This is a genomic window from Cryobacterium melibiosiphilum (assembly GCF_003602235.1).
Lineage (GTDB): Bacteria > Actinomycetota > Actinomycetes > Actinomycetales > Microbacteriaceae > Cryobacterium > Cryobacterium melibiosiphilum.
Window position 1 is genome coordinate 57,046 of the sequence record NZ_QZVS01000082.1, and the last position, 54,718, is coordinate 111,763.

Here is a 54,718-nt window from a genome sequence, read left to right on the forward strand (position 1 = left end):
CAACTATGTACCGGGCGACTGGGTCGACAGCACCGGAGTTCCCTACAAGGTGACGCCGATCGGCCTCGACTGCACGATCAATGCGGCCAGACTCGCCGCCGCGGCCAACGGATCGAAGCCGGTCATCATCAATGCCCTCGCTCTGTGCCCGCTCGGGGTGAAGGCGAGCGGCGACGTGAACCTCACCAACGACGTCGTGATCTTCGCCCAGAAATTCGACTTCATCAACAACGTGCGTTTCAAGTCGTCGACGACGGCCCCGCACAAGCTCTGGTTCGTCACGCCCGACCTCGTCGCGAACGGGGCGCCCACCTGCGGGCTGCTGCAGGGCGACTTCTCGATGAAAAACGGCTTCACCATCGCCCCCACCATCGACGCCATGCTCTACACACCCTGCCGGCTCGAGGCCATGAACAACTTCGAGTGGCGCGGCCAGCTCTATGCCAACGGCGCGAACGACTTCAAGAACAACACCCGCTTCGAGTCCGTGGCGCTCGGGCTTCCGGGCATCAACCTCGACACCGGCACGGTGACGGGCGGTTCAGCCGGTTCAGCGGCCCAGATGGGCGATCTGACGTCGCTGCGCGACCTGCTCGACGGCGGGTGACCGCCGGGTGACCGCCCACTGGTCAGCTCTACCCAAACTGGGGCGGAAAAGTTTTCGACAAACCCCCTATTCGGGGGGAGAAAATCGTATGATCAGCGTGGACGACCCGACGCCGTTCCCGGTTTCATACAGCGCACAACAACGACTGGATTGACATGTTCACACGCATCACGGGGGCGCTCTTACGCAAACAGCGCGTCTTGACTGACAAGCGCGAGCGGATGCGCTTGGATCCCGACGAAAAGGGCTTCACCCTCATTGAGCTTTTAGTCGTCGTGCTGATCATCGGCGTGCTCGCCGCGGTTGCCATCCCGATCTTCCTGAGTCAGCAGGAGGGTGCCAAGGACAGCGCGGTGTCCGCGGCCGTCACCGCCGCCAAGACCGCCGTGGTGGCCGAGTACACGACCGAGGGTGACTTCCCGACCACCCTGGTCGGCCTCGAAGGTTACACGGCCAGTGATGAAATCACCGCCAGCATTGCCGTCGATAGCGACGGGCTGGGCTTCACGATTACCGGAGCGTGGGCTGACGACGCCGCAGCGCACACCTACACGATCAACGAAAGCGGAGCGGCCGTCAAGACCGCGGTCCCCTAACCAGCGGAGTCGACGACCGGCCGGACGCCTGCGGGCAGCCGGCCGGTCGTAACGCGTTCGTGTGCCACCACCAAAGTCACAGGATCCCAGGAGGGGGTGCGTCGTGCCGTCCAACCGGGATGCCGTCAATGCTCCACGAGGTCAGGTCGCCTCGCACGGCGACCGTGGCGGCCGGGCCACCGAGGCAGGCTTCGGCCTGATCGAGATCGTGGTGTCCCTGTTTTTGCTCGGCATCCTTGCCATCGCATTCCTGCCCCTGATCGTGCAGTCCCTGCAGGTCTCGGTGGTCAATGCGAGCATTGCCACGGCTACTCAGCTCGTGAGCGACGAGATCGAGCGGGCCCGGGCTCAGGGCACGGTGTGCTCGGCCCTTCCCGCTTCGGCAAGCTCCCTCAGCGGCATCGACAGCACCCTCACCGTGCAGCGCGTGCGCGGTGCCTGCCCGGCGGCGCCCGCCGGATATCCCGGGGTCGTGTCGTTTGACGTCAGTGTCGTGCAGTCGGGATCCACGACCCCGCTGGCCGAGGCATCCACCCTCATCTTTGTGAGCGCGCCGTGAGGGCTGACGGCGGATCCACGGTCGTGGGTCTGCTCACCCGGGTGGCCGTGGTCGGGCTGCTCACGATCGCAGGCGGAGTGCTGGTCAAGACGGCGAGTGCCGAACCGGCCGTGCGTTCGGCGGGCGCGGCCGTCTACCTCGGCCAGGTCGTGGCGCAGTCGGTGCAGCAGGGTGTGCGGGGCGCGCAGGCGATCAGTTCGGTGCCCGTGTTACCCGGTGGTGCCCGCTTGCTCGTGGTCTGGTCTGACCGGGTTCCGGGAGACCAGCCGGGCTACGGCTGCCAGGCCTGGTACTACTCGCCGGCCGGCGGCGGCACGATCTACACGACCCACACCGCCCTGACCAAGATCGTCGCACCGACCACACCGCTGCTGCTCGCCCCGTGGGACACCCTCGCGGAGGGCGTGACACCGATCGGCGGTGCCGCCGTCTTCGCGAAAGCCACGGCGACCTCGGTGACGATGTCGTTCGCGATCACGGCCCAGGAGCCGGCGCTCATCTCCTCGGCCGCGACCAGCGCAATCACCGCGACCGGGACCGTTCCATGTTTCGACTAACGGAGCGGGTGACCACCTTCGGCACCCCACACACAGGAGACCTATGAACACGAGTGTCGTCGGCCTGGACATCGGCTTTTCTTCGGTGCGGGCGGTGGAGGTGAGTGAGGCCGGGTCGGCGAAGCCCACCATCCAGCGCTACCACGAGGAACCGCTGCCGGCCGGGGCCGTGAGCCGTGGGGAGGTGCTCGAACCGGCCATCGTGGCATCCGCTCTGAAACGCCTGTGGTCGGCCGGCGGCTTCAAGAGCCGCGACGTTGTGCTCGGCATGGGCAATCACCGCGTGGTCGCGCGCGACCTCACGGTGCCGAAGATGTCGATGAAGCGCATCCGCGAATCGTTGCCCTTTCAGGTGCAGGACCTCCTGTCAGTGCCGGTCGCCGAGGCGTTGCTCGACTTCTACACGATCATGGAGGTCGCCGGCGACGAGGCCGGGCCGCAGGTGAGCGGGCTGCTGATCGCGGCCGTGAAAGACGTCGTGCTGGCGAATGTGAAGTCCGTGCAGCTCGCGGGCCTGACCCCGGTGGAGGTCGACCTGATTCCGTTCGCGCTCAGCCGGGCCATTCACCGGGGCGCGGCGACGGATGACGTGATCGTGCAGATCGACGTCGGTGCCGGAACGACCAGTGTGCTGATCACCGCGGCGGGCATCCCGCAGTTCGTGCGGCTGATCCCGGCTGGCGGTGACGATGTGACGCAGGCGCTGATGGTGCGGCTGGCCCTCGACGCGCAGCCGGCGGATGCCCTCAAACTCACCCTCGGACTCGACCCGGTTGCGCACGAAGCCGAGACCGGGCGCAGTGCGGAGACCCTGGCCGCGGCGACGCTCGTGCACGACGTGACGACCGAGTTGCTGAACAGCCTGCGGAACACCGTCAACTACTTCACCAACACCCGGCACACGCTGACGGTGACCCGGATCGTGCTCACCGGTGGCGGCGCCCGACTCGACGGGTTTCGGGAGGCGCTCGCCGGGCTGACCCGGCTGCCGGTGGAAGCGCCCGATCCGGTCGGCGCGGTGCACCTCGCCCGCGGGCTGCACGCGGAGGGCCTGCAACGGTCCGGCGGCACCTATCTGGTGGCGCTCGGACTGGCGCTCGGGAGCAAGGGATGAGCCGGGCATCCGTCGACGATGAGCTGATTATCGGGGGTGAGCCGCGGGCCGACCTTCTGCCGCCGGAGGTCAAAGCCGGCCTGCGCGGCAAGGCCCTGCAGCGCGGACTGCTGATCGCGGTCGTCGCGGTCGTCGTTTTGGTCGCCGGGGGAGTCGCGGTGGCGACGTGGCAGGCGATGCAGGGGCAGGCGAGCCTCGCCGCCGTGCAGGGTCGCAGCGCGCAGCTGCTCGGGGAGCAGACCGAATACCTGCAGGTGCGCCAGGTGCAGGACGCGGTCGATGCCACGATCGCCGCTCAGCAGGTGGGCGGCTCCACCGAGATCGACTGGAAGGACTACCTGCAGCGGGTGCGCGCGGTGCTGCCCGCCGACGTGAGCATCGACTCCGTCACGATCGACGCCGCCACGCCGCTCGCGCCCTACGGGCAGGCGACGGCGCCCCTGCAGCAATCGAGGGTGGCGACCCTGACCCTGCTCGTCACCGGTCCGACACTGCCCGAAGTGCCCGACTGGCTGCGCGGCCTCCGGGAGCTGCCCGGGTATGCCGACGACGCTCCGAGCGCCATCACCCGCACCGACACCGGCGCCTATCAGGTGAGCGTCACCCTGCACATCAACGACGAGGCATATTCCGGCCGCTTCACCGACCCGACGCTCGCTGACACCACCGGAGGCGAGTGACCATGGACCGCAATCGCATCTGGATGTTTGGCGCGGCCCTCGTCGTCGGCGTCACCCTCGTCGTCGGCTGGCTGCTCGGCATCTCCCCGCAACTGAACGACGTGCGCACCGCACGCGCCGAACGGATCGCCGTGGAGGCGCAGAACGCGGTCTACGAGCTGCAGCTCGAGGCGCTCAAGAACGACTTCGAGGACATCGACGGCGTGCAGGACGAGCTGTCCGAGCTGCGCACCTCCGTGCCGACCGACGCGCAGCTGCCCGACTTCGTGGCCGAGGTCTCCGCGCTCGCCGCAGCGAACGGGCTCTCGCTCTCGGCGATGAACGTGAGCGATGCCGAGGCCTACGAGCCGCTCGCCGTGGTCGAGGCCGTGCCGGCCGAGGCGGCTGCTTCGGCGGACGGCGCGGCACCGGATGCCGCGGCATCCGCCCCCGACGCCGACGCGGTCCCGGTGGCTCCCGCGGCACCGGTCGTGGCTGCCGAGGTGCCCCCGGTCACGAGCCCTCTCGTCACCGCCGCGAACTTCGTCTCCGTGCCGGTCACGATCACGCTGGTCGGTGATTATGACCGGGTGCTCGACTTTCTCGACGGCCTGCGCACGGGCGAACGCCTCGTCAGCGTCAGCGCCGTGAGCACCGATGCCGTCGAGGGAGGCACCCCGGAGGCTCCGGTTGCCGCCGGGGTGACGGCGTCGATCAGCGCCCTCATCTTCGTGCTGCGGGACCTCGACGCCGGCTGACCCGGCGCGGATGCGCCGGGCGCGCTCATCACCTGGACCCGGGCGGATGCCCCCCGTTGTGGGTCTGTCCGCCTGTTGCGCTACACAAGTAACGTGGAGTGTCACCGACTCACCTTGGACATGATCCACCGGCGCAGCTGCCTGTGTCCCGGGCACTCCCGCAGCAGCGTCACGCTCGGGGGAGTGTTTCTGTGTCGAGTCTCACTGAAATCCTGATTTTGCACGGCCTGCTGCCGATCGAGCAGCTCGACGCCCTGTCGGCCGGCGATACCGCCGACGAAAGCGCCGTGCGCGCGCTCGTCGCGAGCGGCGTCATCACCGAGCTGCAGTTCGCGCGGGCCCGGGCCGAGCAGACCAAACTGCCTTTTGTTGAACTCATCGAGTACCCCGTCGACCGCCTCGCCCTGTCCAAGGTGCCGGCGGCCATGTGCCACCGGGACGAGGTCTTGCCGATCGGGTTCGAGGGTAACCGCCTGGTGGTCGCCATGGTCGACCCCGGAAACGTGTTCGCGCTCGACGACGTGCGCGAGGCCGCTCGCATGCGCGTCAACCCCGTCGTCGTGGAGCGCGGAGACCTGCTGGCCGCCATCGCACGGTTCCACCGCGCGGATGAAGAACTCACCGTGCTCACGAACACCCTCGAAGAGGAACTCGTCGAGGACGAAGACGCCCTCTTCGCTGACGCCGAGAGCGCTCAGGATGCCGCCCCGATCGTGCGCTTCGTCAACCTTCTCGTGAGCCAGGCCATTCAGGACAAGGCCTCCGACATCCACATTGAGCCGGCCGAGCGGTCGCTCCGGGTGCGCTATCGCATCGATGGGGTGCTGCACGAGATGCAGAGCGCACCCAAGAACATTCAGAACGGTGTCATTTCCCGCATCAAGATCATGAGCGACATCGACATCGCGGAGCGGCGCAAACCGCAGGACGGTCGCATGTCGGTGACCCACGACGGGCGCCAAATCGACCTGCGCGTGGCCATGCTGCCCACGGTCTGGGGCGAGAAGGTGGTGCTGCGAATCCTCGACAACGCCACCGGCACCATGAGCATGACCGACCTCAATATGCTCGAGGCCAATCTCACCGCGTACCGCACCGCGTACTCGAAGCCCAACGGCATGATCCTCGTGACCGGGCCGACCGGGTCGGGCAAGTCGACAACGCTCTACACGACCCTCAACGACGTCTCCACGCCGCAGATCAACGTGATCACGGTCGAAGACCCGGTGGAGTACCGCATGGTCGGCATCAACCAGGTGCAGGTCAACCGCAAGGCCGGCCTCACCTTCGCGACCGCCCTGCGCTCGATCCTGCGCAGTGACCCCGACGTGGTGCTGCTCGGCGAGATCCGCGACCAGGAGACCGCGAAAATCGCCATCGAGGCCTCCCTCACCGGTCACCTCGTGCTCAGCACCCTGCACACCAACGACGCCCCCAGCGCCATGACGCGCCTCGTCGAAATGGGCATGGAGCCCTTCCTCGTCGGGTCGGCCCTCGACTGCGTCGTGGCCCAACGGCTCGCTCGTCGCCTCTGCGACCGGTGCAAGGTCGCCGACACCCGCGACCTGGCCGAGCTGGCCCGCCTCGAGTTTTGCACCGCGGGTGACGTCGACCCGCCGGTCTTCTACCAACCGGGCGGATGCCCCGCCTGCTCGAACACGGGATACCGCGGCCGGGTGGCGGTGCACGAGGTGATGACCGTCACCGACGAGATCGAACGCCTCACGGTGTCCCACGCTTCCAGCGCGGAAATCGGCGCCGTCGCGCGGGCCCAGGGCATGGTCACCCTGCGCGAAGACGGCTGGGCCAAAGTGCGCCTCGGCCTGACCTCTATCGACGAGGTGTTGCGCGTTGTTGCCTGAGACCGCGATGCCCGACGTCGACCTGCTGGCGGCACTCAAAGAGGTGCTCGATCGGGGCGCTTCGGACCTGCACGTGACCGTCGGGGCCGCCCCGAGCATCCGCGTCGACGGCGCCCTAGCCCCGATAGCCGGTGCGGCAAAGTGGATGCGCGATCGCGTCACCTTGGCACTCTTCAGCATCCTGACTCCCGCCCAGCGCGAGGAGTTCGAGCGTGAACTCGAACTCGACTTCGCGTTCACGGCCAGCGACGCCCGTTTTCGGGTGAACTACTACCTGCAGCGCAACTCCGTCGGCGGAGCTTTTCGGCTGATCCCGCGCGAGATCAAGCAGCTCGAAGCGCTCGGCGTGCCCGATACGGTCGCCCGGTTCGCGCAGCTGCCGCGCGGCTTGGTGCTCGTGACCGGGCCGACCGGATCGGGCAAATCCACGACCCTGGCCGCGCTCATCGACCTCGTGAATCGCACCCGCGCCGATCACATCGTGACCGTCGAAGACCCGATCGAGTTTCTGCACAACCACCAGATGTCGCTGGTCAACCAGCGCGAGGTGGGCCACGACACGCACAGCTTCGCGGCCGCGCTCAAGCACGTGCTGCGCCAGGACCCCGATGTCATTTTGATCGGTGAGCTGCGCGACCTCGAGACCATCTCGGTGGCGCTCACGGCGGCCGAGACCGGGCACCTGGTCTTTGCGACCCTGCACACCCAGGATGCCGCCCAGACCATCGACCGGGTGATCGACGTGTTCCCCTCCCACCAGCAGGGGCAGGTGCGCACCCAACTGGCCGCAACCCTGCAGGGCGTCGTCTGCCAGACCCTGGTCAAAAAAGTCGGGGGTGGCCGGGTGGTCGCGACCGAGGTGCTCGTGACCACCCCGGCGGTGTCCAACCTCATTCGCGAGGGCAAGACCCACCAGATCGCCTCGAGCATGCAGGCCGGGCGTTCGCTCGGCATGCACACCATGGACCAGCACCTCGCCGAACTCGTCAACGCCGGCAAGATCACCCGGGCGTCGGCCGAGGAGAAGGCGCAGGATCCGGTAGGACTGGACCAGCTCATCAAGCGCGGCACGCCGTCGGGCGAAGCGACGGATGACGAGGTCGACTTTCATGATTCGTATTCGGCCCGCAGGCACTGACGGCGAAAAGACGCAGGTGATGAGGCGAAATGGATAACACTCTGACCTGGGCGTACCGGGGGCGGGACGCCACCGACAAGCTCGTGAAGGGCCGCATTGTGGCGCCCTCCGAGAACGTCGTGCTGGCCCGGCTCGAGGCCATCGGCCTGTCGCCGATCTCGATCGTCGAGGTGACCCCGAAGACCGGGCTGAACCGGGACATCCAGATTCCCGGTTTCAGCAAGGGTGTCGGACTGAAGGACCTCGCGGTGATGAGCCGTCAGATGGCCACCATGACGAGCGCGGGGCTCACCCTGCTGCGCACCCTGAATATCCTCGCCGACCAGACCTCGAACTCGCAGCTCGCGAAAATGCTCGATACGGTGCGCACCGATGTCGAAACCGGCATGTCGCTGTCCGAGGCGATGGTGCGGCACGACAAAGTCTTCCCGCCGATCATGATCAACCTCGTGAAAGCGGGTGAGACCGGCGGTTTTCTCGAGGACTCGCTCAACTCGGTGGCGGACAACTTCGAGAGTGAGGTCAAGCTGCGGGACACCATCAAGTCGGCTATGGCCTACCCGGTGATCGTGTTGATCATGGCGGTGGTCGCCGTGATCGGCATGCTCATCTTCATCGTTCCGGTGTTTGAAAGCATGTTCGGCGATCTCGGCGGTGAGCTGCCGTTCGCCACGCACATTCTGGTGGTGCTGAGCGAGGTCATGGTGTGGCTCGCCCCGGTGCTCGCGGTGATCGGCGCCGTGTTCGCGATCTGGTGGAGCAAGAACAAACACACCGACCGGGTGCGCAAGGCCGTCGACCCGATCAAGCTCAAGATCCCCGTTTTCGGGCCGTTGCTGACCAAGCTGGCCATCGCCCGCTTCAGCCGCAACTTCTCGACCATGATCGGCGCCGGCGTGCCGATTCTGCAGTCGCTGAGCATTGTCGGCGAGACCTCCGGCAACTGGGTCGTGCAGCGGGCGCTGCTCAAGGTGCAGCACTCGGTGAGCCAGGGGCGTTCGATCGCCGGGCCCCTCTCGCTCGAGCCGGTGTTTCCGGCGATGGTGACGCAGATGATCGCGGTCGGCGAGGATGCCGGTGCGCTCGAGTCGATGCTCGCCAAGATCGCCGACTTCTACGACCAGGAGGTGCAGGCGACGACCGAACAGCTCACCGCCCTGATCGAACCGCTGATGATCGCGTTCATCGGCATCGTGATCGGCGGCATGGTCGTGGCGCTGTACCTGCCCATGTTCAGCATTTTCGACTACGTGAAGTAGCCCACTCGAACTAGAACGCCCATACGCCCCCGATCAGGGGTAACGTAGCCTCAATAACTTCTGCCGCCTGCGTCACTCGACGCGCGAACGGAGGGGCGGGAGCGTTCTCGGTGTCTGAGGCAGGCTCTGAGACGACGGCGCAGGCCGGGTACTCCCTCGTGGAGCTGCTCGTCTACATGAGCTTCGCCGTCGTCGTGCTCACCCTAATCGGCGGAATGCTCATCAACACGCTCGCGGCCGAGCGCACGATATCGGGCCGCACCGGGGCATCCACTGCCGGGCAGATCATCGCGCAGTCCATTCACGCCGGGGTGCGCAACGCCGCGGCGCTCGACACGACCGCGACCGAGCGCGGCGAGCTACTGCGCCTGGCCAACGTGGGCAACACCGCCATCGCCGCGCCCTACTGCCAGGTCTGGTTCTACGACCCCGCCGAACCGGGAGCCGTTTACTATCGACGCGGCGACCCCACTGCGACCCCGATCACGGTTCCAACCGCTGCCCAGCTCACCGGCGACGGATGGCTCCTGCTCGGCACCGGGATCGCTCCCGGCCCCGGCGCGGCCGCCCCCTGGCAGCTGTCGGGCTCACCCGCCGCCACCGTCGACCTGTCGCTGAGCGTCGCGACGGCCGACGGCGACCCGCCCGCGCTGCTGCAGGCCACGAGCACCAGCCGGCAAGACGTCTCCATGGAGTCGCCATGCTTCTCTTGAAGCCCAAAGGCCCGGCCGACTCCGCCGCCCCCGCGGCAGACGACCGCGGCGCCGCCCTCATCGCCGTGATCGGCGTGATGGCGGTCATCGCGATCATCACCATCACCGTGGCCGCCACGACCCTCAGTGCGCTCGGGGTGACGAGCGCGACCCGCGCCGGCGTGCAGGCGCAGGCCGCCGCCGAGGCCGGCATCGCCACCGCCGCGGCCAGCCTGGCCCGGCAGTCCTGCCCTGCGCTGACCTCGCCCGGCAGCGCCCCGCGCTTCGCGATCGCGCTCGCCTACCAGCAGGGCGGCGACGCGGCAGACTGGATCCCCGGCTGCCCGCCCGCCGGCAGCACTCGGGTGCGGGTGCTCTCCACGGGCACCGCCGACACCCCCGGAATTCCCGACAACGCCAGCGGCAACACCCGCACGGTCGAGGCGATCTACGGCTCCACCGCCGTCGAACCCGCCAGGCCGGCCGCCATCACGGCCCACTCCGGGGTCGCTTTCACCGACTCGAGCCAGCTGCAGGTCGGCGACGCCAACCGGCCCGTCGTGCAGGCCGGCGCCGGCAACGTCAGTTGTGCGGGCTCGAACGTGCTGGCCGGTGACCTGTCAATTCCGGTGGGCACCCTCGCGCTCGAGCAGTCCTGCCAGCTGTTCGGCACCGCCCAGGTCGGCGGCGCGGCGCGCATCGCCGGCTCCGTCATTGTGCACGGCGACCTGACGGCCCAGAGCCTGACCACCTCGCAGAGTTCCATCGTGCGCGGAAACGCCGTCATCGTGCGAGCCGCCACGCTCACCGACTCGTCCCAGGTGCAGGGCAACCTGAACGCCGAATCACTCGTCACGACCGGCAGCGCGCAGGTCGGCGGCACCATCACCCTCGGCCCCGCGGCGCCCGCGCCGGCGGCGACCGGCCCCCGCTGGGTCGACTTCAGCTACACCAAACCCGATTGGGCCGGCTACGTGAAAAAGTCCGCCTCGGGGCTGTGCACCTTTCTCACCCTGCAGCCGCTGGTCTCCGACATCTCCGGCCCGGTGCTGATCGACGCCCGCGGGTGCATCGGCGGAATCCGCACGATCACCGCGGAGATCCTCACCCTGAGCAACGATCTCGTGATCGTCGCGAACTCGTTCCAGCTCGGCGGCAGCGCACAGTTCCAGGCCACGGGTGCGGCCAGACTCTGGCTCATCACTCCCGATGAAGCGGATGATGGCGCGCCGACCTGCGCCGGCGGGCCCGCGGCATCCGTCGTCAGCGGTTCATTCATTGCCGGCACCGGGGTGACCGCCATGCTCTACACCCCCTGCTCCCTCATCATGCGAAACTCGGCGATCTGGCACGGGCAGTTCTACGGCGCCACGGTCGCGGTGCGGATGTCGTCGATTCTGCGCTACCAGGCCCTGCCGTTTCCGGGTGGAAGCGGCTCGAGCGCGCCGACCGGCGTGTTCTCCCTCGGCAACCGCGAGTCCCTCCGCGACGTGGTGGGGGTGACACCGTGAAGGGCCATGTTGTCGGGCTCGACATCGGCACCTCCGCCATTCGCGCCGTCGAGCTGACCGATGTCGCGAGCGGCACCCCCACCCTGCTGCACTACTTCGAAACGCCGCTGCCGGTCGGGGCCGTGGTGCGCGGCGAGATCGTCGACGCCGACGCGGTGCGCGCGGCCCTCGGACGCATCTGGGACACTGGCGGATTCACCAGCCACACCCTGGTGCTGGGGGTCGCGAGCGACCGGGTCGTGGCCCGCAACCTGACCGTGCCGAGCGGTTCGCTCAAGCGCATTCGTGAGGCGCTGCCGCTGCAGGTGCGCGACCTGATCTCGGTGCCGCTCGACGAGGCCCTGCTCGACTTCTACCCGATCTCCTCCAGCGACGGCCCGGCCGGGCCCGAGACGCAGGGGCTGTTCATCGCGGCGGCGAAAGCCCCGGTGATCACCAACGTGCGTGCCGTGCAGCAGGCCGGGCTGCGGGTGCTCGCGGTCGACCTGGTGCCGTTCGCGCTCAGCCGCGCCGTGACCCTCGGCACCTCGACCGACCGGGTGATCGCGCAGATCGACGTCGGCGCCGGATCCACGAGCGTGGTCATCGCCGTCGACGGCGTGCCCCAGTTCGTGCGGCTCGTCGCGGCCGGCGGCAACGACGTGACCGCCGCGCTGAAAAACGTGCTCGGCGTGAACGAGACCAGTGCCGAGAACGTGAAACGGCTGGTCGGGCTGTCGCACCACATGACGCTCGAAACGGCCGGCGCGACCACCACGATCAGCGAGGTCACCTACGAGCTGCTCGACGCGCTGCGCAACACCATCAACTATTTCGGCAGCCTGCGGCGCGACCTGCGAGTCACCCAGATCGTGCTCGCCGGCGGTGCCTCGCGGCTCATCGGGTTCGCGGACACCCTCAGCCAGCTGACCGGCCTGCCCGTCGTCTACGCGCAACCCACGGGCATGCTGCTGGGGCCGGGCATCGATGCCGCGAAACTGCGCGCCACCCAGGGCACCTATCTCACGGCGTGCGGGCTCGCCCTGGGGCGTGCCACCCCGGCCAATTCGCTGGCCGAACCCGGCGGCGAACCGCGCGCCGACCTGCTGCCGGCCGAGGTGCGCATGGGGCAGGCAGAGAAGACGCTGCGCCGCCGCTCGGCCGCCGTCATCGCGCTCGTCGCCGTGCTCGTCGCCGTGGGTATCGGCTTCTCACTGTCAGAGCGGATGCAGGCCACCCGACAGCTGCAGACCGCCCAGGACGCCGCAACCCTGCTCATCAACCAGGAGAAGCAGTTCGCCGAGCTGCACCGGCTGAAAGACGAGCTCGACGAGGTGCGCGACGCCCAGGGAGTGACCCTGTCGACCGAGATCGACTGGCAGGCCTACCTGGGCGAGCTGCGCGAGTCCCTGCCCGACGGGGTCAGCATCACGTCGGTCAGCGCCGACGGGGCCACCCCGTTCGCGGCGTACGGGCAGTCCGCGGTTCCCCTCGAGGGCGCGCGCGTCGCGACGCTGCGCCTCTCGCTCGCGAGCCCCGAGCTGCAGAGCAACGCCGTGCTGCTGCGCCGGCTGTCGGCCCTGCCCGGATTCGTCGACGCGACCCCGGGCCAGATCACCCGCACGGCCACCGGCGGCTACCTCGCCACCTTCACGATGCACATCAACAGCGAGGCGTACTCCACCCGTGACGCCGCCGACGCCTCGCCGCAAGAGGGGGAGTAGCCGTGCGCTCGAACAGTTCCCTGCTCACCGTGCTGGCGGCACTCGCCGTCGGGCTCATGCTGCTGGTCACCGGCGGACTGCTGGTGTCCTCCACCAAGGCGCGCACGAGCGCGATCGACGCGCAAACCGGCGCGCTCGAGACGCAGAACGTCTCCTCGGGGGTGGCGCTGTCCCTGCTGCAGGTAGAGGTGAACGGACTCACCGACCTGGCCGACGAACTTGAAGCCCTGCGGCTGACCCTGCCCGGCAGCACCAACCTCGCCCCCTTCATCGTGCAGCTCGACGCCCTCGCCGCCGAGCACCAGGTCGCCGTCGAGGCGGTCTCGGTCAGCAGCCCGCAGGTGCAGCCGTCACGGCAGGCCGTGGCCGGCGCGGCGGCTGCCCCGACGACGAATCCACTGCCGGCGGGCACGCTGCTGGGCATCCCGGTGTCGCTCAACGTCTCGGGCAGCTACGACGGCGTGCTCGCTTTTCTCAGCGGCCTGCAACGCGGCGAGCGGATGCTGTCGGTCACCTCGTTCAACACGGCGCAGGTCGCTGACACCCCAGATTCGGTGACCGGAACCATCTCGGCGCTCGTCTACGTGCTGACCGTTTCGGCCACCGACTAAACGCCCCTTCTAGCGTACGGACCACAAAAGACCTACGGCCCGTTTTGGGGGTAGCCCGCCCCCCTAAAAAACAGTCCTGACGGCGGGTTGTCGCTCTACTCTGATCGTAGGGGCGCTATTTAGAAGTCCTTTGCTCGGTATCACTCTCGAAAAAGGACTACTTATGATTCGCTCCATGACCGCCGCTCTCGCGCGCAAGCGCGCGACGCTCGGCACCAAAGACAAGGGCTTCACGCTCATCGAGCTGCTCGTGGTGGTTCTCATCCTCGGCGTTCTCGCCGCGGTCGCCATCCCGATCTTCCTCAACCAGCAGGACGGCGCCAAAGACAGCTCCGTGTCCACTCAGGTCACGCAGGCCAAGACCGCCCTCGCGATCGAGATCAGCAACGGTGGGACGGTTGAGGATGCCGTATCCGCGTTCAATTTGCTGACCGCAACTAGTACTGGTGAGGATGCATTCTCGGGCTATTCCACGAGCGCTGATATCACAGTCAACGCGCGGTTCGACGGAGGAGACGGCGCCACCACGACCGACGATAGTTTCACGGTCGTTGGATGGTGGGTCAAGGGTTTGGACTCAACTGACGCAGCGAAAGCAACCATTGAGAACCACGCGTCCGTGATCACGTCTACTACCACAGCTCGTAACTGGTCGGCTGGCGCTGCACTTATCCCGGCCGACGGATCGACTGCTGCCATTCCGGCAGTTGATCCTGACTGGGACGGCGTCGCGTAACCGGCAGCGAATCCTTATAGGTCGGGTACCCGCTGAAGTACCCGTTTTCCACCTCAGTAATTCGTTGGAAGGCACCTCAGATTGGATCGTGATGTCGAAGACTCGGGCTTCGGGGTCATCGAGATTGTGGTCTCGATGTTCCTGCTTGCGCTGCTCGCGATCGGCTTTCTTCCGCTGTTGGTTCAGTCGTTGCGAGTGTCGGTGTCAAACTCGACACTCGCAACGGCGACCCAACTGGTGACCCAACAGATGGAAGAACTCCGTGCCTTGGGCACCACCTGCGCGACACTCGACACTTACGCAAGTTCCGAGTTCTCGACCGTGACTGCGGCCGGAAACCATGTTTTGACCATCACCGTCGACATCGATTGCCCCGGAGCATCCGTCGCCTATCCCACCACAGTGCCGGTCAACGTTTCCGTAAGCGAAGATATGGACGCCCTGCCGATTGCCACGGCTATGACGCTCATGTTGGTTGAGCAATAAGAGTCCCCATGGCGCAATCGCGCAGTGCACAAGTCACCTCCGACGGGGGCTTCACCCTGGTGGAGCTGCTGGTTTACGTGGCGTTTGCCGTCATCGTACTGACGCTCGTCGGCGGGATGCTCATCAGCACACTCACCGCCGAGAAGGACATCGTCTCTCGGTCGGAGTCCACAACGGCCGGTCAGTCCGTTGCACAGTCGGTTCACTCGGCAGTGCGCAACTCAGCGCGGCTTCTGCTCTCCCCGACTGACACCGGCCAGCTCCTGGTTGTCTCGAGTGTCGGCGGCGCAGCAGTTCTTGCCACTTCCTGCGAAGCCTGGTATTACACCGACGTCGACGGTGGTGCGCTGTACTTCAAGCGTGCGGATCTAGCCGCGGATCTGCTCGAAAAGCCGTCGGCCGGTGTCGGAAACGGCTGGATATTGCTCGTACAGGGTATGGAGCCGCTCGCATACGTGGACGAGGTTTTCACAGACAGTATTTCAGCAGCCGGTACCGCGACGGTGAGCCTGTCGTTTACAGCGGATGTCGTAAATCAGGGTTCGCCTATCGTCATCGAATCGACAACCACGAGCCGCGAAGTCAGTTGGGGGCCGACCACATGCTTCGAATCATGAATCACCACTCCGGGCGCACGGAACAGGGCAGCTCCCTGCTTGCCGTCATAGGCGTCATGGCCGTGTTCGCAATCATCTCGATCACGATCGTGGCTTCAACGATGACGACCCTGGGTGCCACGACATCCACCCGCGCCAGCGTGCAGGCCCAGGCCGCCGCGGAGGCCGGTATCGATGCAACGGTTGCCCGCTTCGCGACGACCTCGTGTCCTGAACTCACCTCGGCGAGCCCCGATGTGACCTTCACTGTGGCGCTCGCTTTCCAGGTGGCCGGGGAAGAAGACTGGCACGAGGGCTGTCCCAGCTCCGCGGCCATCGCCGTCCGCATCACCTCCACGGGCAACGCCGTGAACGATGGAGTGCTCGGCAACACCGGCGGTGACGCGCGCACGGTGCAGGCCATCTACTCGGCCGAAGCGACGACAGCTGAGATATCGCCCGACGTCGCCGTGCACGCAGAATCCACCATCGGTTTCGGCGACTCGAGCCAGGTCTTCTATGCGACCGGGGCTTCTCGACCGTCGCTCTATGTGAAGGACGGCGACGTGAAATGCACCGGCTCGAGCATAATGCGAATGGACCTCGTGATACCGCACGGCTCCTTCAGCATGGGTGGGTCATGCCAATTCTTTGGTGATGTCTGGTCGGCAGGTGATGCCAAACTCGCCGGTTCAGCCATACTCACGGGGAGCCTAATCGCACCCTCAATCGACACCGTGGGCAGCTCCATCATCACAGGGGATGCTTGGGCGCTCAACGAGATCACGATGAAGGGCTCCTCCCAGATCAAAGGGAATGTCGTGGCGGCCTCTGTTGATCACAAAGAAACGTCGCAGATCGGCGGGACAAAGACACTATCCCCGGCGTCAAGCCGGATCTTTCCAGTGTTTCCTGACGCCCCCTTGTGGCAGGACTTCAGTTATGAGAAATATGACTGGTCGGATTACGTGCAGAAGACCGCATCGGGAACATGCACATTCGCGGAGCTCCAACCGATCGTGGACAGCCTGCAAGCGTCGCGCGGACTCATTGATGCGCGAGCCTGTACGAATGGGATTACGAGCATCGGCGATGAGATTCTGACGTTGAAAAACGATTTGGTCATCATCACCAACAATGTCGATCTGCAGGGCTCCGCCCAATTTCAGGCCGTCTCGTCGGGCGCCAAGCTGTGGTTGATCATGCCAGACGAAGTCGCCGACGGAGCACCCACCTGTCCTGTGAACGCACGTGCCAACATCCAGAATTCGTTTATAGCTGGCACCCACGTGCAGGCATTGCTGTATTCGCCATGTGACATCACCTTCACCTACTCGGCAATTTGGTATGGTCAGATGTACGGAGCGACCGTCACTTTCGGCGGATCTGCAATCCTGAATCACGTGGGAATGACGTTTCCGACAGTCACTGCGGTTACCGGACCCGGCAGCGCATCTCCGGGAACATTCACTCTGGGTATTCGCGACTCGATTCGGGATTTGGACTAAGCATTGGTCGCTTTTCTAATTGCGGTGGCCGCAGTCTTCGGCGCGCTGATCGGGTCGTTTCTGAACGTGGTGATCTACCGGGTTCCGGCGAAGAAGTCGATCGTGTCGCCGCCGAGCGCGTGCGGTAGTTGTGGCGCGCGGATTCGGCCGTGGGACAACATTCCTGTCCTGTCGTGGTTTGTGCTGCGCGGGAGATGCCGCGACTGTGGGGCCGCGATTTCGTGGCGGTATCCGGCGGTGGAGTTCGGCACCGCGGTGTTTTTTGCGGGGGTCGTGTGGTGGGTGATCTCGGGGAGTGCCGTCGAGGGATCGAGTAGCTCGGGGGTGGTCTCGACAAGCTCGACCAGCGAGATTCTTGGTTTGGGCTTGATGGCCGTCAGTTTTCTTTACCTAACTTCGATCAGCGTGGCGCTGGCCATGATCGACATTGACACGCACACGTTGCCCAACGTGATCGTGCTGCCGGCGTACATCGTCGGGGGCGTGCTGCTGGCGGCATCCGCTCTCGCGCTCGGTGAACCGCAGCGGCTGCTGGGCGCCCTGATCGGCGGCGCGGCGCTGTTCGCGCTCTACCTACTGCTTGCCCTCATTTATCCGGGCGGCATGGGCCTCGGCGACGTGAAACTGGCCGGCGTGCTCGGGCTCTACCTGGGCTGGCTCGGCTGGGGAGAACTGTTCGTCGGCGCGTTCGGCGCGTTCTTGCTCGGCGGTCTCTTCGGGGTGATTCTGCTGGCGTTTCGCAAGGCCGGGCGCAAAAGCAGCATCCCGTTCGGGCCGTGGATGCTCGCGGGCGCCTGGGTGGGCATCTTCGCCGGTGACGTGCTCGCCAGTGGATACCTGGGCCTCTTCGGCCTTATATAATCTGCCCTATCTGTACTAGTACAATGTCCATACGGGTTTAGGGGGGTGGACGCTGTGGCACCACGCGTGGTGGGTATCGACATCGGCAGTTCCGCCGTGCGTGCCGTCGAGCTCAGTGGCGCCGGAACCGACAACCCCGTGCTGCTGCACTACTACGAGCAGCCCCTCGAAGTGGGCGCCATCGTGCGCGGCGAGGTCGTCGACCCCGACGCGGTGGCCGAAGCGCTCACCCTGCTGTGGACGGCCGGCGGCTTCACCAGCCGCGACGTGGTCATCGGCATGGGCGACTACCGTGTGGTCGTGCGCAGCCTGACCGTTCCGAGCATGTCGATGCGGCGCATCCGGGAATCGCTGCCGTTCCAGGTGAAAGACCTCGTTTCGGTGCCGGTGAAAGACGGCCTGCTCGACTTCTATCCCGTCTCCGAGACCCCCGGCGAGGGCGACGCCGGGCCGCAGACCGTGGGCCTGCTCATCGCCGCCGTCAAGGACGTCGTGCTGGCGAACGTCAAGGCGATCCGCCTCGCCAAGCTCAACCCGGTCGAGGTCGACCTCGTGCCGTTCGCCCTCACGCGGGCGATCCACCGCATGGAATCGGCCGAAGACATCATCGCCGAGATCGACATCGGCGCCGGTACCACGAGCGTGGTCGTGACCGTCGACGGCGTGCCCCAGTTCGTGCGCCTCATTCCGGCCGGCGCCAGCGACGTGATCAAAGCGCTCAAGACCCGCCTCGACGTCGATGAAGCCGAGGCGATCCGCCTCAAGAACATCGTGGGCATGGCGCGCACCGTGGCCCCCGACTACCTCGAGGCCGCGCAGATCGTGCACGAGGTCTCGATGGACCTGCTCAGCAGCCTGCGCAACACCATCACCTATTTCAGCAACACCCGGCTCGACATCACGATCACCCAGATCGTGCTCAATGGCGGCGGGTCCCGACTGCCGGGCCTCGCCGCCGAGCTGACCGCGCAGACCAAACTGCCGGTGATCTTCGCCGAACTGACCGGCATCGCCCTCGGCGACGGACTGAACGCCGACGCCGTGCGCGCCACCGAGGGAACCTTTCTGGTGGCGTGCGGCCTCGCCCTCGGCAGTCGGGCCAACGGCGCCCTCGAGATGGTCATCGGCGGCGCCCCGCGCGCCGACCTGCTGCCGCCCGAGGTCAAGGAGGCCCGGTCCGGCCGGGTGCTGCGCCGCCGGCTGGGCCTCGGCGTGGTCGCCGTCGGTCTCATCGTGGCGGTGGTGACGGCCCTGGTCACCGGTGAATCCGTGCTCAGCGACGGTGAGTTGGCGGATGCCCAGGCCGAGTCCGCCACGCTGCTCACCGAGGTCGCCCAATACTCCGAACTCGGTGACGTGGAGGGTGTCATGACCGACACCCGCACCGCCCGCGACCTCGCCGGGTCGACCGAGATCAACTGGCAGGAGTACCTCGCCGTCGTGCGTGCGGCTCTTCCCGCCGACGTCTCCGTGGGCACAGCGACGGTGGACGGCGCGTCTGCGTTCGAACCGTATGCGGCGGCCGAGTCGGTTCCCGGCGCCGTCGCCACCCTGAACCTGTCGCTGACGAGCCCGAGCCTCACGAGCGTGTCGGGCTGGCTCTCGTCTCTGTCCACCTTGCCCGGCTACGCCAGTGCCAGCATCGGCGGCCTCACCCGCGCAGAGGACGGCAGCTACACGACCGCACTCGTGCTGGTCGTCAACGCCGAGGTCTTCTCCAACCGCTTCGTGACGGGGGACTGACCGTGCCCATCAACAAGATTCTCACCTACCTCGCCACTTTCGTGGTGGCGATGATCCTGCTGCTCAGCGGAGTGCTGGTGATCCTGCCGCGTGTTGAAGCAACGGTTGCCGCCCACGCCGAAACGGATGCCGTGAAGGTCGCCAACGAGCTCACCCGCGCTCAGATCGACGAGCTCGCCGACCAGTATGACGACATCGACACCCTGCGGAGCGAACTCGCCGAACTGCGCGCGGCCATTCCCACCACGGTCGACCTGCCCGAGTTTCTGCTGCAGCTTGATGAGCTCGCCGCACAGAACGGCGTCACGATCGGCAGCGTGTCCCTCGGCGACCCCATTCCGCAGGCGCTGACCGCGGCGGTCGACCCGGCTGCTGCGGTCCCAGCCGCTTCCGCCGCGCCCGCCGCGCCGGCGGCCGACGCTGCCGCCGCCGGCCCGTTCGCGACAATCTCGCTGTCCCTCTCGGTGACCGGGGGTTCCTCGGGCGTGCTCGGCTTCGTCAACGGCCTGCAGCAGGGCGAGCGCATGGTCTCGGTCACCGCATTCAACACCTCGTTCAGCACCGAAGCGGATGCCGCATCCGGCACCTCGTCGATCACCGCCACGATGTATGTGCTCGACGCCGGGAGCGAGCTGCCTGCCTCCTAGCGGCCGCCACCGTGGCCCGAACGGGTCGCTAGACGCCGAGTCGTCCCCCCACATGACGGGGCTATCGGCCCTTTCAGCGTGCCCACTAGCGTTACGCCAGACGTAAGGCTCACGGGCTCTAAACCACCCCTTTAGAACACCCTCCCGGGATATTTTGCGCACTCCATCCCTACCCCGAGGGAGCTTTCAGCGTGCCCACCCTGACCGAGATCCTGATTCTGCACGGCGCCCTGCCGATCGAAGACATCGACACCCTGCTGGCCGGCGACCCGGCCGACGAGAGCGCCGTGCGCGCCCTCGTCGACCGCGGCGCGCTGACCGAGGTGCAGTTCGCGCGGGCCCGCGCCGAGCAGGCCAACCTTCCCTACATCGAACTGCTCGACTACCCGATCACCCGCCAGGCGCTGGCCCTGGTGCCGGCGGCGATCTGCGTGCGCCACCAGGTGCTGCCCCTCGCCGTGGAGAACGAACGCCTCGTGCTCGCCATGGTCGACCCGCGCGACGTCTTCGCCCTCGACGACGTGAGCCGGTTTGCGCACCTGCGGCTCAGCCTGGTCGTGGCCGAACGCGGCGACCTGCTCGCCGCCATCGCCCGGTCGCACCGCGCCGACGACGAGCTCAGCGACCTCACCTCAACCATCGCCGAAGAGAACGCGGGCTCCGACGCCGACGCGGCGGGCGCGCTCGAAGCGGGAGGCGGGGCCGACGACGCCCCCATCGTGCGGTTCGTCAACCTGCTGGTCAGTCAGGCGATCCAGGACCAGGCCAGCGACATCCACATCGAACCCGGCGAGCACGAGCTGGCGGTGCGCTACCGCATCGACGGGGTGCTGCACGAAATGCAGAGCGCGCCCCGCAGCATCCAGAACGGCATCATCAGCCGCCTCAAGATCATGAGCGACATCGATATCGCCGAACGTCGCAAACCGCAGGACGGCCGCATGTCCGTCACCCACAACGGCCGCACCATCGACCTGCGGGTCGCGACGCTGCCGACCGTCTGGGGCGAGAAGGTCGTGCTGCGCATTCTCGACAACGCCACCACCCGACTGACCCTGCGCGACCTCAACCTGCTCGAGCACAACCACGCCGCCTACGAGGCCTCGTACCAGAAGCCCTACGGCATGATCCTCGTCACCGGCCCCACCGGTTCGGGCAAATCCACGACCCTGTACACGACCCTGCACGAGGTCGCCCGGCCCGAGATCAACGTGATCACCGTCGAAGACCCGGTCGAATACCGCATGAAGGGCATCAACCAGGTGCAGGTGAACCCGAAGGCGGGCCTCACCTTCGCGAGCGCGCTGCGGGCCATTCTGCGCAGCGACCCCGACGTGGTGCTGCTCGGCGAGATCCGCGACCACGAAACCGCGCAGATCGCCATCGAAGCGAGCCTCACCGGCCACCTCGTGCTCAGCACCCTGCACACCAACGACGCCCCGAGCGCCATCACCCGCCTCACCGAGATGGGCATCGAACCCTTTCTCGTGGGCTCGGCGCTCGACTGCGTCGTGGCGCAGCGGCTGGCCCGAAGGCTGTGCGACCGCTGCAAGAAGCCCGCGAACCACCCGCCCGAACGGCTCGCCGCACTCGGTTTCGGGCCCGACAGCTACGTGCCGGCGCGGGTGCTCTATCAGCCCAGCGGATGCGCCAGCTGTTCCCACACCGGCTACCGCGGGCGCCTCGCCATCCACGAGGTGATGACCGTGACCGAAGAGATCGAACGCCTCACCGTGGCCCGGGCGTCGAGCGCCACCATCGCCCGCGCCGCGCGGGAGGCCGGAATGCTCACCCTGCGCGAAGACGGCTGGGAAAAAGTGCGCCTCGGCCTGACCTCCGTCGACGAGATCCTGCGCGTCGTCGCCTGACCCCGCTGCTGTAACGGCCTGCACCGAATCGTCCGAAAGGTACCCCATGTCCCTGACCTCAGCCCCGACCTCAGCCCCGACCTCAGCCCCGACCTCAGCCCCGACCTCAGCCCCGACCCGCCGGTCGAACCAGATCCCCGCCGACGCGAGCTTGCTCGACGCCCTCGCCGAGGTCGTCGGCCAGCGCGCCTCCGACCTGCACCTGACCGTGAACGCACCGCCGATGCTGCGGGTCGACGGCGGCCTCACCCCCGTCGGTGACCCGACCCCGTGGCCCGCCGAGCGGGTGACGGAGGCGATCCTCAGCATCCTCTCGCCCGTGCAGACCGAGACCTTCGAGCGTGAACTCGAGCTCGACTTCGCCTACACGCTCTCGCCCACGGCGCGGTTTCGCGTGAACGTCTACCAGCAGCGGGGCGACGTGGGCGCGGCGTTCCGGCTGATTCCCACCGACATCAGAACGCTCGCCGAACTCGGGATTCCCGAGACCGTCGCCCGGTTCGCGTCGCTGCCGCGCGGTCTCGTGCTCGTCACCGGGCCGACCGGGTCGGGAAAGTCCACGACCCTCGCCGCGCTGATCGACCTCGTCAATGCCACCCGGGCCGACCACATCGTGACCGTCGAAGACCCGATCGAGTTTCTGCACACGCACAAGAAGGCGCTCGTGAACCAGCGTGAGGTGGGCCACGATACGCACAGTTTCGCATCCGCTCTCAAACACGTGCTGCGGCAAGACCCCGACGTGATCCTGATCGGTGAGCTGCGCGACCTCGAGACCATCTCGGTCGCCCTGACCGCCGCCGAAACCGGCCACCTGGTCTTCGCGACGCTGCACACCCAGGACGCCGCGCAGACCATCGACCGGGTGATCGACGTGTTCGCGCCGCACCAGCAGGGCCAGGTGCGCGCCCAGCTCGCGGCGACCCTGCAGGGCGTGGTCTGCCAGACCCTCGTGAAAAAGGCCAACGGACGCGGCCGGGTGGTGGCGACCGAGGTGCTGGTGACCACTCCGGCCATCTCCAACCTCATCCGTGAGGGCAAGACCTTTCAGATCGCGTCGATGATGCAGGCCGGCCGCGACAGGGGCATGCACACCCTCGACCAGCACCTCGCCGACCTCGTCAACTCGGGCCTGATCACCCGCCTCGCCGCCGAGGAACGGGCGAGCGACGTGGAGGGGCTCGGCCGACTCATCCACCGGGTCGAACTGGCCAGCGATGCGACCACCCGCGCCATCGCGGCGACCGAGATCGACTTCGGCGACGTGCACTCGGCCGCCTACGCGACGGGTGCCCGCTGATGCCCGCCGTGCAGGCGTGGGCCTACCGCGGACACGACTCCGCCGGCAAGACCGTGAAGGGAAAAGTGGATGCCGCGAGCGAGTCCGACGTGTCGGCCCGCCTCGGTGCCCTGGGCATCTCCCCGACGGCGATCGAGCGTGCCGCAGACGCCACCGGGCTCAGTCGCGACGTCTCGCTGAAAGTCTTCGCCAAGGGCGTCGGCCTGAAAGACCTCGCCATCATGAGCCGCCAGATGGCCACGATGATCGGGTCGGGGCTCTCGCTGCTGCGCACCCTGAATATTCTCGCCGAGCAGACCGAGAGCACGGCGCTCGTGACCGTGCTCGCCGTGGTGCGCGACGACGTCGAGGCGGGCACCTCGGTCTCGGATGCCTTCGCCGCACACCCGCAGGCCTTCCCGCCGATCATGGTCAACATGGTGCGCGCCGGCGAGACCGGCGGTTTTCTCGACCGGGCGCTCGAGTCGATCGCCGAGAACTTCGAAAAAGAGAAGAAGCTGCGCGACACGATCCGGTCGGCGATGACCTACCCGGTCATCGTGCTGGTGCTCTCGCTGCTCGCGGTCGTGGTGATGCTCGTGTTCATCGTGCCGATCTTCGAGGAGATGTTCCGCGGGCTCGGGGGCGCCCTGCCGCTGCCCACCCAGCTGCTGGTCTACCTGTCGGCCTCGATGGTCTACGTGCTGCCGATCGCGGCCGTCGCCGGCGTGACCTTCGCCCTCTGGTGGCGGAGGAATCGCCATACGGACGCCGTGCGCCGCTTTCTCGACCCGATCAAGCTGAAGCTGCCGGTCTTTGGCCCGCTGCTGAAGAAGATCGCCGTTGCCCGCTTCTCCCGCAACTTCTCCAACATGATCGGCGCCGGCGTGCCCATTTTGCCCGCGCTGAAGATCGTGGGGGAGACCAGCGGCAACTGGGTGATCGAGAACGCCCTCGTGTCCGTCGCCGAGTCCGTGCGCCAGGGGCAGTCCATTTCAACGCCGCTGATGGCCCAGCCCGTGTTTCCGCCGATGGTGGTGCAGATGATCGCCGTCGGCGAAGACGCCGGCTCGCTCGAGGTCATGCTCGACAAGATCGCCGACTTCTACGACCAGGAGGTCGCCAGCGCCACCGAGCAGCTCACGGCGATGATCGAACCCCTGCTGATCGCCTTTCTCGGCGTCGTCATCGGCGGCATGGTCATCGCGCTCTACATGCCCATCTTCAGCATCGCCAGCATGATCAAATGACCTCGTTCAACCCACGATTGGGGTCAGAATCGGCCGCAATCGCCCCATTATGCGGGTCGTCTACTGGAATGCCGACTCCCTAATCTGAAGCTCGCACCTGACAGACAAACAGACAGTTCAGTACATCCTCCCCATGCACCACCTCCAACCCGAATGGACGTCACAATGCTCGCTCGCAGCCTCGCCAACCTCAACCGCCGCCGTGCCAACCCCGACGAGAACCAGGGTGGGTTCACACTCATCGAACTCCTCGTGGTGGTCATCATCATCGGCATCCTCGCCGCGATCGCCATTCCGGTGTACCTCGGCATCCAGAACAACGCGAAGGACGCGAGCGTCAAGAGCGACCTCACCAACGCCAAGACCGCCATCATCGCCGTGCAGACCACCACCGGCACCATGCCGGCCACCAACGCCGTCGCCTCGTCGATTCCGAACATGGTGGCCAACGGCTTCACTCAGGGCATCCACACCGGCGTCATCAAGTACGCCCTCGGCGGCACGACCGCGGCCCCGACCTTCTGCATCACCTCGGTCAGCACGACCGGCGCCATCTTCTACGTGACCGACGTGCTCGGTGCGACCGCTACGACGGCCGCGACGCTTCCCGCCGGCTGCACCCCGTAGCCCGCACCCACCCGCACCACCCGCTGCACCGGGCCGGGGCTTTCGAGCCCCGGCCCGCTTTTCACCCCCGCACCCACCCCGCCCCAACACTCTCGAAGGAGGCCACCCGTGACGCTCGCGACAGCACGCCGCTCGTTGTCTCCCTCCCGTGAGAGCGGAGTCACCCTCATCGAGGTGATCATCGCCATGATGGTCTTCGGCTTCATCGCCGTCTCCGTCGCCTTCGGGCTCATCACCGCCCTCGGCATGGGTGGCGACACCCGTTCCCGCGCGGTGGCCATCAACCTGGCCGCCCAGGACATCGACACCGTGCGCGCCACCCGCGACGTGTTCGGCATCCTGAACGTGATCAACCAGACGACCGTCGTCAACGGCACCACCTTTCACCTCACCCGCACCGCGACGTGGGAAACCAGCGGCAGCGCCTACGCCGGCTGCGGCTCCGGCGGCGGGCAGCTCAAGTACAAGCGCCTCAACGTCACCGTCGACTGGGACGGCCGGCGCCCCAGCAGCCCGATCGTGCGCTCCGCCACCGTCATCTCTCCCGGCAGCCGCATCAACGACCCGGCGCTCGGCAGCATCCTCGTCTCCGTGCTCACCGGCTCCGGCGCCGGCAGCGGCGGCATCACCGTCACCGCCACCCCCTCCAGTCCGGCCAACGGCGCGCTGCCGATCACGGTCGCACCGCTGCCGACGGATGCCCAGGGCTGCAGCTATATCTTGAAGGTCACCCCGGGCAACTACGACGTTTCGCTCAGCCGCACCAACTACCTCGACGAGAAACAGGCCGTGGTATCGACGAAGTCGGTCGGCGTCGCTGCCGGAGCGGCGGCATCCGTCGCCTTCCAATACGACCTGGCCGGAAAATTCGACGTGACCTACGCCGGCAACTACGCGGGAGTGACGCGCATTCCCACCGACATGCACACGACCTTCCGCAGCACCTACGGCGTTTTCACGTCGCCGGCCACGACCAGTTCGCTCACCCGCACGGTGCCGCTGCATCCGTTCGCCGCGGGCTATGAGGTGATCGCGGGCCAGTACAATGAACCCGGCACGAGCGTCGTCGGGTGCCTGTCGGTGGACCCGGCCGCCTGGACCACCGTCGCCGCCGACGGTGCCTATGGCCGTGACCCGAGCCCGGTCGCCGCGCTGCCGGGCGCCACGGCGGTGACCCCGGTTCCGATGGGCGTGCTGAACGTCGCGGGCGTGGCCGGCACCTACCTCAAGGCCGTCTCGCAGGCCTCGGCCCCGGGCACCGGGGATCCAGGCTGCGCCGAGACCGTCACCTATTCCTTTGGCCTCATCAGCGCCGCGGCGGTGCAGATCGGGCTGCCCTACGGCTCGTGGCGGTTCACCACGAGCTCCACGGCCACCGGGTCCGGCAGCCCGGTGCCGGCCGCCGGCCTCACCGTGCTCACCCGCGGCGTGTCCGCGGGCGGACTCGTCACCCTCGACCCCCGACGGACCACCCCGTGATGCGGCGAGAGCGGCGTGAGCGGCGTGAGCGCGAGCAGGGTCTCAGCCTCGTCGAACTGCTCGTGGCGATGCTCGTGCTCGGCATTCTGGCCGCGATCGTGTCAGGCCTCTACGTGAGCTCGATGCGGTCCGTGTCCCACGCCGAGGTTCTCACGGCGAATACCCGGTCGGTCAGCAACGGCATGAACGAGATGGCGCGCGTGATTCGCGCCGCCACCGACAACCCCGTCTCCGGGGTCGTTCTCAGCGCGCCGGCCCTCGAAGCGGCGGGAGCCGAATCCGTGACCTTCTACGCCTACGTCAACCTCGGCACCCCCGTGGCCACCCAGCCCCCGGTCAAGGTGCGGCTGAACCTCGACGCCAACCGGCGCCTGGTCGAAACGAAATTTGCGGCGGTCACGTTGACCCCCGGCTTTTATGGCTTCTCCGCCACCCCGGTGTCCCGCCGCATCCTGACCGAGGCGATCGCCCCCGCCGGCACCCCGAGTCTCTTCCGCTACCTGCAGGCCGACGGCACCACGATCGTTCCGGCGGCCACCGGACTCACCCTCGCCGAACGCCGCCTGGTCACCGCGGTGCAGGTGTCGGTGACCGTCACCAACGGGTCGACGGATGCCCGCACCTGGGTCACCCTGCAGAACACGGTCGGCATGCCCAACGTCGGCCTCTCCCTGGCGGGGCTGTGATGTCGGGACGGGCCGTGATGTCGGGACGGGCCGTGATGTCGGGGCGGGCGGTGATGTCGGGGCGGGCGGTGATGCCGGGGCGTGCCGTGATGTCGGGAGCCGTGAAGTCCCGGCTGCAGCACGAGGCGGGCGCCGCCCTGCTCATGGTCGTGGGGGTGGGTCTCGTGCTCGTGCTCATGGTCGCCACGGCGATGACCTTCTCCGTCAGCGGGCACGTCAAATCGGTGTCCGACGAAAACTGGAACGCGGCCATGGCGGCCGCCTACGCCGGCATCGAAGACTACGAGAGCCGCATCGCCGACGACAGCGCCTACGTGCGCTTCGGCGATGCGACCGCAGCGTTCAGCACCGGCAGCACCCTGACCCTGCCGACCGGATCCGCGGTCAACCCGGCATTCGGCTCCGGGGCGGCCGGGGCCTGGGGCGGCATCATCGGCAGCACGGCCACCTTCCGCTACGAAATCGACAACACGCAGTATGCGACCAATGGCGTGGTGCGCATCCGCTCGACCGGCCGCGCCGGAACGCAGACCCGCAGCGTGGTCGCGAACCTGGAACAGAAGGGATTCATCGACTACCTCTATTTCACCGATTACGAAATCATGGACCCGGCCCTCACCGGCGTCGACGTGGCCACCTGCGTGAAGTACTCCTGGGCCGGCCGGCCGGCGCCGTCGGGGTCGTTCAACTGCGGAGAAGTCGCCTTCGGAAACAGCGACGTGATCGACGGCCCCACCCACTCCAACGACACGCTGCGCGTCTGCGACGCCATCTTCAAGTCGCGGGTCTCCACCGGCTTCAACCCGGCAACCGGCGACCGCTACAAGAAGCAACGCTCCGACGGCAGCAGCTGCGGCGGCCAGAACTTTCTCGCGGGCTCTCCGGTCTACAGCCCGGTCGTGGCAATGCCGGCCACGAACTCGGTGATGAAACGTGAAGTGCGGTCGGACCTGTCAACGGATGTCCCGCACCCCGGCTGCCTCTACACCGGCCCGACCAGCATCGTGCTGAACTCGTCGGGAAGCATGACCGTGCGATCCCCGTGGACGAAGAAGACCAACGTGGCCGGCGATCCGGCGACGAGCGGCACCACGCCCGCGGCCTGCGGTGTGCCGGGCACCGGCAGCGGCGGGCTCGGGTCCGCGCTCGGAGCCACCGTGCCGGTGCTCGAGGCGAACCTCGTCTACGTGCAGAACGTGCCGACCGTGACGACCGACCCCAACTACTGGGCGGCCCTCACGCAGCCGTCAACGTTCACGGCCTCCACCTGCACGACCGGAAACGGCCTGGGGTTTCCGATGGCCGGAGAATATGTCGCCTCGATCTCGACGTCGTTCGGCTGCCGCAACGGAGACGTCTTCACCAAGGGCAACCTGAAGGGGACCATGACGGTGGCGTCGGAGAATTTTCTGTACGTGACCGGCGACATCCGCTATGTGAACGCCGCGACCGACATGCTCGGGCTGGTCGGTCAGAATGCCGTCTGGATCTGGAACCCGGTCGCCGCCAGCGGCGGTGGCTCGTACTCCAACCTGCTGTCCAACGACCGACACATCGATGCGGCCCTGCTCTCGGTCGCGCATACCGTGCAGGTGCAGAACTCGAATGTGGCTGGGGGGCAGGGCGACCTGACCCTGAACGGCGCCCTCGCGCAGAAGTTCCGCGGGTCCGTCGGCACCTCGTCGGGCGTGGGGTACAGCAAGGACTACCACTACGACGACCGGTTCCTCTATACGGCGCCGCCCAAGTTCCTCTCCCCGGTCGCCACCACCTACGGGGTGGGCCTGCTCGTCGAGGTGCGGTCGGCATTTCTCGCGACGGGGGTGGCCGCCCCGTGATGCCGCGCCCGCCCGTACCGACGTTCAGCTCCGTCCCTCCGCCCCCAACCGTTCATGCGCACCTAAATATTGCGCACCTATGTATAGAGGAGCAGGTCTCGTGACACACACCACCGTGGGAATCGACGTCGGCAGCGGCGCGCTGCGGGCCGTCGAGGTCGCCCATTCCGGCTCGTCCCGCTCCGGCGGGACGCGCCCTACCCTGTTGCGCTATCACGAGCTGGCCCTGCCGGCCGGGGCGGTGAGCAGCGGCGAGGTGATCGAGCCCAACACGGTCGCCGCGGCCCTCAAGCAGCTCTGGGCCGAGGCGGGGTTCTCCACCCGCTCGGTGGTGCTCGGCATGGGCAACCAGCGGGTGCTCGCCCGCGACCTCAGCGTGCCCAAGATGTCCCTGAAACGCATCCGCAGCGCCCTGCCGCTGCAGGTGCAGGACATGCTGCCGGTGCCGGTGAACGAGGCCCTGCTCGACTTCTACCCGATCTCCGAAACCACCACCGAGAACGGGCCCATGGTGAACGGTCTGCTGATCGCCGCCGTGAAGGTCGCGGTGCTCGGCAACGTGCGGGCAGCCGAGCTGGCCGGGCTCACCACCCGGGAGGTGGACCTGATCCCGTTCGCCCTCAGCCGGTCGCTGGTCTCCCGGCCCGGACTCACCGGAACGGTCTGCGCGATCGACATCGGGGCGAAGACGACGACCGTCGTCATCGCGGTGCACGGGGTTCCGCACTTCGTGCGCATCATCCCCACCGGCGGGGACGATCTCACCCAGGCGCTGCGGTCCGGCCTCGAAATGGATGCCGGGACGGCCGAGAACCTGAAACGACAGGTCGGTCTCGCCACCGTCAACGCTCTGGCTGGCCCGGGGTCGTGGAGTGCCGCACCCGCGGGCACCGACGCCGCCGGCATCATCGCCGATGTGATCGGCGAACAGCTCGTGAGCCTGCGCAACACCATCAACTACTTTGCCAACACCCGGCCGAAGGATCCCGTGCGTCAGATCATCCTGACCGGGGGAGCATCGCAGCTGCCCGGACTCTCTGCCGCCCTGGCCGACATGACCGGGATCGCCGTCGGTGCCGGCGACCCCTTCGCATCCGTCATCATGCCGTCCGGCAGCGAAGCCGTGCTGGGTGACGGGTCCTCCCGCTTCGCGGTCGCACTCGGCCTGGCCCTGGGGAGCGCAGCATGAAGCAGACAGCGAACGATTCCCTCGTCGTCGGCGGCGAACCGCGCGTCGACCTGCTGCCGCCCGAAATCCGTGCCGAACGCCGTGACCGGCTGCGGCGACGACGGCTTGGCTTCGGCGTGATCGGCGTGGTCGTCGTCACGCTGCTCGGGGTGGGGGCGGCGACCTTCGTGGCGACCACGGCGCAGGTGCGCCTGCAGAGTGAGCAGGAGCGCACCGTGTCGCTGCTCGCCGAACAGGCCCAGTACTCCGAGATCCGGCAGATGCAGACGCAGGTTGAGCTGGCCCGCGCCGCCCAGCAGGTGGGGGCGTCCACCGAAATCGACTGGCAAGACTACCTGCAGGAGGTGCAGGCGACCCTGCCCGACAGTGTGTTCGTCGAGACCGTCGACGTGGACTCGGCGTCGCCGCTGATCGCCTACACCCAGGCGACCGCACCGCTGCAGGGAGCCCGCATGGCCACCGTGGAATTCACCGCCGCCAGCCTGGTGCTGCCCGATGTTCCGACCTGGCTGCGTGCCCTGGCCACCCTGCCCGGCTTCGCGGACGCCCTGCCCGGTTCGGTCACGCGCGCGGACAGCTCCGGCGTGTACACGGTGACGATCACGATGCACATCAATGACGCTGCCCTCGCGCAGCGGTTTACCGCGGAGGGCGAGAAGTAATGGTCACGAATCGAATGGTCGCGAACCGAATCGACTCGAACCGGGTCTGGGTCGTCGGTTCCGCGCTCGCCGCGGTCGTCGCCCTGCTTGCCGGCTGGTTTCTCGGCATCGAGCCACGGCTGGCGGCGGCGTCGACGGCCGATGCCAGTCGGGCGACCGTGGAGGTGACCAACGCGGCGCATGCGGCGGTGCTCGCCCAACTGGTCGAGGACTCGCGCGACAAAAAAGCCCTGACGGCGGAGTACAACACGCTGACCGCGTCCGTCCCCGACGGAACCGCGATCCCGGACTTCGTGAATCAGCTCGATGACCTGGCGTCCGCGAGCGAACTGACCCTGTCGGGCATCGAGGTCGCCGACGCCCAGGCCTACACTCCGGGAACAACCGTCGCCAACGCCCTGATCACCCCGCAGAGCCTCGCGGCGCTCGCGGTCGACATCTCGGTGAGCGGCGATTACGGCCGGGTGCTGCAGTTCGTCGACGGGCTGCAGACCGGAGCCCGGCTGTTTCTCGTGACCGGCATCACCACCCAGGTGGATACCGACAACCCGGGCTCGGTCGAGGCGTCGATCTCCGGCCTGGTCTACGTGCTGGTGCCGCCCGGATCGGTGATCGCCCCAGTGGCCGACCCGACCGTGCCGGCCGAGGCCGCCACGGCCGGCGTTGTGGGCTAGTGGAGGCCGCGACCCGAAGTTTGCGGGCGCGGTTCCCGAGCTTGGCTCGCGCCCGTTGCTAAGGTTGCTGCAGAGATCAACGGCCCCGGCCACGAGGAGTACAGCATGAGCGACACCACACCCCACGACGGCACGGCGAAGCCCGAAGCGGATGCCGCCCCGGCCCGTGCCGAACGGCCCCGTCCCGATGCGGCTCGTCGCGAATCGGTCCCTGCCGAGCCGGCCCTGACCTACCCGTCGGCCGACGCCCCGCACGACTCGGCGCCCGCCCACGAGGCCACGCCTGCCCACGAGGCCGCGAGCACCGGCACCACGCCGGTCGACTCGGCCGCCCAGGCCGACGCCGATGAGGCGGCCAGACGGCACGATGCCGCCCTCGCCGCGGCGACCGAGCGGGCGAACTCCGGCAGCCTGGAGGGTGAGTACACCGAGTCGGACACGCCGGACTCGGCCACCCACGTGGCGCACGCGCGGGAGAACGACGCGACCGCAGCATCCGTCGCCGCGCCCGCCGCCGCGAGCACCGCCGTTCTGACGCCGGCTGCGACCAGCACTCCGCCCGTCAACACGCCGCCCGTCAACACTCCGCCCATTAACTACACGCCCGAGTACACCCCGACCACGCCGGCGACGCCGCCCGTGCAGACACCGATCTACGTGCAGGCGCCCACGCCTCCGAAGGACCGCAGCAACCGCGGCGGCGGCATCCTCATCGCCCTCGTCGCCACGCTCGTCTACGCCGTGATCTACGCCGCGGCCGTCTTCACGATCGTGGGCCTGTCGAGCTCGACCATCACCGAGACGACCCGGGTCTTCACCGAATTCACCGTGCGCCCGGTGTTCTACGTGCCCGTCATCTTCTTCTTCCTGGCCTTCGCCCTGCTCGTCAGCCTGGTCAACCGGGCCGGCTGGTGGAGTTACGTGCTCTTCGGGTTCGTCGTGGCCGTCGTCGTCTACGCGTCGTACATCGGCAGCGCACTGCTCACCGTGCAGGCCTGGACGCTCACCCCGCAGGCGGTCGCCGCCGTGCTCAGCCAGCAGTGGTTCGCACCCTTCGCCATCGCCGCCGCGGTCATCGCCCGCGAGGTTCCGATCTGGTTCGGCGCGTGGATCAGCCGTCGCGGGCGCAGCGTCACGACCCGCAACCTGGCCGCCCGCGCCGAGTACGAGCGGGTACTCTCCGAGGGACCGCAGGTCGCCCGCGCCAACTAACAGTCGGCGCCACCGAGCGCTTCAGTCATGCACTATTCGGGAGGGGACCCGTGCGCGATTACCAGAAGTACGCCGTGGTGGTGTCGACGTTTGCGGCCGTGCTCTACCTGTCGCTCATCGTGGCCGGATTCGGCATGATCAGCCTCATCACCGACCGTGAGGTCATCGATGAGCCGCTGGCGGGGCCGGTACTCGGACCAGTCATGGTGGGTGTGCCCGTGGTGCTGGTCTTCGCGCTCATGGTCAAACTCGGCATCACGACCCGCCCCGAGCGCCAGCGGGTGGCGCTCGGCTACGCGATCGGCTCGGGCTTCGCCGCCGCGGCGACCTTTATCGTGGTCGGGGCCGCAGGGCTCGCCCTCGAGGGCGGCGACCCGATGGCCTTCGCCGGCTCCCTGCTGATCAGCCCCTTCGCGGCGAGCACCGGAGTTTTCGGCGCAATTGTCGTACTCTCGTATTCATTGATCCTCGCCACTCAGCAGGGACAACGCGGCCGCCCCCTGTGGCCGTGGGAAAGCCGCGACGACGGGTAACTGCACCACATGCGCCTCAAACTGACCCTCGTTCGCCCCACCGGCCCCGCCCACGACATCGTCGTCACGACGGATGCCGCCGCCAACATCTCCGACATCGCCGCCACCATCGCGCGCCTCGACCCGCACCAGCAGGCCGCCGGTCGTGCGTCGACTCCGGCCGCGGGGTCCCTCACCCTGCGGGCGACCCTGCCCGGCCACGCGGAGTCCCTGTTGCTGCCGCCCGACGGCGCGATCGGGGAGGCCTGGATCGGCTCCGGCGCGAGCGTCACCCTCGAAGACGCCGGCGTCTACTACTCGCCGGCCGGAACCGGACAGGCACCGACCGTCGCGACACTGCGGGTCACGTCGGGGCCCGAAGCCGGGCGGGAATTCGCGCTGCCGGTGGGAACATCCGTTCTCGGCCGCGACGTCGACTGCGACATCGTGCTGGGCGACAAGCTCGTCTCCAAACGGCACGTGCGGTTCGAGGTGAACGACGGCGTCGAGGTGATCGACCTCGGTTCGGCGAACGGCATCGTCGTCGACGGCGAACTGATCGGCCGGTTTCGCATCGAGTCCACCGCGACGCTGCTGATCGGCGACACCGAGGTCGAGATCGAGGTGCTCGCGAGCGCCGCCGCGACCGGCTACACGCCCACCGCCGGGCCGGTCTTCTTCAACCGCTCGCCCATGGTCGAGCGTCGGTACGCCGGCGAGGTCTTCGCCGCCCCCGAGGCGCCGCCCGAGAAAGACGACAACGGCTTTCCCTACCTCGCCCTGATGGCCCCGGCGGTACTCGGCATCGGCCTCTACGTCGTGACCCAGCGGTTGTCATCGCTCATGTTCGTATTGCTGTCGCCGCTGCTGCTGATCGGCAACTACTTCACCAACAAGTCCCGCGACAAGAAGAAGCTCAAGCGCCTGCTCGCCCGCTTCGACGAACGCCTCGCCTCACTCGTCACCCAGCTCGGCCACGAAAAAGTCATCGAACAGACCGTGCGGCTGGCCGAATCGCCCTCGACCGCCGAAACCCTCGAGCAGGCCCTGCGCCGCGGCCCGATGCTCTGGACCCGCCGGCCCGAACACTGGTCGTTCCTCAACGTGCGCCTCGGCATCGGCTCCATGCTCAGCCGCAACACGGTCGACGCCGGCAAGCGCGGCGAAATTCTGCCCGAACTGCGCGCCCGGCTCGACCAGGTCATCAACGACCACCGCCGGGTCGAGGGCGTGCCCCTCATCGACAACCTCTACGACTCCGGAGCGCTCGGCATCGCCGGCTCCCCGGCATCCGCCGGCGGCTCGCTCAACGCCATTCTCGTGCAGCTGACCGCCCTGCACTCCCCGGCCGAACTCGTTGTCGCCGCGCTCGTCACCCCGGCCTGGTCGCGCGAGCTCGAATGGCTCAAATGGATGCCGCACACCTCGTCGCCGCAGAGCCCCCTCACCGGCAGCCACCTGGTCGACGGCGCCGCGAGTGGGGCCGTGCTGCTGTCCCAGCTCGAGGAACTCGTCAGCCAGCGGCTCGGCGGCAGCGGCCTGAAGGCCACCCGCCGCGGCGCGATGGAGCAGCAGAAGGCGGCGCTCGACCGGGGAGCGGATGTCGGCACCCAGGCCACCGAGGCCGGCACCCGCAGCGCGATCCCCGCGATCGTCGTGCTCATCTCCGACGACGTCGGACTCGACCGGGCCCGCCTCGTGCAGCTCGCCGAGACCGCAGCGGATGCCGGCGTCTTTCCGATCTGGATCGCGGCGAGCGTGCCCGAACTGCCCGCCGCCTGCCGCACCTACCTGCACACGAGCGACGCCACGGCCGACGCTGTGGCGACGGCCACCGTCGGGTTCGTGCGCCTCGGCGAGACCATCACCGACGTCGCCACCGAATACGTCGACGCCGCCACCGCGCACGCCTACGCCCGCCGGATGGCCGCCGTCATCGATGCCGGCGCGCTCGTCGCCGACGCGAGCGACCTGCCCCGCACGGTCTCCCTGGTCACCCTGCTCGGCCACGACCTGGTCGAATCGAGCGACGCGGTCGTCGACCGGTGGCGGCAGAACGCATCCATTCACAACCGCACCCCCGGTGCCGCGTTCACCGCCCGCCGGGCCGGCAAGCTGCGCGCCATCATCGGCTCCTCCGGGGTCGACGCGATGCACCTCGACCTGCGCACCCAGGGGCCGCACGCCCTCGTCGGCGGCACCACCGGCGCCGGCAAGAGCGAGTTCTTGCAGGCCTGGGTGCTCGGCATGGCCGCCGAATACAGCCCTGACCGGGTCAGCTTTCTGTTCGTGGACTACAAGGGCGGCTCCGCGTTCGCGGACTGCGTGAATCTGCCGCACTGCGTGGGCCTGGTCACCGACCTCAGCCCGCACCTCGTGCGCCGCGCACTGACCAGCCTGCGCGCCGAATTGCACCACCGCGAGCACCTGCTCAACCGCAAGAAAGCCAAGGACCTGCTCGAACTCGAGAAACGCGGCGACCCCGAGAGCCCGCCCGCGCTCGTGCTCGTCATCGACGAGTTCGCCGCCCTCGCGAGCGAGGTGCCCGAGTTCGTCGATGGCGTCGTCGACATCGCCCAGCGTGGCCGGTCGCTCGGCATCCACCTGATCATGGCCACCCAGCGGCCGGCCGGCGTGATCAAGGACAACCTGCGCGCCAACACCCCGCTGCGCATCGCGCTGCGGATGGCCGACGAGTCCGACAGCTCCGACGTGATCGGCACGAAAGACGCGAGCCACTTCGATCCGGGCATCCCCGGCCGCGGCATCGCCAAGACCGGCCCCGGCCGGCTGCAGCAGTTCCAGTCGAGTTACGCCGGCGGCTGGACCAGCCGCGAACCCGACCGCCCCGGAATCACGGTCGCCGAGCTGCGCTTCGGCGGCGAGGCCCCGTGGGAGGAGCCCAAGGGCGCCGTGGTCGACGAGGTGCACGACCTGGGGCCCACCGATCAGCAGCGACTCGTGGAACGCATCCGGGGGGCATCCGCCCTCGCCGTGATTCCCGCGCCCCGGCGGCCGTGGCTCGACGAGATGGCCGCCGCCTACGACCTCAGCAAACTGCGCCAGCGCACCGACAGCGAACTCCTGATCGGGGTGTCCGATATTCCGCAGCTGCAGCAGCAGCGCTCGGTCTACTTCTATCCGGATGTCGACGGTCACCTGGTCATCTACGGCACCGGCGGCTCCGGCAAGAGTGCCGCCCTGCGCACCCTGGCCTGTGCGGCGGCGATCACCCCGCGCGGCGGCCCGGTGCACGTCTACGGCCTCGACTTCGGCGCCGGCAGCCTGCGTATGCTCGAGGCGCTGCCGCACGTGGGCTCGATCATCTCGGGCGACGACACCGAACGTATCGTGCGGCTGTTCCGCATGCTCAAGGGGCTGCTCGAAGACCGCGGCTCCCGTTTCGCCGACGCCAACGCGTCGAACATCACCGACTACCGGGCGCAGACCGGGCGCGCCACCGAGCCGCGCATCCTGCTGCTGATCGACGGATTCCCCACCTTCCGCAACGACTGGGAGGTCACGAGCGGCCGGGCACCCTGGTACAACGTGTTCAAGGACATCCTCAGCGACGGCCGCCAGCTCGGCATCAACGTGGCCTTCACCGCCGACCGGCCCGGAGCCGTGCCGTCGTCGGTCAGCTCCAACGTGCAGCGGCGCGTGATCCTGCGCCTCGCCGACGACGCCGGTTACAGCATCCTCGATGCGCCCGGCGACATCCTCAGCTCCAAGTCGGTGCCGGGCCGGGCAATCGTCGACAACCTCGAAACCCAGGTCGCCGTGCTCGGCGGCTCCCGGTCGGTCAGCGACCAGTCCGCCGCGGTCAAGCAGCTCGCGAGCGCCATGCGGCGCGCCGGCGCCGGCACCGCGGCCGCGCCCGCCATCGGGGCCATGCCCAAGGAGTATTCCGCGGCCGAGCTGCCGGCTGCGCTGGGCACGAACCCGGTGCTCGGCATCGCCGAGGACACCCTCGGGCCCCTCGGCTTCGACCCGACCGGCGTGTTCCTGCTTGCCGGGCCGCCGGCGAGCGGGCGCACCACGGCGCTCACCGGGCTGCACCGGTCGCTGCTGCGGTTCGACCCGGCCATGCGGCTGTATTACATCGGCATCGCGCGCTCGAGCGTCGCCGCCCTGCCCACCTGGGCCGGCCGGGCCGTGACCGTCGAGGAGGCCGTCGCGTTGGCGAAAGACCTCGCCGCTGCGGTCACCGACCCCGACACCGAAGGCCGCATCGGCATCTTCATCGAGAGCATCGCCGAGTTTTTGCAGTCCCCGGCGGATGCCCCGCTCGTGCAGCTGATCAAGGACGTCAAGCGCAGCGACCACCTGCTCGTGGCCGAGGGGGAGACCGGCAGCTGGAGTTCGAGCTGGCCGCTCATGACCGAGGTGAAGACCGGCCGTCGCGGCCTCCTGCTGCAGCCGGACAGCATGGAGGGCGACCTGATCCTCAAGACCCCGCTGCCGCGCATCAACCGCGCCGAATTCCCCACCGGCCGCGGCATGTACGTGGCGCGCGGCAAGAGCGTGCGGGTGCAGCTCGGCCTGGTCGACGGCGAGCCCGTGGCCGCCATCGCGGCGAGCGGGGTGCTCGCATGAGCCGCGTCGCGCCGAGCAAGCCCACCCCGACAATTTCGCCCCTCATCGGGCGCATCACGATGATCGTCGGGTGGGTCCTGCTCCTGGTATCGGGCTGCGTCTTCGGGTACATGCTGTTCATCGCCGTGACCGATCCGGCCCAGGCCGACGTCTGGATGAACGAATCCCTCCAACGCACCCGTGGTCGCGAGCGCATGGCCCCCAACGCCACCGGCCCGATCGTCTTCATTGCCATCATGTTCTTCCTCGGGGCTACGTGCGTGGGCATCGCGGATATCGCCCGGCGGCACACGAGCCCGGCATCCATCGCCGCGTCCTCGGAGTTCCACAACGTCGAGAGCGTGCGCCACGGCCTCCGGCCCATTTCCCCGTGGTGGCAGCTGCTCTGGCTGGTGCTGCTGCTGGTCGCCTTCGTCGGCATCCTTCCGGTGCAGTTCTCGGTCGGGCTGCTCTCACCCGCGCAGGCCGACGAGCGCACGGAGATGCTGATCTTCCTGCTGCTGTTCGGGCCCGGCGTCCTGGCGGCCGGCGGCGCGGCGGTCGTGTTCGTCTCGCTCATCAAGAAACTCAGTTTTCCGGCCCAGGAACGCCGGCGCGACGCCCGCGCCGCCGAGTCACGGCGGGTGCCGCAGCGCGGCGCCGTACACACCTTTCTCTACCTCTGGCGCGGTGACCTCTGGTTCGCCGGATTCGGCGGCACCCTGATCGGCATCAGCGCCTGGCCGTACTTCAGCGATGGCGTGGGCATCGGCCATTTCCTGGTCTTCAGCGGGGTGTGCTGGCTCGTGCTCGGCGTCGTCGCCGCCCTGCAGTTCTGGCGCACCGGCGAGAACCTCAATGAGGCCGTGATCGGCCGCAAGGGCCGCTCCTAGCGATCCGGGCGACGGAGGCGGGCATGGGTACCCGTACCCATAGGTAAAGCGGTAGACGCCAAGTACGGTTAGTGATAGTTGATGCTCACACAGGGGGTCACACAAGGTTTGGGAGCATCTCATGGCGAATGTCAACGTGACCTACGGCGAAATGACGGATGCCGCCGGGCGTCTGAGCACGGGCAAGGAAGAGCTGGTCAGCAAGCTCGTCGAACTGCAGACCCTCGTGAACAACCTCGTCGGCAACGGCTTCATCACCGACCAGGCCTCCGGCGCGTTCCAGGTCTCCTACGAGACCTTCACCCGCGGCACGACCGAAGCGGTCAACGGCCTCGAAGGCATGTCCTCGTTCCTCACCCAGGCGGCCACCGCCCTCGAGCAGGTTGATACCGAGCTCGGCAACGCCATCCGCGGCTAACCGCTTCGACAGCGGCCGCCCCGGCAGGTGCCGGGGCGGCGCATCCACTCGTGCCCGCACGAGCTGACATCCCCGGAAAGGGACCCTCATGGCCGACCTCAAGGTCAGCACCGCGATTCTGGAACTGGTCGGCACGGACCTGGCTTCGATCCTCACCGAGTTCGAGAGTGCCGAGGGCATCGCCGCTTCGGTCGCCGGCGCAACCGGCCACCGCGAGCTGGAGGAACGCGTGGTCGATTTCGCGGGCTCGTGGGACGACAAACGAGCCGACATGATCGAGCAGATCACCGCACTGGTCGGCCAGATCACGGCGATCAGCGACGCCTTTCTGCAGGTGGACTCCGAGCTCGCGCAGGCCCTGGATGCCTCCGAGCAGACCACCGTCGCGCGCTAGACTCACGCGCCGCGACCCGCGCATCCAGACATTCGCACTTTTCGCACCGAGACTGACGTAACGAGACCGGGGACACACGTGTACGACAGGGAATTCGAGCCGTTGCCGGGGGACTCCGGTCTGCTGGCCACCAAGTCCGCCGACTACCTGCGCATGGCCGACGCCATCAGCCGCGCCACCGCCTCGCTGCGCGTCGTCGCCGACACCAGCGAAATGCAGAGCTCGGCCGTATCCGCGGTGCGTGAGAACGCCACCAAGGTCGCCGACAGCATCGCGCAGGCCGAAGAGCGGTACCGAGCGGCGGCATTCGCTCTCTCGACCTACTCCGGGTCGCTGAGCGACGCCCAGGGCGACGCCCAACGGGCCATCACGAGCATCGGCAGCGCCCAGAGCGAGTACGCGACGGCCCAGAACCGGGCCGACACCGCCGCGGAGACCGCCACCGAGGCGACTCCGGAACAGGCCGCCAACCAGGTGACGGCCACCGGGCTGGCGACGGATGCCGCAGACAAGCTCCTGGGGATCGCCGCCGCGGAGCGCGCCTGGCGGGCCGCGAGCGACGCCAAAGACCTCGCGGCCCGCACCGCCGCTGAGGCTATCCACAGCGTCGTCAAGGACAGCGGCCTCAACGACGGCTGGTGGGATAACTGGGGCTCCGACCTGCTCAAGATCTTCCGGGCGATCTGTGACATCGCCGGAATCCTGGCGATCTTCCTGTCCTGGGTGCCGATTCTCGGGCCGGTACTCGTGGTGCTGGCCGCCGTCGGCGCGCTGATCAATATCATCGAGGCCACCATCAACGTGGTCACCGGCGAAGGAACCTGGACCGATCTCATCGTCGCCGTCGCCCTCGGCGTGGTCGCCTGCTTCGGCGGAAAGATTCTCGGACAGTTCACCAGGATGGCCCGGGCGAAGGGGGCCGTGAACGCGAACGCCCTCTCGCACACCACCGGGATCTCTCGGGCGGCGCTGCAGGGCCGCCCGCCGGCCGGACAGTACCTGAACCTGGCCTCCGCGCGCGTCGTGACCCGCAACCCGCCGTCGTTCCGCTCGAACTTCAGCGACCCGTTCGGAATCATGTCGGCCGGCCAGGGCGCCTCCGGTTCCGTGCTCTCCATCCTGCGCCGGGGCGTGGGCATCACCGACGACCTGGTCCCGGTGATGCGCATGGGCGCCAACGGCGTGCAGCCGATCTCGGCCGGCACCAAGGCGATCGTCGGAACCGGCCAAACGGTCGTGACCGGGGAGATCGTCTATTCCAACGGCGTCAGCCACGTCGTCGAGTCGGTGAACGCGCGGTGACCACGCCGGTGAACACCCAGGGCGCAGCGCGGCTCAGCGACATCGTCGCCTTCGACATCGACCTGCCCGAAGGCTGGTACCCGATGCCGTTGCGCGCCGAGCCGAGCGCGGATGCCTGGCCCGCCGACTTCGCCGAGCGGCTCGCATCCGAACCGGCAGCGGGCGCGCGGCTGCGCGAACAGCTCGCAGCCCTGCAGCTACGCTTACGGTCAATGGGTGACCCCTACCTGACCGCTGCCGTGTACATTCCGGCGCCAGAATCGGGCCAGGCGAGCTGTGTGCTCGGCTTCAAAGCCCTGCCGCTCACCGAGGTGGGTTCCCCGAACGAGTTTCAGGCGTCGCTCGAGAACGATGCCGCCGTGCAGCTGCCCGGACGCCGGGTGCGCGACGTGCTCGCGTGGGCCGGCGATACCGCCCTCGGCCCGCTGGTCGGCGCCAACAACCTGATCGAACACCGCAACCCCGGCGACGCCGAGGGCGCGATCGAGGAGCGCACAATTTTCGGCCTCTACCCGGTCGGGGCGGCCCAGATGGTGCAGTTCATCTTCTCGACCCACGACCTGGCGGCTTTCGAGAACATGTCGCAGCAGACCCAGGACCTGGTGCAGACCCTGCAGGTGACGCTGGGCCCGCCCGTAGAGCTGGGCCCTCCCGCACAGCTGGGGGAGCCCGCATGACCCGCCAGATCGCTGTCGCCGACTACTCGATCGTGCTGCCGGGCACGTGGGCGCAGATTCCGCTGGCCAGCCGCGAGGCGGCATCCGCTCGCATCAGCGCGCTCGTGAAACGGCAGGTGGGCATGAACGACCGCCTCGCCCGGCACCGCCGCGACGTGCGCGACCAACTGCTCGACGCGGCGCTGCAGGCCCAGGCCGCGCACGCGGTGTCCTTCGCCATCTCGCTCGAGCTCGCGCCCGGGGTTCCGTTTCCCGCCTCGATGCTGGGCAGCCGGGCGAGCTGGCCGCCGCAGGCAGCGGATGCCGCCACCGCCGGTGACCGCGCCGCCACCGATGCCCGGCTGCGCGGTGCCTTCCCGGGGGCTGCGTTCCTGGCCGGCGGCGGCGGCCTCGTCGCTCGTCAGGCCGGGCGCGGGTCTCGGGCCTGGGGTGAGGCGACCACCCAGTCGCTGTCACTGGACTACTGGCTGCCGGTTCCCGACGGTTCCGGGCTGCTGCAATTCACGATTTCCGCACCGATGGTCGAAGGGTACGAACTGTTCACCGAACTTTTTGACACGATTGTGGCCACCGTGCGCTGGGAGGCCGCCGCTCCCGTCGGCAGTGCGGCCACCGTTCGTCCGAAGGAAGGGGCATGACCACCGCCGTCGCGCCACCGACGCCGCCGGTCGCGCCCTCGCAGCGTCAGCGTCGACTCGGACTGCGCCTCACCCTGGTGGGAGTCGTCCTGACACTGTTGGGCCTGGCCTCGATCGGAGTGCTCATTGCTCTGACGATTCAGGCCAGCGCCGCCTTTGAGGGTGCGATGGCCGACACCTATACCCGCTCCCAGCTGTTCGGGCTCTACCAGAGCGAGCGCTCGACCGGTGCCCTCATCACGGCCGTCCCCGCCATCTTCTTTCTGTTGGCGATGTGTTTGGCCGGGCTGGGGGAATTGCTGCGCCGCGGAATCTGGACCCGCGCCCACCGTGGTTTCTGGCAGGGTGGCTCGAACACGGCCACCGTGCGCATGCTTAGCCCCGCCGTGCACCTCGTCTGGATTGCCGCGCCCCTGTTGGTCTGGGCGGCCCTCATCGCCGTGCCGCTTGTCCTCTCCTCGGCCGGGGGCTGGCCGGCCAACCTGCACTACTCGGTCGTGGACGACGTCTGGTTCCTGCTCGGTATGTATGGCGGTGTCGCCTCGGGCATCGCAGCGATCATGGGCGTTTCGCTGGTGAAAAAGCTGGCCTGGACCCGGCGCGTCAGGGCCGGCACGACTTTGCCGGCCGGAACGGGCAGCCGGTTCTGGCGGGGCCTGACCTACTATTGGCGTTTCGACCTGTGGCTCGCCTTCATCGGCGGCGCGATTCTCGGCCCGTGCTGGATGGCGCTCTTTTTCGAGGATCCGCCGTTCTTCTTCGCCGCCCTGGGCATCGGAGTGCTCTTCATCGGCCTCGCGGTGCTCGCCGCCGTCAATTTCTGGCGCTCTGCGGAGAACCTCGCCGCGGGCGAATCCGTGAGCTGAGCCCCATGAGCACACGGGAGCCCCGATGAGGGGAGTGAACGCGTCTCCGATCGCGCCACCGATCGAAGCCCGCCCCCGGCGACCACTTCTCTGGTTCTGGCTCACCCTGGGCGGCAGCGTGCTCGTGCTGCTCGGCCTCGCCTCGATCGGCCTGCTGCTCGCGCTGACGCTGCAGGCCAGCGCCGCCTTCGACAAGGTGATGGCCGGCACGTACACCGATGTGCGCAACCTCGGTTTGTCCGAGTACGAGCGCTCCGTGGGCTCGGCCATTATCGGCATCCCGATGGTGCTCTTTCTGGTCGCGTTCTGCCTGCTCATGCTGGGGGAGCTGTTGCGCCGCGCCGGCGGAGTCGTCGCGAGCATCCCCACCCTGTGGGTGCTCAGCCCCCGCGTGCACCTGGCCTGGATCGCCGCGCCCGTCATGGTCTGGGTGGCACTCATCGCCCTGCCCGTCGGGCTCGGTGTCGTCACCGGCTGGCCGGCCGCGCTCGAGCCCGAGGTCGAAAAAGACGTCTGGATGATCCTCGGTTTCTACGGGGCGATGGCCTTGGGCGTGGCCGCGGTGATCGCGGTATCGCTCGTGAAAAAGCTCGTCGGCCTGCATCGACCGGTCGTCCCGACCCCGGCGGGAACACGGCTCCCGTTCTGGCGAAAAGTGACCTATTGCGGGCGTTTCGACCTGTGGCCCGCTTTCTTCGGCGGCGCCTTCCTGGGGCCGGCCTGGATCGCCCTCTGCTACGACGACCTGCTTTTTCTGCTCGTCCCCCTCGGTACTGGGCTCATCGTGCTCGCTGTCGCGGTGCTCGCCGCCTGCACCTTCTGGCGCTCCGCGGAGATCCTTGCCGCCGCCGAAACAGCCGTCACCGAATCGGGGAGCTGACCGTGGATCTCAACTTCAACCTCACCCAGCTCAACACGCTCTTCCACGACCTCGTCACCGTGAAAGACAACTTCGAGCAGGCCGAGAGGTTCAGCGACGCGGTCTCCGCCGCCGTCGGGCATCCGGGGCTCTCCGACCGGGTGCAGGACTTCGCAAACCAGTGGAATGACAAGCGCGCCGGGATGGTCGAGCGGCTCGCGGACCTCGCCCAGACGGTCGACACCATCCACGACTCCTTCATCTCGGTCGATCTGGAACTGACCAACACGGCCCACTCGAAGGATGACAACTACAGTGGCAACCTCTGATTCGGCCCTGTTCGAACCAGCCCTGTTCGAACCGTTGACCGGCAACTCCGTCGCGGTCGCCGATCATGCCGGGCGCTACCTGATCACCGCGGATGCCATCAATGACGCGGCCCTCAGCCTCATCCGCATTTCCGGGCAACAGGATGCCGTGGGGCACGCCTTCGACTCCGTGCGCGAGCTGACCGACGAGGTCGCCGGCGAGATCGGCCAGGCCGAGGAACGCTACCGGGCCACCGCGCAGGCCCTCGCCGAGTACGCCGTCGACCTCGCCGCCGCCCAGGAGCGCGCCAACCGGGCCATCACGGCCGCCGGATCGGCGCAGGGCGAGGCGGGCACCTGGGCGAGCCAGGTGTCGACCCTGCAGGAGGAAGCCCTGGTGCCGGGCCCGGAACAGCTCGCCACGCAGCAGCGCCTGACCCGCGCCCAGTCCCAGCTCGACCAGGCCGAGGGCGCGCAGGCGGGGGCAGCAGCCGAGTACACCGCGGCGGTGGCCGACAAGATCGACGCGGCGGAGCGGGCATCCGCTCGCATCGAATCGGTCGTGAAAGACAGCCCGCTGAACGACAGCATGTGGAGCAACATCGGCGGGTTCCTCGCCGGGGTCGGCGGCTGGATCGCCGACGTGCTCGGCGCTGTCATCGATGTCGTGGCCGCCGCCGTCGACGTGATCGCCCGGCTGCTCGTGGCGGTGCTCATCGTCGTCGCCCTCGCCGCGCTGCTGATCCTGGTCCTCGCGACCCTCGGTGTCGGCCTCGGCGTGCTGATGGTGGTCCTCGCGGTGGCCGTGCTCGCGAGCGTCGCCCTCGTCGGCCTGGCCCTCGCGGCCATGGCGAAGGAACGCGGCACCCCGACCGTGAAGCCGACTCTCACCGGTACGCCGTCGAGTCCCACCGACGATCCCTACGCGACGCTGTTCCTCGAACAGTCACGCATCGACGGGGCCGGCGACATCGACGGCGACGGCGTGGCCGACGTGGGGGTGATCAGCGTCATGAAGGTCGTCGGGGCCGACGGCGTCACCCGCTGGCGGGTGCAGATTCCGAGCACCCAGGAGTGGTCGCCCTTTGCGGACGACGCACCGAACGACCTCAACTCCGACCTCGTCGCCAAACTCAACCCGGCCCAGCGCACCCAGCTCGAAAAGGCCGTCGAGGCGGCATTGCTGCAGGCCGGCTACACGTCCGGTGACCCGACGATGCTCGCCGGCTTCAGCCTCGGTGGCATCACCGCCGGCAACCTCGCGGCCGACACCGACTTCGCGGCGGCGTTCAACGTGCAGGCCGTGGTGACCGGGGGAGCACCGCTCGACGACGTCTACATCGGCCCCGACATCTCGGTCATCTCCCTCGAGCACAACAGTGATCCCGTGGCGAACGTGGGGGACCTGCTGGCCGGGCATCCCACCGAGGCCAACCGCATCGTGATCGACATCGACGCGCCCGCGCAGCTGCCGAGCGACTTCAACCTGAACGGCACGCCGCCGACCCCGGCACCCCTCGGCCATGGCGCCGTGGACTACGCGGTGTCGGCGGGGGAGCACATCACCCGGTCGACGGATCCCCGCGTCGTGGCCGCGCGCGACCGCAGCGCCGAGTTCTTCGGCGGCACCGAGACGTATATTGACTACAGCGTGACGAGAGGCTGAATCGATGAGCTCCCCCTTCAAGAAAGCGCTGCTGCGCGGTGCGGCAGCGGCCCTGGTGATTCCCGCCGCCCTGAACCTCACGGCGTGCGCCTCCCCGTCCGGTGGCGATGACGTGAAGTCGGCACTGTCCTCGCTGCGCACGACGCTCGAGTCGATCTCCGGGGTCGAGGAGGCCCGGGTGGCCGGCAGCTTCGACGGGTCCCCCGACCGTCGCAAGCTCGGCGTGACCGTCTATGTGACGGACATGTCCGTCGAAGCGGTGACTCCGATCGTGGAGCAGGCGCTGCAGCAGGCCTGGGCATTCGACGCGTTCGTGCCGGTGGGATATTCGATCCAGGTCTGGCCGTCGCCGGTGCCGAGCCCGCCGGCCAACGCCGACACCATGTTCGACATCGAGCAGATCCAGTCCGCGCTGGAGCTGACCGGCGGGTTCGTCTACAACCGGGCGCTGTCGGTCGGCCCCGACGTGCTCGAAGCCAAGTTCGGTGCGCGCGGCTGACATGGCCGCACCGAGAACCGTGGGGGCCCTGCCCCGAACCGTGCTGGCCGCCGTCGCGGCAGTGCTGCTGATTCCGGCCAGCCTCGGACTGGCCGGCTGCGCCGAAACGCGCGCCCCGGGCGGCTCCGGCGGCTTTGGTGGCTCTGGCACGAGTGTCGAGGCCGGAATTGACACCCTGCACACGGCACTGACGTCGATCGACGGGGTCGACCAGGCGCGGGTCACAACGAATACCGACGGATCGCCCGTCCAGCGCCGTCTCAACGTGGTGCTGTACGTGTCCGATCTGTCCGCCGATGCCGTGACGCCGGTCGTGGCCGACGCCCTGCAGGAGGCCTGGCACTTCGACGCGTTCACGCCGGTCGGCTACGCGATCGAGGTCTGGCCGGCCCCCGTGCCCGAGCCGCCGGTCGACTACGACGACATGTTCGACCTCGAGACCATCCTGACCGACCTCGATCTGGGCGGCGGCTACGTCTACGATCGGCAGCTCGCCCTCGACGCCGATGTTCTCGAGGCCCGGTTCGGCCCTCGTGGCTGAGCCGGCGCCATCCGTGCCCCCTGTTTCGGCGCCATCTGCGGCCATGACCGGTGTCGACGGGCTGCAGCTGAGATTCCCCGGCACCTGGTGGCAGATCCCACTCGCCGACCCGGTCGCCGCCCGCGAATCCGCCCGGGCCCTCATCGTTCAGGCCGTCGGCCGCGCCGATCAGCACGCCCAGCTGCGCGCCGAACTGCGCCGCAGCCTTGACCTGGCGATGACCGAAGCCCGCAGCATCGATGCCCGCCGCTTCGCGATCGCGAGGGAAATCGTGCCCGACATCCCGATCCCGGCCTTTCTCAGCATCGTCGACTCCACGACCGAACTCACGGCAGCCGCGTCGACCGAGCCCGGAGTCGTGCTCGACCTGTTCCTGGCCGGTCTCGCCCACGCTGCTCCGGCGACGGCTGCCACCCCGGCGCCGGATGCCGCCCCCGCCGGCCCGGCGGAGCGGTTCGCGGTCGGGCCTTCGCAAGTGGCCCGCCGGGTGCGGTACCGCACGGTGCCCGCCGACGGCGAGGCCCCGCAGATCACGAACCTCATCGTCGAGTTCTGGATGACCGTGCCCGGGCAGAAGCGGGTCGTGCTGCTGGTCTTCACGTCGCCGGCCGCCGAGCTCGTGCAGCCGCTGCTCAACCTGTTCGGGGCGATCGTCGCATCCGCGCGTTGGCCCGAAAACCGATGAGCGCGCCCCATACGGGTGAGCGCTACGGTAACGGCCGTAGCGCTCACCCGTATGGGGCGCGCTCACCACGGTTGTCGAGCGTGCCGACGCACTTGCGGGGGGCGGGGGCCGCTCCGGCGGCGTGCGGCGCGCAGCGGGTATTCTGAACGCATGGACGTGTCGCTGGAGTCGCGTGTCGGCCAGGAGGTCGACAGCTGGCTGCGTTGGCTTCCCCGCTGGCGGCCCGGCACCCACCGCGCCCGCACCCGACTCTGCCGCCAGTGCTTCGGCTCACCCGTCATCGCCGCCGCGGGCCTCGCCGAAGACGTTCCGCACGCCGTGCAGCACGCCCTGACGATGCGGATGAAGGGCATCGTCGAGTCGCTCGTGGACGATTTCACGACCGAGAACCTGCCCAGGCTCGCCGCCGAACTGCACCGCAGCGAGGAGCGCCGGGCCCGCCGCCCCTACCGCCCGGCCGAGGGGCTCGACCCCGAGTTCAGCGGCCTCGACCTCGACCCGCCGGCGTCCGACGACGCTCCCTTCCTCTTCACCTTCGCCGAACTCGCCGATGCCGAGCCCGACCTGCCGCCGGAGTCGCGCGCGGTGCCGGCCCCGGCGCATCCGCTGCCGCCGTTGAGCGCCGCGGACAAGGTCGCGATCCGCGCCGAGCTGGCCCGCGCCGACGACTTTTCCACCCGGGTCGGGCGCGCGCTTTGCGCAGAATTGGGCCGCCACCGTGAGCGGATGCGCGCCGCCGTCGCCGAATTCGTCGAACCTCAGGTGCAGTCCCTGCTCGCCGACCTCGGGAGCAGCCTCGATTCGCCGCAGTGGCCCCGCGAGTAGCCTGTGGCCAGAGCACCGCGTCCATTTGACCGGGCCCCCGCGGCGGGATAGTATTTCCCGGTGTGCGCTTTGTCGTGCGCCTGACTTGTGCCCTCGCGAGGTTTCCCTGTGGAACATCGCGGCCGGTGTGAAGCGTCGGGTGCCTGGTACGGCACACCACGGGTTTGCTCTCCGAGCAGCCCCCACGGCATACCTGCCAAAAGCCTCGAATGCTTGTCTTTCGGTGTGGCTGGCGGGTCCAGATGAACTCGGTTCGACCGGCTCGCAGCAGTGTGAGCCGCAACGATCGAATGCTAATCACAAAGCTGTCACCGTGCAGCAATAACAAGGAGTAATTAGTGCCCACCATTCAGCAGTTGGTGCGAAAGGGCCGTAGCCCCAAGATCACCAAGACCAAGGCTCCCGCCCTGAAGTCCAACCCGCAGCAGCGCGGCGTTTGCACGCGCGTGTACACGACCACCCCGAAGAAGCCGAACTCGGCTCTGCGCAAGGTCGCCCGCGTCAAGCTTTCCAACGGAACCGAAGTCACCGCCTACATTCCCGGCGAGGGCCACAACCTCCAGGAGCACTCCATGGTGCTCGTGCGCGGAGGCCGTGTAAAGGACCTCCCCGGTGTGCGTTACAAGATCATTCGCGGCGCACTGGACACCCAGGCCGTCAAGAACCGCAAGCAGGCACGTAGCCGCTACGGCGCAAAGATGGAGAAGAAGTAATGCCTCGTAAAGGACCCGCTCCCAAGCGCCCCGTCGTTGCCGACCCGGTTTACGGTGCACCCATCGTCAGCCAGCTCGTCAACAAGATCCTCCTCGACGGCAAAAAGGGCCTCGCCGAGCGCATCGTTTACGATGCCCTCGCCGGCGTTTCCGCCAAGAACGAGCAGGATGCCGTTGTCACGCTGAAGAAGGCACTCGACAACGTGCGCCCGACCCTCGAGGTGCGTTCGCGCCGCGTCGGTGGCTCGACGTACCAGGTTCCGGTTGAGGTCAAGCCGCACCGTGCCAACACCCTGGCACTGCGCTGGTTGACCAGCTACGCCAAGGCGCGTCGCGAGAAGACCATGACCGAGCGTCTCACCAACGAGATCCTCGACGCCAGCAACGGCCTCGGTGCCGCTGTCAAGCGCCGCGAGGACACGCACAAGATGGCTGAAGCCAACAAGGCGTTCGCTCACTACCGCTGGTAGTCACTGCTGGCTCACTGTAGCCAGATCAGTGAGGCCGCGCTCCGGGCGACCGGAGCGCGGCATCCGCTGATTGCACGGACCAAGCTGGGCTTGCTCGTCAGGCCCGGTCAGCTGGGAATGCAATCATTGAAACTGCACCGCTAGACCCACCCCTATTTGTTGGAGGACCCCCGTGGCACTTGACGTGCTCACCGACCTGAGTAAGGTCCGCAATATCGGCATCATGGCTCACATTGATGCCGGCAAGACCACCACGACTGAGCGCATCCTGTTCTACACGGGTGTCAATCACAAGATCGGTGAAACCCACGACGGCGCCTCGACGATGGACTGGATGGCGCAGGAGCAGGAACGTGGCATCACGATCACGTCCGCCGCGACAACCTGTTTCTGGGACAACAACCAGATCAACATCATCGACACCCCCGGCCACGTTGACTTCACCGTCGAGGTGGAGCGTTCGCTCCGCGTGCTCGACGGCGCGGTTGCCGTGTTCGACGGCAAGGAGGGCGTTGAGCCCCAGTCCGAAACCGTCTGGCGCCAGGCCGACAAGTACGACGTGCCCCGCATTTGCTTCGTCAACAAGATGGACAAGCTCGGCGCCGACTTCTACTTCACCGTAGACACGATCATCAAGCGCCTCGGCGCGAAGCCGCTGGTCATCCAGCTGCCGATCGGTGCCGAGTCTGAATTCGAGGGTGTTGTCGACCTCGTTCAGATGCGTGCGCTGACCTGGCGCGGCGACTCCAAGGGTGACGTCGAGATGGGCTCCAAGTACGCCATCGAAGAGATCCCCGCCGACCTCGTGGAGAAGGCTGCGGAATACCGCAAGATCATCCTCGAGACCGTCGCCGAGACCGACGATGCGCTCATGGAGCGTTACTTCGCTGGCGAAGAGCTCACCGTTGCCGAGATCAAGGCGGCTATCCGCAAGCTCACGGTCAACAGCGAGATCTACCCGGTTCTCTGCGGTTCCGCGTTCAAGAACCGCGGCGTCCAGCCGATGCTCGACGCTGTCGTTGACTACCTCCCCACCCCGCTCGACGTGCCCGCCATTGAGGCGCACGACGTTCGCGATGAGGAAAAGGTCATCATGCGTCACCCCGACGCCGACGAGCCGTTCACGGCCCTCGCGTTCAAGGTTGCCGTTCACCCGTTCTTCGGTCGTCTGACCTACGTGCGCGTGTACTCCGGCCGTCTTGACTCCGGAGCCCAGGTCATCAACTCGACCAAGGGCAAGAAAGAGCGCATCGGCAAGATCTTCCAGATGCACGCCAACAAGGAGAACCCGGTGGCCTTCGTGACCGCCGGTCACATCTACGCGGTCATCGGCCTCAAGGACACGACCACGGGTGACACCCTGTGCGACCCGACCCACCAGGTGGTTCTCGAGTCGATGACGTTCCCTGACCCGGTCATCGAGGTGGCCATCGAGCCGAAGACCAAGCAGGACCAGGAAAAGCTGGGTCTCGCGATCCAGAAACTGGCCGAAGAAGACCCCACCTTCCGTACCGAGCAGAACCAGGAAACTGGCCAGACGGTAATCAAGGGAATGGGTGAACTTCACCTGGACATCCTCGTCGACCGCATGAAGCGTGAATTCAACGTTGAGGCGAACGTCGGCAAGCCCCAGGTTGCGTACCGCGAGACGATCCGCAAGGCCGTCGAGCGTCACGACTACACGCACAAGAAGCAGACCGGTGGATCCGGCCAGTTCGCGAAGATTCAGATCGCGATCGAGCCGATGGAAATCACTGCGGACAAGACGTACGAGTTCGTGAACAAGGTCACCGGTGGACGTATCCCGCGTGAGTACATCCCTTCCGTGGATGCCGGCATCCAGGACGCCCTGCACGTGGGTATCCTCGCCGGTTACCCCATGGTCGGCGTTCGGGCCATGCTGCTCGACGGTGCTGCCCACGACGTCGACTCCTCGGAGATGGCGTTCAAGATTGCCGGCTCGATGGGCTTCAAGGAAGCCGTTCGTAAGGCAAACCCCGTTCTGCTCGAGCCGCTCATGAGCGTCGAAGTTCGCACCCCTGAGGAATACATGGGTGACGTCATCGGAGACCTCAACTCGCGGCGCGGTCAGATCCAGACGATGGAGGACGCTCAGGGCGTGAAGGTAATTCGCGCACACGTCCCCCTGTCGGAGATGTTCGGCTACATCGGTGACCTGAGGTCCAAGACCTCGGGCCGTGCGGTGTACTCGATGACTTTCGAAAGCTATGCCGAGGTCCCGCGCGCTGTTGCCGACGAGATCATCAACAAGAACAAGGGCGAATAGCCTGAGGGTTGGCCTTCGGGCCGAATCGCTTGGACCTCCCGGTCCGAGTACCATTAGTAGACACATCCAGCGCATCCCCGGCCGTTCACAAACGCGGTCGTGTATTTGCACGCGAGTCCTGAGGAGGACCCACAGTGGCCAAGGCCAAGTTCGAGCGGACAAAGCCGCACGTAAACATCGGAACTATCGGTCACGTTGACCACGGAAAGACCACGCTGACTGCAGCGATCTCCAAGGTCCTCGCCGACAAGTTCCCGTCCAAGATCAATGTTCAGCGCGACTTCGCGTCCATTGACTCGGCTCCCGAAGAGCGCCAGCGCGGCATCACGATCAACATCTCGCACGTTGAGTACGAGACCGACATCCGCCACTACGCGCACGTCGATGCTCCGGGCCACGCTGACTACATCAAGAACATGATCACCGGTGCAGCTCAGATGGACGGCGCGATCCTCGTGGTTGCCGCTACTGACGGCCCGATGGCTCAGACCCGTGAGCACGTTCTTCTCGCCAAGCAGGTCGGCGTTCCGACCCTGCTCGTCGCGCTGAACAAGGCTGACATGGTTGACGACGAAGAGATCATGGAGCTCGTTGAGCTCGAAGTTCGTGAACTCCTCTCCAGCCAGGGCTTCGATGGCGACAACGCCCCCGTGATCCCCGTCTCCGCGCTCAAGGCACTCGAGGGCGACCCGGCATGGACCGACAACATCCTCACGCTGATGAAGGCTGTTGACACGTTCATCCCCGACCCCATCCGCGACAAGGACAAGCCGTTCTTGATGCCGATCGAGGACGTCTTCACGATCACCGGCCGTGGCACCGTTGTTACGGGCCGCGCCGAGCGTGGAACGCTCAAGATCAACTCCGAGGTCGAGATCGTCGGCATCCGCCCGACGCAGAAGACCACGGTCACCGGAATCGAAATGTTCCACAAGCAGCTCGACGAGGCTTGGGCCGGCGAGAACTGTGGACTTCTTCTTCGTGGCACCAAGCGCGAAGACGTTGAGCGCGGCCAGGTTGTCGTCAAGCCGGGTTCGGTTACGCCGCACACCGACTTCGAGGGCACCGCGTACATCCTCAGCAAGAACGAGGGTGGCCGTCACAACCCGTTCTACGCGAACTACCGCCCGCAGTTCTACTTCCGCACCACGGACGTCACCGGCGTCATCACGCTGCCCGAGGGCACCGAGATGGTCATGCCCGGCGACACTACCGACCTGACTGTCGCGCTGATCCAGCCGATCGCCATGGAAGAGGGCCTCGGCTTCGCTATCCGTGAAGGTGGCCGCACCGTCGGCGCCGGAACCGTGACGAAGATCCTCAAGTAACAACTCGTTACGCAAACGGGTCGGTCCTTCGGGGCCGGCCCGTTTTTGCGTCCCCTCCGGCCTCTTGGTGAGCGGATGCCGTCACGCACAGGTAACCCACCCATTCGGGGGGTAACGTGCAGGCCACGCATTGAACTAGGGGGAACTCATGCTCACCGTGACCACTCGCACGACCGTCAGCCGCTGGATCGGCGTGGCCGTTCTGTCGACCGCTCTCACGCTCGGCTCGATCGCCGGGCCGGCCCTGGCGGCGCCCAGCGATATCGACCGCATCCTCGTCGACACCAATATGGCGCGGGCCGCTGCAGGCCTGCCCGCCCTCAAGCACAACCTCGCCATCGACGCGGTCGCGCAGGCCTGGGCGCAGAAGATGGCCACCGACGGGTTCGCCCACAACCCGAGCTACTCCACGCAGATTCCGGCCGGCTGGTCGCTCGCGTCCGAGAACATTGCCGGCGGATACTCCGCCGCCACGGTCGTGAACGCCTGGCTGAATTCACCCGGCCACCGCACCAACATCATGTCCGCTGCGACGGACATCGGCATCGGCTTCTACGTCGCGCCCAACGGCACCGCCTACTCGGTGCAGAACTTCGCGAAGTATCCGCCGTCCACGACCTCGGCCACCCTGACCGCCACGCCCACGCCGACCGTGTCGGGCTCCGCTCTGCTCGGCCGTACTCTCACCGCGAATGCCGGGGCGTGGGGTCCCGCGCCGGTGACCCTCGGCTTTCAGTGGACGAGTTCAGGGGTGAAGATCCCGGGTGCCACCGCGCCCACCTATGTGCCGGTGGCCGCTGACCTCGGCAAGCGCCTCGCGGTGACCGTGACGGGAACGAAGGCGGGTTACACGACGGTGGCGAAGGCATCCGCCGGCACGGCCGCCGTGAAGGGAACCCTCACGGCGACACCCACCCCCACGATCTCGGGCACAGCGAAGGTCGGGCAGATCCTGAGTGCCCGAGTCGGCACCTGGTCGCCCGCGCCGGTCACGCTGCTCTACCAGTGGGCTCGTGGCGGTACCGCCATTTCGGGCGCGACGGCCTCGACGTACGCGATCAAGGCAGCGGATGTCGGCGCCACCCTCACCGTGACCGTCACCGGCACCAAGCCCAACTATGGCCCGGTGGCGCGCAAGTCCCAGTCCACCGCCCCCGTCGCCCCGTAGCCTCGACCTCGACCTCGACCTGGACCTGGCCCCGCTCCGTCTCCCCGGCCGGGACCCGCGCCGCCGCGCGGGACCCACGCGGCGGCGCGGTACCTGCGCCGCCGCGCGGTACGTGCGCCGCTGCGCG

The 54,718-nt window shown here is 67.7% G+C and carries 53 protein-coding genes and 1 pseudogene (1 of these 54 cut by a window edge); all 54 read left to right on the forward strand.

The window, feature by feature from the left end; translation table 11 throughout:
- Positions 1 to 607: the end of a hypothetical protein gene (locus D6T64_RS10265; protein ID WP_119974578.1), read on the forward strand. 767 nt of this gene lie to the left of the window's left edge; 607 of the gene's 1,374 nt are visible here — the last part of the coding sequence; its start codon lies beyond the left edge, outside the window; its stop codon occupies positions 605 to 607.
- A gap of 200 nt (positions 608 to 807) precedes the next feature.
- Positions 808 to 1,203: a type IV pilin protein gene (locus tag D6T64_RS10270; protein ID WP_233551024.1), complete on the forward strand. Its 396-nt coding sequence runs from the start codon at positions 808 to 810 to the stop codon at positions 1,201 to 1,203.
- Between the two features lie 103 nt (positions 1,204 to 1,306).
- Complete coding sequence (locus D6T64_RS10275; protein ID WP_119974579.1) at positions 1,307 to 1,762, forward strand: type IV pilus modification PilV family protein; 456 nt, start codon at positions 1,307 to 1,309, stop codon at positions 1,760 to 1,762.
- A complete protein-coding gene (locus D6T64_RS10280; RefSeq protein ID WP_147364519.1) occupies positions 1,759 to 2,319 on the forward strand; it encodes a hypothetical protein in 561 nt (186 codons plus the stop codon). The genes D6T64_RS10275 and D6T64_RS10280 overlap by 4 nt, the downstream gene beginning before the upstream one ends.
- A 43-nt stretch (positions 2,320 to 2,362) precedes the next feature.
- Positions 2,363 to 3,433, forward strand: coding sequence for a type IV pilus assembly protein PilM (gene pilM / locus D6T64_RS10285; RefSeq protein ID WP_119974581.1), 1,071 nt, complete (start codon positions 2,363 to 2,365; stop codon positions 3,431 to 3,433).
- On the forward strand, positions 3,430 to 4,113 hold the full coding sequence (locus D6T64_RS10290) for a hypothetical protein (RefSeq protein ID WP_119974582.1): 684 nt from the start codon (positions 3,430 to 3,432) through the stop codon (positions 4,111 to 4,113). The genes pilM (D6T64_RS10285) and D6T64_RS10290 overlap by 4 nt, the downstream gene beginning before the upstream one ends.
- A 2-nt stretch (positions 4,114 to 4,115) precedes the next feature.
- Positions 4,116 to 4,850, forward strand: a complete 735-nt coding sequence (locus D6T64_RS10295) for a hypothetical protein (RefSeq protein WP_119974583.1) — start codon at positions 4,116 to 4,118, stop codon at positions 4,848 to 4,850.
- A 191-nt stretch (positions 4,851 to 5,041) separates the two neighbouring features.
- Positions 5,042 to 6,712, forward strand: a complete 1,671-nt coding sequence (locus D6T64_RS10300; RefSeq protein WP_119974584.1) for a GspE/PulE family protein — start codon at positions 5,042 to 5,044, stop codon at positions 6,710 to 6,712.
- A complete protein-coding gene (locus tag D6T64_RS10305) occupies positions 6,705 to 7,850 on the forward strand; it encodes a type IV pilus twitching motility protein PilT (protein ID WP_325049789.1) in 1,146 nt (381 codons plus the stop codon). Before D6T64_RS10300 ends, D6T64_RS10305 begins: the two co-directional genes overlap by 8 nt.
- Before the next feature lie 29 nt (positions 7,851 to 7,879).
- Positions 7,880 to 9,109, forward strand: coding sequence for a type II secretion system F family protein (locus D6T64_RS10310; RefSeq protein ID WP_119974586.1), 1,230 nt, complete (start codon positions 7,880 to 7,882; stop codon positions 9,107 to 9,109).
- Positions 9,110 to 9,219: 110 nt separating this feature from the next.
- Positions 9,220 to 9,822 carry a PilW family protein gene (locus D6T64_RS10315; protein WP_147364520.1) on the forward strand — a complete coding sequence of 201 codons (603 nt, stop codon included), beginning with the start codon at positions 9,220 to 9,222 and terminating at the stop codon, positions 9,820 to 9,822.
- Complete coding sequence (locus D6T64_RS10320) at positions 9,810 to 11,312, forward strand: hypothetical protein (protein WP_119974588.1); 1,503 nt, start codon at positions 9,810 to 9,812, stop codon at positions 11,310 to 11,312. Before D6T64_RS10315 ends, D6T64_RS10320 begins: the two co-directional genes overlap by 13 nt.
- Positions 11,309 to 13,015 carry a type IV pilus assembly protein PilM gene (gene pilM, locus D6T64_RS10325; RefSeq protein ID WP_119974589.1) on the forward strand — a complete coding sequence of 569 codons (1,707 nt, stop codon included), beginning with the start codon at positions 11,309 to 11,311 and terminating at the stop codon, positions 13,013 to 13,015. Before D6T64_RS10320 ends, pilM (D6T64_RS10325) begins: the two co-directional genes overlap by 4 nt.
- A 2-nt stretch (positions 13,016 to 13,017) precedes the next feature.
- Positions 13,018 to 13,626, forward strand: coding sequence for a hypothetical protein (locus D6T64_RS10330; RefSeq protein ID WP_119974590.1), 609 nt, complete (start codon positions 13,018 to 13,020; stop codon positions 13,624 to 13,626).
- Between the two features lie 175 nt (positions 13,627 to 13,801).
- Positions 13,802 to 14,362, forward strand: a complete 561-nt coding sequence (locus tag D6T64_RS10335) for a prepilin-type N-terminal cleavage/methylation domain-containing protein (protein WP_119974635.1) — start codon at positions 13,802 to 13,804, stop codon at positions 14,360 to 14,362.
- A gap of 81 nt (positions 14,363 to 14,443) precedes the next feature.
- Positions 14,444 to 14,848, forward strand: coding sequence for a type IV pilus modification PilV family protein (locus tag D6T64_RS10340; RefSeq protein ID WP_119974591.1), 405 nt, complete (start codon positions 14,444 to 14,446; stop codon positions 14,846 to 14,848).
- An 8-nt stretch (positions 14,849 to 14,856) separates the two neighbouring features.
- Positions 14,857 to 15,465, forward strand: a complete 609-nt coding sequence (locus tag D6T64_RS10345; RefSeq protein WP_119974592.1) for a PulJ/GspJ family protein — start codon at positions 14,857 to 14,859, stop codon at positions 15,463 to 15,465.
- Positions 15,462 to 16,952, forward strand: coding sequence for a hypothetical protein (locus tag D6T64_RS10350; RefSeq protein WP_119974593.1), 1,491 nt, complete (start codon positions 15,462 to 15,464; stop codon positions 16,950 to 16,952). Before D6T64_RS10345 ends, D6T64_RS10350 begins: the two co-directional genes overlap by 4 nt.
- A gap of 69 nt (positions 16,953 to 17,021) precedes the next feature.
- Positions 17,022 to 17,174 (forward strand): annotated as a pseudogene (locus D6T64_RS23650) (prepilin peptidase); the annotation flags it as partial.
- Positions 17,175 to 17,369: 195 nt separating this feature from the next.
- A complete protein-coding gene (locus D6T64_RS23655) occupies positions 17,370 to 17,813 on the forward strand; it encodes a prepilin peptidase (RefSeq protein WP_377010183.1) in 444 nt (147 codons plus the stop codon).
- A gap of 54 nt (positions 17,814 to 17,867) precedes the next feature.
- Positions 17,868 to 19,556, forward strand: coding sequence for a type IV pilus assembly protein PilM (gene pilM / locus D6T64_RS10360; protein WP_158594860.1), 1,689 nt, complete (start codon positions 17,868 to 17,870; stop codon positions 19,554 to 19,556).
- A 2-nt stretch (positions 19,557 to 19,558) separates the two neighbouring features.
- Complete coding sequence (locus D6T64_RS10365; protein WP_119974596.1) at positions 19,559 to 20,203, forward strand: hypothetical protein; 645 nt, start codon at positions 19,559 to 19,561, stop codon at positions 20,201 to 20,203.
- Positions 20,204 to 20,394: 191 nt separating this feature from the next.
- A complete protein-coding gene (locus D6T64_RS10370) occupies positions 20,395 to 22,071 on the forward strand; it encodes a GspE/PulE family protein (protein WP_119974597.1) in 1,677 nt (558 codons plus the stop codon).
- Between the two features lie 46 nt (positions 22,072 to 22,117).
- On the forward strand, positions 22,118 to 23,371 hold the full coding sequence (locus D6T64_RS10375; protein WP_199719133.1) for a type IV pilus twitching motility protein PilT: 1,254 nt from the start codon (positions 22,118 to 22,120) through the stop codon (positions 23,369 to 23,371).
- The gene (locus D6T64_RS10380; RefSeq protein ID WP_158594861.1) at positions 23,371 to 24,600 is read left to right on the forward strand and encodes a type II secretion system F family protein; all 1,230 of its coding nucleotides are present in this window, start codon (positions 23,371 to 23,373) and stop codon (positions 24,598 to 24,600) included. Before D6T64_RS10375 ends, D6T64_RS10380 begins: the two co-directional genes overlap by 1 nt.
- Before the next feature lie 165 nt (positions 24,601 to 24,765).
- Positions 24,766 to 25,227, forward strand: a complete 462-nt coding sequence (locus tag D6T64_RS23515; protein ID WP_119974598.1) for a prepilin-type N-terminal cleavage/methylation domain-containing protein — start codon at positions 24,766 to 24,768, stop codon at positions 25,225 to 25,227.
- A 108-nt stretch (positions 25,228 to 25,335) separates the two neighbouring features.
- Complete coding sequence (locus D6T64_RS10390; RefSeq protein ID WP_119974599.1) at positions 25,336 to 26,706, forward strand: type IV pilus modification PilV family protein; 1,371 nt, start codon at positions 25,336 to 25,338, stop codon at positions 26,704 to 26,706.
- Entirely contained in the window at positions 26,706 to 27,392 is a 687-nt protein-coding gene (locus D6T64_RS10395; RefSeq protein ID WP_119974600.1) for a PulJ/GspJ family protein, read from the forward strand. The genes D6T64_RS10390 and D6T64_RS10395 overlap by 1 nt, the downstream gene beginning before the upstream one ends.
- Before the next feature lie 17 nt (positions 27,393 to 27,409).
- Positions 27,410 to 29,230 (forward strand): hypothetical protein, encoded by a 1,821-nt coding sequence (locus tag D6T64_RS10400; RefSeq protein WP_233551028.1) that lies wholly within the window; start codon positions 27,410 to 27,412, stop codon positions 29,228 to 29,230.
- 100 nt (positions 29,231 to 29,330) lie between these two features.
- On the forward strand, positions 29,331 to 30,419 hold the full coding sequence (pilM, locus tag D6T64_RS10405) for a type IV pilus assembly protein PilM (protein ID WP_119974601.1): 1,089 nt from the start codon (positions 29,331 to 29,333) through the stop codon (positions 30,417 to 30,419).
- Positions 30,416 to 31,081, forward strand: a complete 666-nt coding sequence (locus D6T64_RS10410) for a hypothetical protein (RefSeq protein WP_119974602.1) — start codon at positions 30,416 to 30,418, stop codon at positions 31,079 to 31,081. Before pilM (D6T64_RS10405) ends, D6T64_RS10410 begins: the two co-directional genes overlap by 4 nt.
- Positions 31,081 to 31,755, forward strand: a complete 675-nt coding sequence (pilO, locus tag D6T64_RS10415; RefSeq protein ID WP_119974603.1) for a type 4a pilus biogenesis protein PilO — start codon at positions 31,081 to 31,083, stop codon at positions 31,753 to 31,755. Before D6T64_RS10410 ends, pilO begins: the two co-directional genes overlap by 1 nt.
- Positions 31,756 to 31,860: 105 nt before the next feature.
- Complete coding sequence (locus D6T64_RS10420; protein WP_119974604.1) at positions 31,861 to 32,967, forward strand: hypothetical protein; 1,107 nt, start codon at positions 31,861 to 31,863, stop codon at positions 32,965 to 32,967.
- A gap of 50 nt (positions 32,968 to 33,017) precedes the next feature.
- Positions 33,018 to 33,500, forward strand: coding sequence for a DUF6121 family protein (locus tag D6T64_RS10425; RefSeq protein ID WP_147364522.1), 483 nt, complete (start codon positions 33,018 to 33,020; stop codon positions 33,498 to 33,500).
- A 9-nt stretch (positions 33,501 to 33,509) separates the two neighbouring features.
- Entirely contained in the window at positions 33,510 to 38,075 is a 4,566-nt protein-coding gene (locus D6T64_RS10430; RefSeq protein WP_119974606.1) for an FtsK/SpoIIIE domain-containing protein, read from the forward strand.
- Complete coding sequence (locus D6T64_RS10435) at positions 38,072 to 38,947, forward strand: hypothetical protein (RefSeq protein ID WP_119974607.1); 876 nt, start codon at positions 38,072 to 38,074, stop codon at positions 38,945 to 38,947. Before D6T64_RS10430 ends, D6T64_RS10435 begins: the two co-directional genes overlap by 4 nt.
- Positions 38,948 to 39,068: 121 nt before the next feature.
- On the forward strand, positions 39,069 to 39,365 hold the full coding sequence (locus D6T64_RS10440; RefSeq protein WP_119974608.1) for a WXG100 family type VII secretion target: 297 nt from the start codon (positions 39,069 to 39,071) through the stop codon (positions 39,363 to 39,365).
- An 88-nt stretch (positions 39,366 to 39,453) separates the two neighbouring features.
- Entirely contained in the window at positions 39,454 to 39,759 is a 306-nt protein-coding gene (locus D6T64_RS10445) for a hypothetical protein (protein WP_119974609.1), read from the forward strand.
- A 78-nt stretch (positions 39,760 to 39,837) separates the two neighbouring features.
- Positions 39,838 to 41,061: a hypothetical protein gene (locus D6T64_RS10450; RefSeq protein WP_119974610.1), complete on the forward strand. Its 1,224-nt coding sequence runs from the start codon at positions 39,838 to 39,840 to the stop codon at positions 41,059 to 41,061.
- Positions 41,058 to 41,738, forward strand: a complete 681-nt coding sequence (locus D6T64_RS10455) for a hypothetical protein (RefSeq protein ID WP_119974611.1) — start codon at positions 41,058 to 41,060, stop codon at positions 41,736 to 41,738. Before D6T64_RS10450 ends, D6T64_RS10455 begins: the two co-directional genes overlap by 4 nt.
- Positions 41,735 to 42,376, forward strand: coding sequence for a hypothetical protein (locus D6T64_RS10460; RefSeq protein WP_119974612.1), 642 nt, complete (start codon positions 41,735 to 41,737; stop codon positions 42,374 to 42,376). The genes D6T64_RS10455 and D6T64_RS10460 overlap by 4 nt, the downstream gene beginning before the upstream one ends.
- Positions 42,373 to 43,242 carry a hypothetical protein gene (locus D6T64_RS10465; protein ID WP_119974613.1) on the forward strand — a complete coding sequence of 290 codons (870 nt, stop codon included), beginning with the start codon at positions 42,373 to 42,375 and terminating at the stop codon, positions 43,240 to 43,242. The genes D6T64_RS10460 and D6T64_RS10465 overlap by 4 nt, the downstream gene beginning before the upstream one ends.
- 25 nt (positions 43,243 to 43,267) lie before the next feature.
- Positions 43,268 to 44,122 (forward strand): hypothetical protein, encoded by an 855-nt coding sequence (locus D6T64_RS10470; protein WP_147364523.1) that lies wholly within the window; start codon positions 43,268 to 43,270, stop codon positions 44,120 to 44,122.
- A 2-nt stretch (positions 44,123 to 44,124) separates the two neighbouring features.
- Complete coding sequence (locus tag D6T64_RS10475; protein WP_119974615.1) at positions 44,125 to 44,430, forward strand: hypothetical protein; 306 nt, start codon at positions 44,125 to 44,127, stop codon at positions 44,428 to 44,430.
- Positions 44,417 to 46,075 carry a hypothetical protein gene (locus D6T64_RS10480; RefSeq protein ID WP_119974616.1) on the forward strand — a complete coding sequence of 553 codons (1,659 nt, stop codon included), beginning with the start codon at positions 44,417 to 44,419 and terminating at the stop codon, positions 46,073 to 46,075. The genes D6T64_RS10475 and D6T64_RS10480 overlap by 14 nt, the downstream gene beginning before the upstream one ends.
- A 4-nt stretch (positions 46,076 to 46,079) precedes the next feature.
- A complete protein-coding gene (locus tag D6T64_RS10485; RefSeq protein WP_119974617.1) occupies positions 46,080 to 46,574 on the forward strand; it encodes a hypothetical protein in 495 nt (164 codons plus the stop codon).
- Between the two features lies 1 nt (position 46,575).
- Positions 46,576 to 47,115, forward strand: coding sequence for a hypothetical protein (locus tag D6T64_RS10490; RefSeq protein ID WP_147364524.1), 540 nt, complete (start codon positions 46,576 to 46,578; stop codon positions 47,113 to 47,115).
- 43 nt (positions 47,116 to 47,158) lie between these two features.
- Positions 47,159 to 47,800, forward strand: a complete 642-nt coding sequence (locus D6T64_RS10495; RefSeq protein WP_119974619.1) for a hypothetical protein — start codon at positions 47,159 to 47,161, stop codon at positions 47,798 to 47,800.
- Between the two features lie 150 nt (positions 47,801 to 47,950).
- Positions 47,951 to 48,625 (forward strand): spermidine/putrescine ABC transporter substrate-binding protein, encoded by a 675-nt coding sequence (locus D6T64_RS10500; RefSeq protein WP_119974620.1) that lies wholly within the window; start codon positions 47,951 to 47,953, stop codon positions 48,623 to 48,625.
- A 338-nt stretch (positions 48,626 to 48,963) separates the two neighbouring features.
- Positions 48,964 to 49,338 (forward strand): 30S ribosomal protein S12, encoded by a 375-nt coding sequence (gene rpsL, locus D6T64_RS10505; protein ID WP_119974621.1) that lies wholly within the window; start codon positions 48,964 to 48,966, stop codon positions 49,336 to 49,338.
- The gene (gene rpsG / locus D6T64_RS10510) at positions 49,338 to 49,808 is read left to right on the forward strand and encodes a 30S ribosomal protein S7 (RefSeq protein ID WP_119974622.1); all 471 of its coding nucleotides are present in this window, start codon (positions 49,338 to 49,340) and stop codon (positions 49,806 to 49,808) included. The genes rpsL and rpsG overlap by 1 nt, the downstream gene beginning before the upstream one ends.
- A gap of 172 nt (positions 49,809 to 49,980) precedes the next feature.
- The gene (gene fusA, locus D6T64_RS10515; protein ID WP_119974623.1) at positions 49,981 to 52,095 is read left to right on the forward strand and encodes an elongation factor G; all 2,115 of its coding nucleotides are present in this window, start codon (positions 49,981 to 49,983) and stop codon (positions 52,093 to 52,095) included.
- Positions 52,096 to 52,229: 134 nt separating this feature from the next.
- Positions 52,230 to 53,423, forward strand: a complete 1,194-nt coding sequence (gene tuf / locus D6T64_RS10520; RefSeq protein ID WP_119974624.1) for an elongation factor Tu — start codon at positions 52,230 to 52,232, stop codon at positions 53,421 to 53,423.
- A 148-nt stretch (positions 53,424 to 53,571) separates the two neighbouring features.
- Positions 53,572 to 54,591: a CAP domain-containing protein gene (locus D6T64_RS10525; protein ID WP_119974625.1), complete on the forward strand. Its 1,020-nt coding sequence runs from the start codon at positions 53,572 to 53,574 to the stop codon at positions 54,589 to 54,591.
- Positions 54,592 to 54,718: the final 127 nt, after the last annotated feature.

Excerpts from the sequence above, each read along its gene's own strand:
- D6T64_RS10500 (WP_119974620.1), top strand. The coding sequence starts at position 47,951 with ATGGACGTGTCGCTGGAGTCGCGTGTCGGCCAGGAGGTCGACAGCTGG.
- D6T64_RS10335 (WP_119974635.1), top strand. The coding sequence starts at position 13,802 with ATGACCGCCGCTCTCGCGCGCAAGCGCGCGACGCTCGGCACCAAAGAC.
- D6T64_RS10380 (WP_158594861.1), top strand. The coding sequence starts at position 23,371 with ATGCCCGCCGTGCAGGCGTGGGCCTACCGCGGACACGACTCCGCCGGC.
- D6T64_RS10470 (WP_147364523.1), top strand. The coding sequence starts at position 43,268 with ATGAGGGGAGTGAACGCGTCTCCGATCGCGCCACCGATCGAAGCCCGC.
- pilO (WP_119974603.1), top strand. The coding sequence starts at position 31,081 with ATGGTCACGAATCGAATGGTCGCGAACCGAATCGACTCGAACCGGGTC.
- D6T64_RS10460 (WP_119974612.1), top strand. The coding sequence starts at position 41,735 with ATGACCCGCCAGATCGCTGTCGCCGACTACTCGATCGTGCTGCCGGGC.
- D6T64_RS10465 (WP_119974613.1), top strand. The coding sequence starts at position 42,373 with ATGACCACCGCCGTCGCGCCACCGACGCCGCCGGTCGCGCCCTCGCAG.
- D6T64_RS10320 (WP_119974588.1), top strand. The coding sequence starts at position 9,810 with ATGCTTCTCTTGAAGCCCAAAGGCCCGGCCGACTCCGCCGCCCCCGCG.
- D6T64_RS10435 (WP_119974607.1), top strand. The coding sequence starts at position 38,072 with ATGAGCCGCGTCGCGCCGAGCAAGCCCACCCCGACAATTTCGCCCCTC.
- D6T64_RS23515 (WP_119974598.1), top strand. The coding sequence starts at position 24,766 with ATGCTCGCTCGCAGCCTCGCCAACCTCAACCGCCGCCGTGCCAACCCC.
- D6T64_RS10495 (WP_119974619.1), top strand. The coding sequence starts at position 47,159 with ATGACCGGTGTCGACGGGCTGCAGCTGAGATTCCCCGGCACCTGGTGG.
- D6T64_RS10490 (WP_147364524.1), top strand. The coding sequence starts at position 46,576 with ATGGCCGCACCGAGAACCGTGGGGGCCCTGCCCCGAACCGTGCTGGCC.
- D6T64_RS10350 (WP_119974593.1), top strand. The coding sequence starts at position 15,462 with ATGAATCACCACTCCGGGCGCACGGAACAGGGCAGCTCCCTGCTTGCC.
- pilM (WP_119974581.1), top strand. The coding sequence starts at position 2,363 with ATGAACACGAGTGTCGTCGGCCTGGACATCGGCTTTTCTTCGGTGCGG.
- D6T64_RS10345 (WP_119974592.1), top strand. The coding sequence starts at position 14,857 with ATGGCGCAATCGCGCAGTGCACAAGTCACCTCCGACGGGGGCTTCACC.
- D6T64_RS10410 (WP_119974602.1), top strand. The coding sequence starts at position 30,416 with ATGAAGCAGACAGCGAACGATTCCCTCGTCGTCGGCGGCGAACCGCGC.
- D6T64_RS10375 (WP_199719133.1), top strand. The coding sequence starts at position 22,118 with ATGTCCCTGACCTCAGCCCCGACCTCAGCCCCGACCTCAGCCCCGACC.
- D6T64_RS10525 (WP_119974625.1), top strand. The coding sequence starts at position 53,572 with ATGCTCACCGTGACCACTCGCACGACCGTCAGCCGCTGGATCGGCGTG.
- D6T64_RS10440 (WP_119974608.1), top strand. The coding sequence starts at position 39,069 with ATGGCGAATGTCAACGTGACCTACGGCGAAATGACGGATGCCGCCGGG.
- D6T64_RS10430 (WP_119974606.1), top strand. The coding sequence starts at position 33,510 with ATGCGCCTCAAACTGACCCTCGTTCGCCCCACCGGCCCCGCCCACGAC.
- D6T64_RS10485 (WP_119974617.1), top strand. The coding sequence starts at position 46,080 with ATGAGCTCCCCCTTCAAGAAAGCGCTGCTGCGCGGTGCGGCAGCGGCC.
- D6T64_RS10290 (WP_119974582.1), top strand. The coding sequence starts at position 3,430 with ATGAGCCGGGCATCCGTCGACGATGAGCTGATTATCGGGGGTGAGCCG.
- rpsG (WP_119974622.1), top strand. The coding sequence starts at position 49,338 with ATGCCTCGTAAAGGACCCGCTCCCAAGCGCCCCGTCGTTGCCGACCCG.
- D6T64_RS10395 (WP_119974600.1), top strand. The coding sequence starts at position 26,706 with ATGCGGCGAGAGCGGCGTGAGCGGCGTGAGCGCGAGCAGGGTCTCAGC.
- D6T64_RS10445 (WP_119974609.1), top strand. The coding sequence starts at position 39,454 with ATGGCCGACCTCAAGGTCAGCACCGCGATTCTGGAACTGGTCGGCACG.
- D6T64_RS10400 (WP_233551028.1), top strand. The coding sequence starts at position 27,410 with ATGTCGGGACGGGCCGTGATGTCGGGGCGGGCGGTGATGTCGGGGCGG.
- D6T64_RS23655 (WP_377010183.1), top strand. The coding sequence starts at position 17,370 with ATGATCGACATTGACACGCACACGTTGCCCAACGTGATCGTGCTGCCG.
- D6T64_RS10310 (WP_119974586.1), top strand. The coding sequence starts at position 7,880 with ATGGATAACACTCTGACCTGGGCGTACCGGGGGCGGGACGCCACCGAC.
- D6T64_RS10295 (WP_119974583.1), top strand. The coding sequence starts at position 4,116 with ATGGACCGCAATCGCATCTGGATGTTTGGCGCGGCCCTCGTCGTCGGC.
- D6T64_RS10420 (WP_119974604.1), top strand. The coding sequence starts at position 31,861 with ATGAGCGACACCACACCCCACGACGGCACGGCGAAGCCCGAAGCGGAT.